53 protein-coding genes, 1 tRNA gene and 1 riboswitch (2 of these 55 only partly in view) are annotated in these 56,284 nt (G+C 60.4%); of the genes, 22 read left to right on the plus strand and 32 right to left on the minus strand.

The genetic code is table 11. The annotated features are described in order from the left end of the window. Positions 1-249 carry the 3' portion of a PepSY-associated TM helix domain-containing protein gene (locus I6L35_RS04570; protein ID WP_216979661.1) on the plus strand. Its footprint begins 375 nt before the window's first position, so the window shows 249 of its 624 coding nt (coding positions 376-624); its start codon lies off the left edge, out of view; its stop codon occupies positions 247-249. Between the two features lie 238 nt (positions 250-487). Here I6L35_RS04570 and I6L35_RS04575 read toward each other — a convergent pair. Continuing rightward, positions 488-573: transfer RNA gene (locus I6L35_RS04575), tRNA-Leu, on the minus strand. A gap of 143 nt (positions 574-716) precedes the next feature. Here I6L35_RS04575 and I6L35_RS04580 point away from each other — a divergent pair. Beyond that, positions 717-1,250 carry an RDD family protein gene (locus tag I6L35_RS04580; RefSeq protein ID WP_216979662.1) on the plus strand — a complete coding sequence of 178 codons (534 nt, stop codon included), beginning with the start codon at positions 717-719 and terminating at the stop codon, positions 1,248-1,250. Between the two features lie 66 nt (positions 1,251-1,316). Here the strand turns inward: I6L35_RS04580 and lptG are convergent, their stop codons facing one another. Both lptG and lptF read right to left on the minus strand, forming a co-directional pair. Continuing rightward, positions 1,317-2,387, minus strand: coding sequence for an LPS export ABC transporter permease LptG (gene lptG / locus I6L35_RS04585; RefSeq protein WP_005342795.1), 1,071 nt, complete (start codon positions 2,385-2,387; stop codon positions 1,317-1,319). Positions 2,388-2,412: 25 nt separating this feature from the next. Next, positions 2,413-3,525 carry an LPS export ABC transporter permease LptF gene (gene lptF / locus I6L35_RS04590; protein ID WP_216979663.1) on the minus strand — a complete coding sequence of 371 codons (1,113 nt, stop codon included), beginning with the start codon at positions 3,523-3,525 and terminating at the stop codon, positions 2,413-2,415. 172 nt (positions 3,526-3,697) lie between these two features. Here lptF and pepA point away from each other — a divergent pair, with 172 nt between their 5' ends. From pepA to I6L35_RS04605, 3 genes are all read left to right on the plus strand, one after another. Continuing rightward, positions 3,698-5,206 carry a leucyl aminopeptidase gene (pepA, locus tag I6L35_RS04595; protein ID WP_005336423.1) on the plus strand — a complete coding sequence of 503 codons (1,509 nt, stop codon included), beginning with the start codon at positions 3,698-3,700 and terminating at the stop codon, positions 5,204-5,206. Positions 5,207-5,380: 174 nt separating this feature from the next. Beyond that, positions 5,381-5,836: a DNA polymerase III subunit chi gene (locus I6L35_RS04600; protein WP_216979664.1), complete on the plus strand. Its 456-nt coding sequence runs from the start codon at positions 5,381-5,383 to the stop codon at positions 5,834-5,836. A 64-nt stretch (positions 5,837-5,900) separates the two neighbouring features. Continuing rightward, positions 5,901-8,753: a valine--tRNA ligase gene (locus I6L35_RS04605; RefSeq protein ID WP_216979665.1), complete on the plus strand. Its 2,853-nt coding sequence runs from the start codon at positions 5,901-5,903 to the stop codon at positions 8,751-8,753. A gap of 67 nt (positions 8,754-8,820) precedes the next feature. Here the strand turns inward: I6L35_RS04605 and I6L35_RS04610 are convergent, their stop codons facing one another. Next, on the minus strand, positions 8,821-9,807 hold the full coding sequence (locus I6L35_RS04610) for a sodium:calcium antiporter (protein ID WP_216979666.1): 987 nt from the start codon (positions 9,805-9,807) through the stop codon (positions 8,821-8,823). A gap of 88 nt (positions 9,808-9,895) precedes the next feature. After that, positions 9,896-10,002: riboswitch (yybP-ykoY riboswitch) on the minus strand. A 169-nt stretch (positions 10,003-10,171) separates the two neighbouring features. Here I6L35_RS04610 and I6L35_RS04615 point away from each other — a divergent pair. Further along, positions 10,172-10,759, plus strand: a complete 588-nt coding sequence (locus tag I6L35_RS04615; protein WP_064335210.1) for a superinfection exclusion B family protein — start codon at positions 10,172-10,174, stop codon at positions 10,757-10,759. Between the two features lie 96 nt (positions 10,760-10,855). Here the strand turns inward: I6L35_RS04615 and I6L35_RS04620 are convergent, their stop codons facing one another. The 4 genes from I6L35_RS04620 to I6L35_RS04635 all read right to left on the minus strand — a co-directional run bounded on the left by I6L35_RS04620 (position 10,856) and on the right by I6L35_RS04635 (position 13,166). Continuing rightward, positions 10,856-11,710 (minus strand): GyrI-like domain-containing protein, encoded by an 855-nt coding sequence (locus I6L35_RS04620; protein WP_064335209.1) that lies wholly within the window; start codon positions 11,708-11,710, stop codon positions 10,856-10,858. Between the two features lie 4 nt (positions 11,711-11,714). Further along, on the minus strand, positions 11,715-12,212 hold the full coding sequence (locus I6L35_RS04625; RefSeq protein WP_216979667.1) for a GNAT family N-acetyltransferase: 498 nt from the start codon (positions 12,210-12,212) through the stop codon (positions 11,715-11,717). Positions 12,213-12,294: 82 nt separating this feature from the next. After that, positions 12,295-12,582 carry a hypothetical protein gene (locus tag I6L35_RS04630; protein ID WP_216979668.1) on the minus strand — a complete coding sequence of 96 codons (288 nt, stop codon included), beginning with the start codon at positions 12,580-12,582 and terminating at the stop codon, positions 12,295-12,297. A 59-nt stretch (positions 12,583-12,641) separates the two neighbouring features. Further along, entirely contained in the window at positions 12,642-13,166 is a 525-nt protein-coding gene (locus I6L35_RS04635; RefSeq protein ID WP_216979669.1) for a GrpB family protein, read from the minus strand. Positions 13,167-13,779: 613 nt separating this feature from the next. On the opposite strand from I6L35_RS04635, the gene I6L35_RS04640 reads away from it, so the two are divergent. Both I6L35_RS04640 and I6L35_RS04645 read left to right on the plus strand, forming a co-directional pair. Further along, a complete protein-coding gene (locus I6L35_RS04640) occupies positions 13,780-14,946 on the plus strand; it encodes a hypothetical protein (protein ID WP_216979670.1) in 1,167 nt (388 codons plus the stop codon). A 109-nt stretch (positions 14,947-15,055) separates the two neighbouring features. Then, on the plus strand, positions 15,056-15,835 hold the full coding sequence (locus tag I6L35_RS04645) for an ABC transporter substrate-binding protein (protein ID WP_216952698.1): 780 nt from the start codon (positions 15,056-15,058) through the stop codon (positions 15,833-15,835). Positions 15,836-15,842: 7 nt separating this feature from the next. On the opposite strand, the gene I6L35_RS04650 is transcribed toward I6L35_RS04645, so the two are convergent. Next, on the minus strand, positions 15,843-16,652 hold the full coding sequence (locus I6L35_RS04650; protein ID WP_216979671.1) for a helix-turn-helix transcriptional regulator: 810 nt from the start codon (positions 16,650-16,652) through the stop codon (positions 15,843-15,845). A 145-nt stretch (positions 16,653-16,797) separates the two neighbouring features. Between I6L35_RS04650 and tyrS the strand changes: the two genes are divergently transcribed. From tyrS to I6L35_RS04665, 3 genes are all read left to right on the plus strand, one after another. Then, positions 16,798-18,063, plus strand: coding sequence for a tyrosine--tRNA ligase (gene tyrS, locus I6L35_RS04655; protein ID WP_216979672.1), 1,266 nt, complete (start codon positions 16,798-16,800; stop codon positions 18,061-18,063). 168 nt (positions 18,064-18,231) lie between these two features. Continuing rightward, a complete protein-coding gene (locus tag I6L35_RS04660) occupies positions 18,232-19,143 on the plus strand; it encodes a triacylglycerol lipase (RefSeq protein ID WP_216980243.1) in 912 nt (303 codons plus the stop codon). Further along, on the plus strand, positions 19,140-19,880 hold the full coding sequence (locus I6L35_RS04665) for a lipase secretion chaperone (protein ID WP_216952695.1): 741 nt from the start codon (positions 19,140-19,142) through the stop codon (positions 19,878-19,880). The genes I6L35_RS04660 and I6L35_RS04665 overlap by 4 nt, the downstream gene beginning before the upstream one ends. 44 nt (positions 19,881-19,924) lie before the next feature. On the opposite strand, the gene I6L35_RS04670 is transcribed toward I6L35_RS04665, so the two are convergent. Genes I6L35_RS04670 through sgrR form a run of 3 tightly spaced genes read right to left on the minus strand, consistent with a single transcriptional unit; the run spans position 19,925 to position 22,833 of the window. Then, positions 19,925-20,626 carry a hypothetical protein gene (locus tag I6L35_RS04670; RefSeq protein ID WP_216954488.1) on the minus strand — a complete coding sequence of 234 codons (702 nt, stop codon included), beginning with the start codon at positions 20,624-20,626 and terminating at the stop codon, positions 19,925-19,927. A 44-nt stretch (positions 20,627-20,670) separates the two neighbouring features. After that, the gene (locus I6L35_RS04675; RefSeq protein ID WP_216952694.1) at positions 20,671-21,066 is read right to left on the minus strand and encodes a thioesterase family protein; all 396 of its coding nucleotides are present in this window, start codon (positions 21,064-21,066) and stop codon (positions 20,671-20,673) included. A 48-nt stretch (positions 21,067-21,114) separates the two neighbouring features. Then, complete coding sequence (gene sgrR, locus I6L35_RS04680; RefSeq protein WP_216979673.1) at positions 21,115-22,833, minus strand: HTH-type transcriptional regulator SgrR; 1,719 nt, start codon at positions 22,831-22,833, stop codon at positions 21,115-21,117. A 100-nt stretch (positions 22,834-22,933) separates the two neighbouring features. Between sgrR and I6L35_RS04685 the strand changes: the two genes are divergently transcribed. The 3 genes from I6L35_RS04685 (at position 22,934) to I6L35_RS04695 (ending at position 25,262) form a co-directional block, all read left to right on the plus strand. Beyond that, positions 22,934-23,110 (plus strand): hypothetical protein, encoded by a 177-nt coding sequence (locus I6L35_RS04685; protein WP_005355239.1) that lies wholly within the window; start codon positions 22,934-22,936, stop codon positions 23,108-23,110. A 150-nt stretch (positions 23,111-23,260) separates the two neighbouring features. After that, complete coding sequence (locus I6L35_RS04690) at positions 23,261-24,529, plus strand: O-acetylhomoserine aminocarboxypropyltransferase/cysteine synthase family protein (protein ID WP_216979674.1); 1,269 nt, start codon at positions 23,261-23,263, stop codon at positions 24,527-24,529. Positions 24,530-24,635: 106 nt separating this feature from the next. Continuing rightward, positions 24,636-25,262: a glutathione S-transferase family protein gene (locus tag I6L35_RS04695; protein ID WP_216979675.1), complete on the plus strand. Its 627-nt coding sequence runs from the start codon at positions 24,636-24,638 to the stop codon at positions 25,260-25,262. Positions 25,263-25,328: 66 nt separating this feature from the next. Here I6L35_RS04695 and I6L35_RS04700 read toward each other — a convergent pair whose 3' ends face one another. Both I6L35_RS04700 and I6L35_RS04705 read right to left on the minus strand, forming a co-directional pair. Continuing rightward, positions 25,329-26,228 (minus strand): DMT family transporter, encoded by a 900-nt coding sequence (locus I6L35_RS04700; RefSeq protein ID WP_216979676.1) that lies wholly within the window; start codon positions 26,226-26,228, stop codon positions 25,329-25,331. A gap of 131 nt (positions 26,229-26,359) precedes the next feature. Further along, positions 26,360-26,800, minus strand: a complete 441-nt coding sequence (locus tag I6L35_RS04705; protein WP_019445450.1) for a DUF2214 family protein — start codon at positions 26,798-26,800, stop codon at positions 26,360-26,362. A gap of 83 nt (positions 26,801-26,883) precedes the next feature. Between I6L35_RS04705 and I6L35_RS04710 the strand changes: the two genes are divergently transcribed. Next, positions 26,884-28,482 (plus strand): sensor domain-containing diguanylate cyclase, encoded by a 1,599-nt coding sequence (locus I6L35_RS04710; protein WP_216979677.1) that lies wholly within the window; start codon positions 26,884-26,886, stop codon positions 28,480-28,482. A gap of 135 nt (positions 28,483-28,617) precedes the next feature. Here the strand turns inward: I6L35_RS04710 and I6L35_RS04715 are convergent, their stop codons facing one another. Genes I6L35_RS04715 through I6L35_RS04740 form a run of 6 tightly spaced genes read right to left on the minus strand, consistent with a single transcriptional unit; the run spans position 28,618 to position 33,883 of the window. Continuing rightward, complete coding sequence (locus I6L35_RS04715) at positions 28,618-29,271, minus strand: HAD family phosphatase (protein ID WP_216979678.1); 654 nt, start codon at positions 29,269-29,271, stop codon at positions 28,618-28,620. 39 nt (positions 29,272-29,310) lie between these two features. Then, on the minus strand, positions 29,311-30,318 hold the full coding sequence (locus tag I6L35_RS04720; protein ID WP_216979679.1) for an ABC transporter ATP-binding protein: 1,008 nt from the start codon (positions 30,316-30,318) through the stop codon (positions 29,311-29,313). A 6-nt stretch (positions 30,319-30,324) separates the two neighbouring features. Then, positions 30,325-31,101, minus strand: coding sequence for an ABC transporter permease (locus I6L35_RS04725; protein ID WP_005355251.1), 777 nt, complete (start codon positions 31,099-31,101; stop codon positions 30,325-30,327). Next, positions 31,094-31,993 carry an ABC transporter permease subunit gene (locus I6L35_RS04730; protein ID WP_216979680.1) on the minus strand — a complete coding sequence of 300 codons (900 nt, stop codon included), beginning with the start codon at positions 31,991-31,993 and terminating at the stop codon, positions 31,094-31,096. The genes I6L35_RS04725 and I6L35_RS04730 overlap by 8 nt, the downstream gene beginning before the upstream one ends. Then, entirely contained in the window at positions 31,993-32,826 is an 834-nt protein-coding gene (locus I6L35_RS04735; protein WP_216979681.1) for an alkaline phosphatase family protein, read from the minus strand. The genes I6L35_RS04730 and I6L35_RS04735 overlap by 1 nt, the downstream gene beginning before the upstream one ends. 10 nt (positions 32,827-32,836) lie before the next feature. Next, positions 32,837-33,883 (minus strand): ABC transporter substrate-binding protein, encoded by a 1,047-nt coding sequence (locus I6L35_RS04740; RefSeq protein ID WP_216980244.1) that lies wholly within the window; start codon positions 33,881-33,883, stop codon positions 32,837-32,839. Between the two features lie 227 nt (positions 33,884-34,110). Between I6L35_RS04740 and I6L35_RS04745 the strand changes: the two genes are divergently transcribed. Continuing rightward, positions 34,111-34,932 (plus strand): UTRA domain-containing protein, encoded by an 822-nt coding sequence (locus tag I6L35_RS04745; RefSeq protein WP_201990674.1) that lies wholly within the window; start codon positions 34,111-34,113, stop codon positions 34,930-34,932. Positions 34,933-34,988: 56 nt separating this feature from the next. On the opposite strand, the gene I6L35_RS04750 is transcribed toward I6L35_RS04745, so the two are convergent. Further along, positions 34,989-35,753: a helix-turn-helix transcriptional regulator gene (locus tag I6L35_RS04750; RefSeq protein ID WP_005336490.1), complete on the minus strand. Its 765-nt coding sequence runs from the start codon at positions 35,751-35,753 to the stop codon at positions 34,989-34,991. Positions 35,754-37,029: 1,276 nt separating this feature from the next. Here I6L35_RS04750 and I6L35_RS04755 point away from each other — a divergent pair. Further along, a complete protein-coding gene (locus tag I6L35_RS04755) occupies positions 37,030-37,656 on the plus strand; it encodes a porin family protein (protein WP_216979682.1) in 627 nt (208 codons plus the stop codon). Between the two features lie 86 nt (positions 37,657-37,742). Here the strand turns inward: I6L35_RS04755 and I6L35_RS04760 are convergent, their stop codons facing one another. Together I6L35_RS04760 and I6L35_RS04765 are read right to left on the minus strand one after the other, a co-directional pair. Then, a complete protein-coding gene (locus I6L35_RS04760; protein WP_216979683.1) occupies positions 37,743-38,741 on the minus strand; it encodes a sensor domain-containing diguanylate cyclase in 999 nt (332 codons plus the stop codon). A gap of 190 nt (positions 38,742-38,931) precedes the next feature. After that, positions 38,932-39,828, minus strand: coding sequence for an AraC family transcriptional regulator (locus I6L35_RS04765; RefSeq protein WP_216979684.1), 897 nt, complete (start codon positions 39,826-39,828; stop codon positions 38,932-38,934). A gap of 75 nt (positions 39,829-39,903) precedes the next feature. Between I6L35_RS04765 and I6L35_RS04770 the strand changes: the two genes are divergently transcribed. Then, positions 39,904-40,302, plus strand: a complete 399-nt coding sequence (locus tag I6L35_RS04770; RefSeq protein WP_216979685.1) for a VOC family protein — start codon at positions 39,904-39,906, stop codon at positions 40,300-40,302. Between the two features lie 280 nt (positions 40,303-40,582). Here I6L35_RS04770 and I6L35_RS04775 read toward each other — a convergent pair whose 3' ends face one another. The 8 genes from I6L35_RS04775 to I6L35_RS04810 all read right to left on the minus strand — a co-directional run bounded on the left by I6L35_RS04775 (position 40,583) and on the right by I6L35_RS04810 (position 52,937). Beyond that, positions 40,583-41,725, minus strand: a complete 1,143-nt coding sequence (locus tag I6L35_RS04775) for a PcfJ domain-containing protein (protein WP_216979686.1) — start codon at positions 41,723-41,725, stop codon at positions 40,583-40,585. Beyond that, positions 41,722-42,087 carry a hypothetical protein gene (locus I6L35_RS04780; RefSeq protein WP_139734584.1) on the minus strand — a complete coding sequence of 122 codons (366 nt, stop codon included), beginning with the start codon at positions 42,085-42,087 and terminating at the stop codon, positions 41,722-41,724. The genes I6L35_RS04775 and I6L35_RS04780 overlap by 4 nt, the downstream gene beginning before the upstream one ends. An 89-nt stretch (positions 42,088-42,176) precedes the next feature. Continuing rightward, complete coding sequence (gene recD, locus I6L35_RS04785) at positions 42,177-44,240, minus strand: exodeoxyribonuclease V subunit alpha (RefSeq protein ID WP_216979687.1); 2,064 nt, start codon at positions 44,238-44,240, stop codon at positions 42,177-42,179. After that, a complete protein-coding gene (gene recB / locus I6L35_RS04790; RefSeq protein ID WP_216979688.1) occupies positions 44,237-47,845 on the minus strand; it encodes an exodeoxyribonuclease V subunit beta in 3,609 nt (1,202 codons plus the stop codon). The genes recD and recB overlap by 4 nt, the downstream gene beginning before the upstream one ends. Then, positions 47,845-51,198: an exodeoxyribonuclease V subunit gamma gene (gene recC / locus I6L35_RS04795; protein WP_216979689.1), complete on the minus strand. Its 3,354-nt coding sequence runs from the start codon at positions 51,196-51,198 to the stop codon at positions 47,845-47,847. Before recC ends, recB begins: the two co-directional genes overlap by 1 nt. A 257-nt stretch (positions 51,199-51,455) precedes the next feature. Then, the gene (locus I6L35_RS04800; RefSeq protein ID WP_005342720.1) at positions 51,456-51,848 is read right to left on the minus strand and encodes a DoxX family protein; all 393 of its coding nucleotides are present in this window, start codon (positions 51,846-51,848) and stop codon (positions 51,456-51,458) included. 39 nt (positions 51,849-51,887) lie between these two features. After that, positions 51,888-52,574: a pirin family protein gene (locus tag I6L35_RS04805; RefSeq protein ID WP_216979690.1), complete on the minus strand. Its 687-nt coding sequence runs from the start codon at positions 52,572-52,574 to the stop codon at positions 51,888-51,890. Positions 52,575-52,604: 30 nt separating this feature from the next. Then, a complete protein-coding gene (locus I6L35_RS04810; protein ID WP_216979691.1) occupies positions 52,605-52,937 on the minus strand; it encodes a hypothetical protein in 333 nt (110 codons plus the stop codon). Positions 52,938-53,193: 256 nt separating this feature from the next. Between I6L35_RS04810 and I6L35_RS04815 the strand changes: the two genes are divergently transcribed. Together I6L35_RS04815 and I6L35_RS04820 are read left to right on the plus strand one after the other, a co-directional pair. After that, on the plus strand, positions 53,194-54,108 hold the full coding sequence (locus I6L35_RS04815) for a LysR family transcriptional regulator (protein WP_005342714.1): 915 nt from the start codon (positions 53,194-53,196) through the stop codon (positions 54,106-54,108). A 99-nt stretch (positions 54,109-54,207) separates the two neighbouring features. Beyond that, entirely contained in the window at positions 54,208-54,627 is a 420-nt protein-coding gene (locus I6L35_RS04820) for a hypothetical protein (RefSeq protein ID WP_216979692.1), read from the plus strand. 191 nt (positions 54,628-54,818) lie between these two features. Here the strand turns inward: I6L35_RS04820 and I6L35_RS04825 are convergent, their stop codons facing one another. Continuing rightward, positions 54,819-55,169: a hypothetical protein gene (locus I6L35_RS04825; RefSeq protein WP_216979693.1), complete on the minus strand. Its 351-nt coding sequence runs from the start codon at positions 55,167-55,169 to the stop codon at positions 54,819-54,821. A 199-nt stretch (positions 55,170-55,368) separates the two neighbouring features. Between I6L35_RS04825 and I6L35_RS04830 the strand changes: the two genes are divergently transcribed. Then, a complete protein-coding gene (locus tag I6L35_RS04830) occupies positions 55,369-56,091 on the plus strand; it encodes a response regulator (protein WP_216979694.1) in 723 nt (240 codons plus the stop codon). A gap of 3 nt (positions 56,092-56,094) precedes the next feature. Beyond that, a protein-coding gene (locus I6L35_RS04835) for an ATP-binding protein (RefSeq protein ID WP_216979695.1) crosses the window boundary here: on the plus strand, positions 56,095-56,284 show its beginning. It continues 1,205 nt past the right edge of the window; the window shows 190 of its 1,395 coding nt (coding positions 1-190); it begins with the start codon at positions 56,095-56,097; the stop codon falls past the right edge of the window.

Genomic DNA, 56,284 nt, shown 5'->3' on the forward strand with positions numbered 1-56,284 from the left:
GAGGGCACCCTGCTGGTACGCACCGATCTGCAACTGGCCAACTTTGCTGCCAGCCTCAACCGACTGCACCGCGGCATGGGCACCGGCCTCGGCTGGCAGCTGTTTGGCGACCTCGCCGCCCTGGCTCTGCTGCTGCTCGCCCTCACCAGCCTGTTTATGTGGACCAAGCTGCACGGTACCCCCAGAGCCATCATAGCGCTGACGCTCGCAGGTACCCTCGGTACCCTGCTGTTTGCCCTGCTGGGATAGCGCGCGACCATGCTACTACGTAGCAAGGAAATGAAAGAAAACCGCAATAGAAACAGGCCGCTGGCGGTGATGCCGTCAGCGGCTATATCAAGGAAAGGAAATAACGGAGAGCAGGAAAAGAAAAGGGATACCAAGAGGTAACGGGAAGTACTGCCAGCTCAACAGTAACGCCCCAATGCGCAGGAACGCTAAAAAACAAAAGGCCATCATTGCTGATGGCCTTTTGTCATAAATTTGATGGTGCCCGGGGTCGGACTCGAACCGACACGGTTATTCACCGGCGGATTTTGAATCCGCTGCGTCTACCGATTTCGCCACCCGGGCAACTGCGAGGGATTATACGAATGGCGCGATGCCATGCAAGGTGTTTTTCGATTGAACACTCCCGTTTGTTCATTTATTCAACGCCTTGCCGATGCGGGGCCAGTTACATAGAATGCCGCCATCATCTTAATGGAATAAAAACGATGGCCAAGCCTAAAAAAGTCCAACAAAAATCCCCCTCTCCTGCCACTCAGCCATACCCGTCAGCGGGTCTGCTGCGTCGCCTCGGCGCCCTGATCTATGATGCGCTGGTGGTGACCTCACTGCTGATCATCGCCGGCTTTATCGGCATGGGTGTCGCCAAGCTGCTGCTGGTCACCGGCATGGCCAGCGTACCGGCGGGTGAAGATACCGTCTGGTTGCTGACTCGCCACCCCCTGAGCCTGATCTACACCCTGTGGCTCGCCTTCGTCATCTGCGGTTTCTACACCTGGTTCTGGACCCGCGCTGGCCAGACCGTCGGCATGCGCGCCTGGCGGCTGCGCATTCAGAACGAGGATGGCAGCCATATCCGCATCACCCAGGCGCTGATCCGTCTCGCTACCGCAGCCTTTGGTCTGGGCAACCTGATGTGCCTGTTCAACCACAAGCGCCCACGGGCGTTCCAGGATATCTGGGCCGAGTGCGAAGTGATCGTGCTGAGCAAAGAGGCCAATCTGGAATTGTTGAACAAGTAATACCGGCTCAATGCAACAACGAAAGAGGGCACCAACAGGTGCCCTCTTTGCATTACCACGTGTGAATTACTGCTTGCGGCTGAGGATGTAGAAGGAGATACCGCCAAACAGCAGGCTGGGCGCAACAGCCGCCAGAATGGGCGGTACCGCATAGACCAGACTGATAGGGCCAAACACCCGATCACTCACATAGACGGCGAAACCGGTCATGATCCCCATCAGCATCCGCGCCCCCATACTCACCGAACGCAACGGGCCGAAGATGAAAGAAGAGGCCAGCAGGATCATCGCCACCACCGAGAGCGGTGACAGCAGTTTGCGCCACATCTCCAGCTTGTAGCGACCGGCATCCTGCTTGTTGGCATCCAGGTAACCGATGTAGTCGAGCAGACCGGAGACCGAGAGATTCTCGGGGTCGATACTCACCACCCCCAGCTGCTTGGGCGTCAGCTCCGAGCTCCACTCCATCGTGGCGTGCTGTTCACTGCGGATCTGCGCCGGATCGTCGAAGCGGGTAACCTGGGTCTGCTTGAGCAGCCAGTGATGCCGTTCAAATACCCCCTCCCGAGCCTGCACCACGTCGATCAGCTTGCGCTCGGGGGTGAAACGATAGAGGGTAATGCCGGTCAGGGCGCCATCGTTGCGCACCCCGTTGATATTAACGAAGTTGTTGCCATCCCGTGCCCACACCCCGTAGGCCGAGACGGTAAGCCGTCCTTCCGACATGGCACCGGCACGGATATCATCCGCCATCCGTTTGGCGACAGGGGCCACATACTCCCCCATCAGTCCTACCAGGATCATCAGCGGGATTGCTGTCTTGAGCGCCGCCATCACAATACTGATCTTGGAGCGACCCGCCGCCTGCATCACCACCAGTTCGGAGCTGGTCGCCAGCTGGCCCAGACCGATCAGACCGCCCAGCAGCGCCGCCAGCGGGAAGAAGAGCACCGCCTCCTTGGGCATGGAGAGCAACACATAGTAGAGAGCATTGATCATGTCGTAGTTGCCCTCTCCGACAGACTTGAGCTGTTCCACATACTTGATGAGCGCCGCAAGACCAACCAGCGTGAGCTCACACAGCAGGATCGACATAAAAATGACCCTGCCGATATATCTATCGAGAATGCCAAACATCAGCGGTAGTTCCTATGTGGCTTCATCATTTTGATTTGTTTATGAAATATTTGCTCTTTACCCCGTTCCACCAGCTGGTGCCCTGCAAATTGAGGGGCAGGCCAATAAACAGCAGATAACCGAGCGGAACCAGGAACATCCCCGGCCAGTAGGGCAACCGACCACTGTCGATAGCCGAGCGGGCGGCACTGAGCAGCAGGAAGTAAGAGAGATAGAGCATGATGGCCGGCAACAGCTTGGCATAACGCCCCTGACGGGGGTTAACCCGAGCCAGCGGAACTACCAGCAGGGTGAGCACCGGAATGGAGAGAGGCAAGGAGATACGCCATTGCAGTTCACCCATCATGTCGTTTTCCTGGGTACCCAGCAGCTCCATAGTGGGTTTGGCCGCCGCCTTGCGGTTGGAGCGCTCCATCTCCTGCTGACGGATCACCAGACCATACTCGCGAAAATCGGAGATCTGGAACTGCTTGCCGGGGAAGTTGCCTTCATAGCGGGAACCATCCTTCAGAGTCAGCCACTGAAGACCATTCTCATCGATCGTCACCACCCCTTCGCTGGCCACCACCACCGAAGGGGGGTTGCTGCCTTCGGCCCGCTGCAAGATGAAGATCTTCTGCAGCTTCGAGCCGTTGTCGTTCAAATCCTGGATGTAGGCAACTAGGCGCCCCTTGTCGAGCTCCATAAAGCGGCCAGCCTGCAGGAAAGAGATCCCCGGATCCGACTTGAACTCGTCGATCACCTGATACTCTCGCTCCTTGGCTTGCGGGGCGATCCAGCCGGTGTTGAACGCTGCGACTGCGGCGGTCAGCAAGGCTAGCAACATGGCGCTGCGCATCACGAAACGGTGACTGAAACCGACCGCATGCATCACCGTCATCTCGCTTTCGGCGTAGAGGCGACCATGGGCAAACAAAATGGCTAAAAAGAGACTGATAGGCAGCATCAACAGCGCCATATTGGGCAAGTTGAGCAGCAGCAGGGTGGAGACCAGACGTGTCGGCACCTCGCCATCGGCAGCATCACCGATGATCTTGATAAATTGTTGGCTGACAAAGATAAGCAACAATACGAATAACACTGCCAGCTGGGTTTTCAGGGTTTCCCTGAACAAATATCGGAAAACGATCACAGTCATTCCCAAGTAAACTTGTGTTTTTAGTCGAATGCCTGAAAAATAGGGCCGTATATTGGATTTTTACCAGTTTGAACTGCGGAGCCTGTGGCTGTTCGCTCCGCCTCTGATACCCCAACAAGCACCGCATTATTCAATAAAAGGTGCCTTTTGTCTTTAGGATGTAGGAGATTCCATGGAGTTCAGTGTAAAGAGTGGCAGTCCAGAGAAGCAACGTAGCGCCTGCGTCGTAGTCGGCGTATTTGAGCCGCGTCGCCTCTCTCCGGTTGCCGAACAACTGGACAAGATCAGCGATGGCTATATCAGTTCGCTGCTGCGCCGTGGCGACCTGGAAGGGAAACCAGGCCAGATGCTGCTGCTGCATCAAGTACCGGGCGTGCTCAGCGAGCGCGTACTGCTGGTCGGATGCGGCAAGGAGCGGGAACTCGACGAACGCCAGTACAAGCAGATCATCAACAAGACCATCACCACCCTGAACGAAACCGGCTCCATGGAAGCGGTCTGCTTCCTGACCGAGCTGCACGTCAAGGGTCGGGATACCTATTGGAAGGTGCGCCAGGCGGTAGAAACCACCAAGGCGGGCCTCTACAGCTTTGATCAGTTCAAGACCAACAAAGCCGAACCACGTCGCCCGCTGCGCAAGCTGGTGTTCAACGTGCCGACGCGTCGGGAACTGACCATTGGTGAAAAAGCCATCGCTCACGGTCTGGCCGTGGCCAAGGGTGTGCGGGTCTGTCGCGACGTGGCGAACATGCCGCCCAACGTCTGCAACCCGGCCTATCTGGCCTCCCAGGCCCGTCGTCTGGCCGATGCCTACGACAACATCACCACCAAGGTGGTGGGCGAGCAGGAGATGGCCGAACTCGGCATGAACTCCTATCTGGCGGTGGCCCGCGGCTCCGACAACGAAGCCATGATGGCCATCATCGAATACAAGGGTCATCCGGATGCCAAGCCCATCGTGCTGGTCGGCAAGGGTCTGACCTTTGACTCCGGCGGCATCTCCATCAAACCGGCCGACGGCATGGACGAGATGAAGTACGACATGGGTGGCGCCGCCTCCGTGCTCGGTACCATGCATGCGCTGGCCCAGCTGCAACTGCCGATCAACGTCATCGGCGTGCTGGCAGGCTGCGAGAACATGCCGGGTGGCAACGCCTATCGTCCGGGTGACATCCTTACCTCCATGTCCGGCCAGACCATCGAAGTGCTCAACACCGATGCGGAAGGTCGTCTGGTGCTGTGTGATGCACTGACCTATGTGGACCGCTTCGATCCGGAAACCGTGATCGACGTGGCGACCCTGACCGGTGCCTGCGTCATCGCGCTGGGTCACCACACCTCGGGTCTGCTGGCTAACCACAACCCGCTGGCCCACGAGCTGCTCAACGCCTCCGAACAGGCGGGAGATCGCGCCTGGCGTCTGCCGTTGTTCGACGAGTATCAGGAGCAGATTGACAGCCCGTTCGCCGACATGGCCAACATCGGTGGTCGTCCGGCCGGCACAATCACCGCGGCCGCCTTCCTGTCACGCTTCACCAAGAAGTACAACTGGGCCCACCTGGATATCGCCGGGACCGCCTGGAAAAGTGGCAAGGACAAAGGCTCTACCGGTCGTCCGGTGCCCCTGCTGACCCAGTTCCTGCTGAACCGGGCTGGCGTGGATATCGAAGAGAAAGAGTAACTCTCCGGCCCCTGCCGATGGCTACATCGGAAGGGTTGGCGTTACCCTGAACCACAAGGAAGAGGCCCGCCTCTTCCTTGTTTCATTCTTGAATCAGTGAGCTGCGGACGGGAAACGCCCCGTCAGCCTCATGAGGCGGTCAACACTCCGTCACCGCAAAACGGGATCAACCTGATGAGCCAAGTGACCTTTTACCTGATGAGCGAACAGGATGACGCGCAGGCCTCTGCGGTCGAGCGACTGGCCTGCACTCTTGCGGCCGAGTCGTGGGGCGCGGGCCATATCTACCTGTTCTGCAACGATGAGGCCCAGGCTCTGCGTCTGGACGAGCTGTTGTGGCAACTGCCGCCGGAGCGCTTTGTGCCGCACCAGCTGCAGGGCGAAAGCGGCATGGCTCCGGTGGAGATCGGCTATCAGCCACCGAAACGGCGCTACGCCCGCCTCATCAATCTGGCCACTGCGACACCTTTGTTTGCAGGACACTTCGCTCAAGTGGTAGATTTTGTCCCCACTGACGAAACACAAAAGCAGCAAGCTCGCGAGCGCTACAAGCACTATCGCCAAGCAGGCCATGCCCTCGAAATGAGGGAGCAGCCCGTCCTTGCCGCACCGGATCCGGCGCAGCCCTGACTGCAACCAATTGATCCATAAAGAATCAACACCAGACTCCATCCATCCAGATTACGGCGAGACCATGGAAAAGACTTTTAATCACAACGCCATCGAACAGGCGCTCTATCAGCACTGGGAAGCACAGGGTTACTTCAAGCCCCACGGCGACACCAGCAAAGACTCCTTCTGCATCATGATCCCGCCGCCGAACGTCACCGGCAGCCTGCACATGGGTCACGCCTTCCAGCAAACCCTGATGGATACCCTGATCCGCTACAACCGCATGCAGGGCAAAAACACCCTGTGGCAGGCAGGTACCGACCATGCCGGTATCGCCACCCAGATGGTGGTTGAGCGCAAGATCGCCGCAGAAGAGGGCAAGACTCGCCACGATTACGGCCGTGATGCCTTCATCGACAAGATTTGGCAGTGGAAAGAAGAGTCCGGTGGCACCATCACCCGCCAGATGCGCCGTCTGGGCGACTCCGTGGATTGGGAGCGCGAGCGCTTCACCATGGATGAGGGTCTCTCTGCCGCCGTGCAGGAAGTGTTCGTCCGTCTTTACGAAGATGGCCTGATGTACCGCGGCAAGCGTCTGGTGAACTGGGACCCGAAACTCAACACCGCCATCTCCGATCTGGAAGTGGAGAACCGCGAGATCAAGGGCCACATGTGGCACCTGCGCTATCCGCTGGCCAACGGCGCCAAGACCGCTGAAGGCAAGGATTACCTGATCGTCGCCACCACTCGTCCGGAGACCATGCTGGGCGATACCGCTGTGGCCGTGAACCCGGAAGACCCGCGCTACAAGGCGCTGATCGGCCAGCACATCCTGCTGCCGCTGGTGAACCGTCTGATCCCCATCGTTGCCGACGAACACGCCGACATGGAGAAGGGCACCGGTTGCGTGAAGATCACCCCGGCCCACGACTTCAACGATAACGAAGTGGGCAAGCGCCACAGCCTGCCAATGATCAACATCTTCACCCTGGACGCTCACGTGCGTGCCGAGGCCGAAGTGGTCGATACCAACGGCAACCCGAGCAGCGCCTACGATGCCGCCCTGCCGAGCGAATTCGCCGGTCTGGAGCGCTTCGCCGCCCGTAAAGCGATTCTGGCCAAGCTGGAAGAGCTGGGTCTGCTGGACGAGATCAAGGATCACGTGCTGCAACAGCCGTACGGCGATCGCGGTGGCGTGCCCATCGAGCCGATGCTGACCGACCAGTGGTACGTACGCGTGGCACCGATGGCCAAGACCGCCATCGAGGCGGTGGAAGATGGCCGCATCCAGTTCGTGCCAAAGCAGTACGAAAACATGTACTTCTCCTGGATGCGCGACATTCAGGACTGGTGCGTCTCCCGTCAGCTGTGGTGGGGTCACCGCATCCCTGCATGGTATGACGACGCCGGCAACGTCTACGTTGGCCGCAGCGAAGACGAAGTGCGCGCCAAGCACAGCATCCCGTCCGTGACCACCCTGCGTCAGGACGAAGATGTGCTCGACACCTGGTTCAGCTCCGCCCTGTGGACCTTCTCTACCCTGGGCTGGCCGAACAACACAGAGGCGCTCAAGACCTTCCACCCGACCGACGTGCTGATGAGCGGCTTCGACATCATCTTCTTCTGGATTGCCCGGATGATCATGATGACCATGCACTTCATCAAGGACGAAAACGGCCAGCCGCAAGTCCCGTTCAAGACCGTCTACATCACCGGTCTTATCCGTGACGAAGAAGGCCAGAAGATGTCCAAGTCCAAGGGCAACGTGCTGGACCCCCTCGACATGATCGACGGCATCTCGCTGGAAGATCTGCTGGAGAAGCGCACCGGCAACATGATGCAGCCGCAGATGGCCGAGAAGATCGCCAAGCGTACCGCCAAGCAATTCCCGGAAGGGATCGATGCCCACGGTACCGACGCCCTGCGCTTCACGCTGGCAGCGCTAGCCTCTACCGGTCGTGACATCAACTGGGACATGAAGCGCCTGGACGGCTACAACAACTTCTGCAACAAGTTGTGGAACGCCTCCCGCTATGTGCTGATGAACACCGAAGATCAGGATTGCGGTTTTGCCGGCGGCGAAATGCAGTTCAGTCTGGCGGATCGCTGGATCCAGTCCCAGCTGCAAGTGGCCATCCGTGACTTCCGTACCGCCCTCGATACCTACCGCTTCGACATCGCGGCTGGCGTGCTGTACGAATTTATATGGAACCAGTTCTGTGACTGGTATCTGGAGCTGACCAAGCCGGTGCTGACCAAGGGCTCCGAGGCCGAGCAGCGCGCTGCCCGCCACACCCTGGTGACCGTGCTGGAAACCCTGCTGCGTCTGGCACACCCGATCATCCCGTTCATCACCGAGACCATCTGGAAATCGGTCGCCCCGCTGGCTGGCGTACACGCCGACACCATCATGATTCAGGCCTTCCCGGAGTTCGACGCCGCCAAGGTGGACGAAGCTGCGATGGCGGATCAGGAGTGGGTGAAGGAGTTCATCGTCAGCATCCGCAACATCCGCGCCGAGATGAACGTGGCACCGAGCGTGCCCCTCAACGTGCTGCTCCAGTGCGATGCCAAGGATGCCCAGCGCGCAGCCGACAACGAGGCCTTCCTCAAGTCGCTGGCCCGCCTGGAGTCCATCCGCGTACTGGCGGACGGTGAAACCGCCCCGCTGTCAGTGAAGAAGCTGATCGGTGCGACCGAGCTGATGATCCCGATGGCCGGTCTCATCGACAAGGATGCCGAACTGGCCCGTCTGGCCAAAGAGGTTGCCCGTCTGGTCGGCGAGTGCGGCCGTATCGAAGGCAAGCTTGGCAACGAAGCCTTCGTTGCCAAGGCGCCGGAAGCGGTCATCGCCAAAGAGCGCGAGAAGCTGGAAGATTACCGTCTCCAGCTGACCAAGCTGGAAGCTCAGCAGGCCGAGATCGCCGCGCTGTAAGCACCGCCCCAACCGATACAACAAAGCCCCCTGCCAAGGGGGTTTTTTCATATCCGCGCTCCCCGTTTCAGCTCACCAGCAGCCAGCCGCAGAAGCCGAGATAGAGCAGACCCACCAGCGCCAACCGCCCGGCGGTCATCACCCCCTTTCTGAAGCCCCACCAGAGCACCCCCACCGCCAGCAGCGTCACCAGCGAGGAGGCCATCATGGCGCCATCCAGCAGCCAGGGGGTGAAGAACAGACAGAACGCTTTGGGGATGGTGCCCTGGATCATCATGGCCCCGGAGATATTGGCCAGCGCCAGCCGGTTCTTGCCCTGTCGCACCCAGATCAGCACGTTCATCAGCTCCGGCATCTCGGTCGCCACCGGACTCAGCAGCAGGGCCGCCAGTACCGGCGAGAGGCCAAACAGCTCGCCCATGCTCTCCAGCTGATGAACAAACAGTTGCGCTGCCAGCGCCACCACTACCAGCGCCGCCAGCGTCTGCAGCAGCACCTTGCCAAGGGGCGGGATCCCGGCACTTGGAGCCAGCTTGAGGGGCTCAGGCAACTCGACCTCATGGCTGTCGCTTTGTTTCAGCTCGCGCCTCACATAAACGAGGTAGACCAGCACGAACAGAGGCGCCAACCAGCTCTTGCCGGTAAAGGCGACCAGACCCAGCATGGTCGCCACCAAAAAGATCCCCATAAACCAGCGCTGATCCCGGCCAATCTCGCGCTGTACCTCCCCATTGATGGCGCGCTCGGTACGCCCCATGCAAAGCAGCAGAGTGAGACCGACCGCACCATAGCCGATGGTGGCCAGCACCAGCGGCCCGCCGAGGGCGGCGCCGATGCCGATTTCCTGCTGGGCGGTCGTGTTGCCCATCAGCAGGGCGGTCAGGGTGACGATGCATTCGGGCAGGGCCGTACCCAGTGCAGCCAGCAGCGAACCAGTGGCACTTTGCGAGAGTTTGAAGTGGTGTCCGGTCCATTCGATGCCGTTGACGAAGTATTCGCAAGCAAGATAGATAGTGACCGCAGAGACGAGAAATAACAGCAGGGTAATCAACATAATAGATACCGCCAGGCGAGCAGAATAACCGATGGACCCGACATGGCTCGCCCGGCTGGCGTGCATATCGAGGCCAAAGGTCTTGCAGAGCGATAGTGCCTATCGCCGCCCATGCCATGGATGCGAGGATCCAAGAGTGTTGACATGGGCCCGGCCCGGAATACGGGCGGGTTGCTACTCCCCAATGACTGAGGGGACGTTTTACCAACTCGACCGTCACCTCACAAGGCAAATTACTGACAACTCATTCAATAAGTTGTAAGGAAATGTATCGCCAGCCTCCCCTCCCAGGCGCCATTACGCTGTTGGCACACCGATTGCTGTAGGTAGTTCACTATCCACAACAGTTTGGGAAGGATGAACAATGAAACGGTGGATCCAACATTTCTATCAACTGAACCGCCTCAATTGGCTGATGGTCTGGTTGTTGCTCTGCTGCAGCATCATTTTGCTGTTTCCGGCCGGGCTGATGAAAGGGGCCGTCAGCCAGTGGGCTGCGGATCATGCGGCCTGGCTGGGGGTCGGCATGCTGATCGCCATCTCCTACTTCTGCAGTCAGGGCTTCCTGATCGCCTGGGAGTGGGCTTGCGAAGAGTGGCAGGCGCGCCGTCAGCAGGACCAGCTGGCCCAGATGATCGGCTTCCTCGACTTCAACGAAAAGGCGGTGCTGCGCGAGTTCGTGCTACAGCGTAAAAGCGTCATAAACTTGCCGATCACCGAGCCCGCCGTCAAAAACCTGATGGATGCCGGCGTCCTCACCTATGCCTACGGCAAGCCGACCCGGGATAAGGATGACGAGAACCAGATCCGCGCCCTGATGATCGCCCTGCCCGCCCGACCGCTGCTCACCTACAAGGTGCTGGGGCTGTCGCGTGGCAAGATGAGCGACGAACAGGTGGAGCAGATCATGAACGCACGTCCCAAGTTCGCCCAGAAGGGGTTCCAGCGCTAAACGCCACCCAACCGCCAGATGCAAAAGAGCCGGACACTGTCCGGCTCTCTAATTTCTGCGCGATGCTCTGTACCATCCCTTACGTCTTGTTGTGCCCTAACCCTTTAGGCTGGAGCAAAAGCTCACATCCGCAACCTTGGTCAGCGGATCGAAGCTGTGATAGAGCTCGAAACAGGGTCGATCATCAAATTCGAAACCGGCCGCTACCACCTCACCGATATGTTGCTGCCAGAGTGCGGGGTACTGGGCCGGGTCGGTCACGGTAAAACGTGACTGGCCATAGCGGCCGCCCGCCAGCTGCTGGATCTCCACATTGCCGCGGCCTTTGGTCCCCGCCGGCACGGTGACGCAAATATCGGTGCGGCACTGCTGGGGAGCCGTCACTTCGGGGTTGTCGTGGTAGATGAAGATCCACTCCCCTTCGGCCAAGCCCAACCCGACAGCCCATTGATAGAGCTGGTCACACACCGGCTCATAGCCTATGCCGTAAGGGCCGGTGACCCGGATATAGGCCAGAGTGCGCGCAGCCATCTGTTCGGTTTTCATCTGTAGCCTCCTTTCACTGGAACGGCCTTCAGCATAATCAGAGACCCGGGCAGCCGCGTGTCCATTCTTGCTCAGTTGCAAGAGTGACGGCTGGCGGCGCAACATCCCCGGTGCCATGGCAAACTGCTTGCGAAACGCCTTGGCAAAGGCCTGTGAGCTGGCAAAACCGGCCGAGAAGGCAATCTCGGTGATCGGGTCGCGACTGTAGCAGAGAGAGCGAGCAGCCCGCTCCAACCGCAGGCGGCGCTGCATCTCGGCCGGGGTTTCACCGGTGACGGCGGTAAAGACCCGATGAAAGTGATAGCTGGAGAGCGCCGCAAGACTGGCCGCCTCACTGAGGCAGAGCTCGGGATTCTGCTCCAGCGCCCGGATCACCGGGCGCAATCTGGCCTGATAATCGACCATGCCGTTAGCGACTGACGCTCCCCGCCACTCTGGCCATATAGAGCGCATCCACATAACGCCCCTGGCGGAAGGCATAGTCACGGGCTCGCCCCTCCTCGGTAAAACCGAACTTGCGATAAAGCGCCTGTGCGGCCTCATTGTCGGTATAGACGGTCAGCTCAATCCGGTGCAGGTTGAGCCAGTTATCGGCCAGATCAAGCGCCGCAGCCATCAGGGCAGATCCAACCCCCTTGCCGGCCCAGTCATCCCGTACCCCCATGCCAATCCCGGCCACATGCTTGCGTCTCGGATTGGGCTCTACGTGCAAGGAGATCTGGCCCACCAACTGCCCCTCCACCTCAGCGACCAGTGACACCACTCCACTCTGTTCCAGCCGCTGTTGCCATACCCCCAGGGTCGGAAAAGGCAGCTGCAAGGTGCCCGCCTGGGCATTGGGCATGGCGTAGAGATCCCGCAAGGCGGGGGCATCTGCGGGTTCGGCATGACGAATAGAAATACGCATATGAGGCTCCTTCTCGAAGCCTTCATCATGCAATATCCGACGTGGTTACACATCCCCCACCTGCACCTATTTGTCTTGCCTATCAAGGGGCGATGAAAAAGCGATTGACCCATCGCTGGGCAACGCTCTGGACCGGTTCTGTGTCTGCGAGGAGAAAAACCATAACAGCAAGAACACTGCACAGCGACAGTGATGCCCCGTGGTCGACAACAACAGCCTTGCTGCGCACCTGATGCGTGCCCTCATCAATGTGGAGAATAACGCCATCGATGCGGCCCAGCTCGATCTCCTCTAGCAGGCCGACATTGATTACGCCAAGCGGGTCGAGCTGGCACTGGTCACCTTGCTGCGCCGACTCACTAGCTGGCAAAAACCATCAGCAACAAAACGGGGCCATCAGGCCCCGTTTTCCGTTGCATACACGCTCGCTCAGAGAGCAGGCCCCAGCCCAGCCAACCACCGCAGCGCGCGCGTCTCATGCTCTTTCACAAAGGCATTCTTGCCCGCACAGTAACGCTCGATATCATGCTGACAGCTCGCAGCTAACGCCTGCTTCAACTCGGCGTATTCCCTGCATGCAGCCGAGTGGGCTCTTAGATAGTCACGAAAGGCCAGATGGCGGCGCACATGGTCATCCCCTTGCAAGAAGGCGTGGATCTGGTGAGTTCTCTCATCACCCCCCTTGCGGAAATAGCGGCGACGCGCAATCCCGCACTCCCCCATCGCCTCATAACCCAGCACCTCCATTTGCCCGTTCTGCTCATCAAGCCGATCCAGTGATGACACCTCCAGCATGATGTCAATGATGGGCTTGGCCGCCAGACCAGGGACCGAGGTACTGCCAATGTGGTGGACAGCCAGCAGGCAATGATCCAGCACACTGCGCAGTTGGGTCTCTTCCGCCACAAAGTGGACTGGCCATTGAGGGTTGTAGGATACAACGTCGACTCTCACGATTTTAGCTCTCTGGATAATTGCCGATGGCATCGGGCAACAGGGTATGCGATGGCTGGACAAGATAACCAGACGGCCAGCTACACGACAAATGACCAGCAACAAAAACGGAGCCCGAGGCTCCGTTTTTCAATGCGTTATCAATCCCGGACAGAACGCGCTTCGCGCTCTTGCCGCTCCCTTGCCAACAGGCGTTTGTACCACCAGCTACTGCGACGACGTTGTGCATTGGAAGAGCGACGAGCCATTTCTTAGGTTCCAGCCAAGAGTAGAAAGGAGCTGCATTATGCGACAGGGATCACGCCTATGTCTTTAGCTGGATCAAGAAAAGCCTCGCTGATCCCCTCAAATCATCTTCGTATCCTGCGACCATCTGGCTACTGGCAACACCATCCCTGAGCACACCAGGCCAGCGGGCTCACTCAGACCAGCAACCCGGCCCGAGTTTACTTGACGGATAATCATACAGCCTGCTGGCATTGTGGAACCAATATGGTAGCCTGCCAGCGCCTGTGGGCAGCCTCTCGCTGCCACGCGCAAACTCCCGGTGAATTTGTCACGTCCTGACAAAATATAACCTTATTTATCAAATCGTTATTTGGATATTATCCCAATGCGTATCATGCCGTTGCTCAAGGCTGCCTGCCTGAGCCTGATGTTGTCCGCCTGCGTTGCTCCATTGCTGATGATGAGCCCCACCAGCCAGCTGATGTGGGCCCTGCTCAAGCCGCTGGTCGGCTTTGACCCGAACGAGGTCAATCTGTTCGAACAACCCCTGATCAAGGAGCGGATGACCGCTATCCTTGGCCCCAACTACGACAGCACCATGCAGTTGCTCAAGACGGCCGACAAGTTACAGCAGGAGGGGCCGCTTTTCTATGTGGTCTCCGAGTATGCGCCCGTGCCGGATATCGCCAAGCAGGCGGGGATGGTGTGGAACTCGCAAACCAACCAGATGTCTGTATTGCTGCAAAAAGGGGATGGTACCACCCTGACCTTCGGCGAAAATCTGGCGGGCACGGCACCGACCTGGCCAACCGCCATGCAGGGCTGGCAGACCCCCACCAACCAGCTCACCCCGGCGGCTAATGCCCTGACCGGTACGGCAACCAGTCAGAGTGGCGCCTCCCCCTTCTCCCTTGGCAGCGCGCTGGGCACAGTGACTCGCGGCGTCACCGGCTCGCTGACCAACAGCGCCAGCCAGGCCATCAGCGGCGCAGCCGCCAACGCCACAGGGCAGGCCACCCAAGCGGTAAGCCAAAGCGCGACCGCTCTTACCCGCACTGCAACCACCGCAGTCACTGCACCCGCCAAACAGGCGGTGAGCAGCACCGCTGCGACCGCAACGCAAGAAGCCACCAAGGCCGTTGCCACTCCTGCCAAACAAGCCGTCAGCACCGCCGCCGCAACCGTGACGCAAGAAGCCACCAAGGCCGTTGCTGCTCCTGCCAAGCAAGCCGTCAGCAGCGCCGCTGCGACCGCAACGCAAGAAGCCACCAAGGCCGTTGCCGTTCCTGCCAAACAAGCCGTCAGCAGCGCAGCTGCGACCGCGACGCAAGAAGCCACCAAGGCCGTTGCCGCTCCTGCCAAGCAAGCCGTCAGCAGCGCCGCTGCGACCGCGACGCAAGAGGCCACCAAGGCTGTTGTCGTTCCTGCCAAACAGGCCGTAAGCAGTGCCGCCCCCCATACGGCCGGAGAGAGCGCCACCGATGCCGCCATAGCAGCAGAAGCCGAGGCTCGCGCCAAGGCAGAGGCGGAGATGGAGGCCCTGCTAAAATAAACCGACAGGTCACCGCAAGGTGGCCTGTCGCGGTATCCGCGACCCGACTATGAACTTCCGGCCAAGGACACATAGACTGATAGGTAATTCCCTGCACAAGGAGTGCGCCATGCGATCCCTGCTCGCGGCCCTTATCGCCCTGCTCCTGCTGACCAGCTTCCCCGCACGGTCCGCCTTTATCTATTACTCGGAGCAGAACATGCCCCTCAACGGGCTGGACAAGGAGGGCAAGCCCATCGGGCTGGCAGTTGAGCTGCTGCGGCTGATGTGGCGCGAGCTGGGGGAGCCGGAGCAACCGATCCAATTTCTGCCATGGGCCCGCGGTTGGTATCTGCTGACCCAGCAACCGGAGGCCGTTCTTTTTACCACCGCCAGAACCAAAGAGCGTGATCCCCATTTCCTATGGGTTTGCCCCATCAGCCACTCGCGAGTGACGCTGGTCGGACGAAAACAGGATGCCCCCAGAGTGACCGGCAAGGGGGATCTGGCCAAACTGCAGGTAGGGGTAATGCAGGCTGACGTGGGGGAGCAGTTACTGCTCAACCGCGGCATCAGCCCGGGCAACATGATGGCGGTGGAGCGCATGGAGCAGGTGGTACGCCAGCTCATCATGGCCCGTACAGATCTGGTAGCAGGCAACGAGGTGATGTTATTCCATCAACTGAAAGCTCTGGGATTTGCCGCGGAAGATTTCATCTCTGTCGCAGTACTGGAGGAACAGGACAACTGCTTTGCTTTCAACCCGCGGGCGGATCGGCAGCAGGTCGCCCGGTTGCAACAAGCCCTCGATCAGGTTCGTCTCGGTAGCGAATACCGGCAGTTGATGGAACGCTACCAGCGGCTCAGTAACCTTCCCCAAAGCGATAAGCCGCTACCGAAGATCGAGTAACCCCGGTTCATCCTCTTCCCTCTGTGGTGATCAGATGGTTGAGGAAGAGATGAAACAGCTCTGCCCGCGAACCGAGCCGCAACTTGCCGTAGAGGTGCTTGCGGTGATTCTTCACCGTACCGCTGCCAATCCCGAGCTCCGCGGCAATCGCCTCGGTATCCAATCCCTGCAGCAGCAACTCCGCCACCTGCCGCTCGCGCCGGGTGAGCAAATCCCCCCCGACACTCGCCATCGCCTGCTCCACCGCACTCCGGAGGCTGATGCTATCTGGCATCGCCGCGCTCTGGGCCAGCAACGGCTGGCTCTGCTGCAACTGCTGACGACAGAGCGAATGTACCAGCGGGAACAGCTGCTCCAGCCTCGCCAACTCGTCACGGCTGAGGGTACTGCGCTTGTCGAGTCGCCCCAGAAATAGCATCAGCGTCAGCCCGTCCCGCACCGGCAGGATCAGCCCCACCTCCTCCTGCCAGCCGGTGGCCTGATAGAAGTGGTGGCGATATTCGGGATCGAGCCGCCCTTGGGAGACCTGCGCCAGGGTCCAGACGCCGGCAGGCAAGCCCTGTTCCAGCGCCTGCATAAAGGGATCCTGACTGAAGTGGCTGGTGAGGTAGCGATCAAAGAGCAGAGCCCGCTGATGGTTGAGGTTGTCGTAGAGGTAGACGGGCCGCTGCCCCACCCCGAGCAGCAGGGCACAGTCAAACGCCACCTGCTGCTGGATCAGCCGCACCAGCGCCGCCGCAAAGGCGCTGCTGTGCAGGGCATCGACCACCTCGGTCATGCTGCGGGTCAAGGCATCTGTGGTGAATGGCTGGGTCATGGTGGCACGTTTCCGGTGACGGGGAGCGATTCCCCGCTATGGCTGAATGCTAGCACGAGAGTGGCAAAACTGTCCCTCAGGGGACATATCCGCCACCAGCCAGAACGGCGAGGATGACGGCTTTTCCCCTGTTGTTGGAGAACCCATGATCAACCCCCACCTGCTCGATGAGCTGACCGAGCGCGGCCTTGTGGCCCAGAATTCCGACCCGGCGGCCCTGGCCGATCATCTTGCCACCCCGCGCACCGTCTATTGCGGGTTCGATCCCACCGCCGGCAGCCTGCATATCGGTCATCTGGTGCCGCTCTTGATGCTGCGCCGTTTCCAGTTGGCGGGCCACACCCCGGTGGCACTGGTGGGCGGGGCAACCGGCCTTATCGGCGATCCCAGCTTCAAGGCGACCGAGCGCAGCCTCAACAGTGCCGATACCGTGCAGGGTTGGGTCGCCAGCCTGTCGGCCCAAATCAGGGCGCTGCTGCCCGCCGATGAGGGCCTGTCGGCCCCGCAACTGGTCAACAATGGCGACTGGATGGGGCAGATGTCCGCCCTCGATTTTCTGCGGGATATCGGCAAGCACTTCTCGGTCAACGCCATGCTGGCGCGGGAATCGGTGCGCCAGCGGCTGGCTCGCCCGGATCAGGGCATCTCGTTCACCGAGTTCTCCTACGCCCTGCTGCAATCCTACGACTTTGCGGTGCTGCACCAGCGGCTCGGCTGCACCCTGCAGATTGGCGGCAACGACCAGTGGGGCAATATCACCAGCGGCATGGATCTGACCCGTCGCCTCCATCAGGCGCAGGTACACGGCATGACCCTGCCCCTTATCACCAAGGCAGACGGCACCAAGTTCGGCAAGACCGAGGGGGGCGCGGTCTGGCTCGATCCGGCGCTCACCTCCCCTTACGCCTTCTACCAGTTCTGGCTCGGCACCGCGGATGAGGATGTCTACCGCTTCCTGCGCTACTACAGCTTTATGTCGCTGAGCGAGATTGATGCACTGGAGGCGGAAGATGCGAAGCGGCAGGGGCGCAAGCAGGCCCAGCAGGTGCTGGCGAACGAGCTGACCGAGCTGGTACACGGCAAGGCGGCGCTGGCGGCGGTGCAGCGCATCAGCGAGCTGCTGTTTAGCGGCGACGTGACCCGCCTCGGCGAGAGCGATCTGGCCCAGCTGGCGCAGGATGGCATGCCGAGCAGCACCGTCAGCGGCGAGACCGATCTGGTCAGCCTGCTGGTCAGCTGCGGTCTGGCGAACTCCAAACGCATCGCCCGCGAGCTGCTGGCGGCGGGCGCCATCAGTCTCAATGGTGTGATCAAGCAGGATGAACAGCTGAGTGCCGATGATCGGCTGTTTGGCCGCTACCTGCTGCTGCGCCGGGGCAAGAAGCAGTATCACCTGGTGGCGTGGCAATAAGCCGCAGGGCGGGGAGCACAGCCTCCCCGCCCACACCATGAATCCCTTTTGACTCCCGAGTTGCGATCCCCCTCACAGCCTCTCCCGTCAGCAGCCACCATACTGGCACCGGCGAACATGGAGTACGCCACACAATCTGTTCCTCACGAATCAACAAGGATGCTGATGATGAAGAGATGGCTTCTGGTGCTGCTCTGCACCCTGCCCATGCTGGCACACGCCAGCGGATACACCCAGACCCGCTACCCCATAGTGCTGGTGCACGGCCTGTTCGGCTTCGACAAGCTGCTCGGGGTCGATTACTTCTACGGCATTCCCCAGGCCCTGAGCCGGGATGGTGCCAAAGTCTACGTGGCCCAAGTGTCGGCCACCGCCAGTTCGGAGCAACGGGGCGAACAGCTGCTCGCCCAGATTGAGCTGCTGCTGGCGGCCACCGGCGCCGAGAAGGTCAATCTGATCGGCCACTCCCACGGCGGCCCCACCATCCGTTATGTCGCTTCGGTCGCCCCCGAGCTGGTCGCCTCCGCCACCAGCATCGGCGGGGTCAACTACGGCTCAGAGATTGCCGATCTGGTGCGGGCCAATGCCGCCCCCGGCTCGGCCGCCGAGAAGCTGGCGGCCGCCGCAGCCCACGCCCTCTCCGGCATGATTTCACTGCTCTCGGGCGGGAGCCAGCTGCCGCAAGATCCGGTCGCCGCTCTCGATGCTCTCACCAGCAAGGGGGCCAGCCAGTTCAACCAGCGCTACCCGGAGGGGCTGCCCAGCCGCTATTGCGGCGAGGGGCCGATGCAGGCCAGTAACGGCGTCTACTACTTCTCCTGGAGCGGGCGCGGCAACCTGACCAATCTGCTGGATCCGGTGGATCCTGCGCTGGCGCTGACCGGCGCCTTCTTCAAGGAGCCCAATGACGGACTGGTCGGGGTCTGCAGCAGCCACCTCGGCAAGGTGATCGGCACCGACTACCGGATGAACCATCTGGACGAAGTGAACCAGTCCTTCGGCATCCACCATCTGTTCGAGACCGATCCGGTCACCCTCTATCGCCAGCATGCCAACCGTCTCAAGGAGCTGGGACTATGAAGATAGCCACCCTGCTCGTCGTGCCCTGCGCCATCACCCTGCTGCTTGGCGGGGTGTTGCTCTGGCCCACAGCACCGACGGCAGACTCATCACAGGCTCAAACCAATCAGCATGCACAGAGCCACCCGCACGATCCCGAGCAGGAGGCCGCCGATGCCCTGCAGGCGCGCTATCGCACCTTTGTCTCCGCCCAGAGCAGCCTGACGGTTCCCACCGAAATCTCCCTCGCCAGCTTGCAGATCCTGTTTGACGAGCGGGAGCAGCTGCGCCAGCAGAGCTTTACCCCGGCCGAGCAGGCCCAGCTGTTTGCCGAGGATCGACTGATGGAGCAGCTGACCCTGCGCCGCAGGGCGCTGGCGGAAGCAAGAGACAGCGACAAGTCGCAGCTGGCCAGCGAGCTGGATCTCTGGCTGGCGGAGCAACCGGGCTGGTTTCGCGAGGCGGAGGCCAACAGCCGCCTGCTTGAAGAGTTGCAAGAGCTGGCACAGATGGAGCCAGCCAAACGGGATGCCCTGCTGCTGGAGACGGGGGGGCCGGAAGCAGTGGATCGGATGCGCCAGCTGGAGCAGAACCGGCAAGGGTTCGAGGAGCAGCTCAGCGGCTTTCTGGCCGAACTCAGGCAACTGCCGAACGAGGCCCGGGCCGAACAGCAACAGGAGCTGCTGGCCCGCTGGTTCGAACCCGGACAGTGGCGCCGGGTCGAGGCGCTCACCCGGCTCAAGCTGGGGGAACAATGAGCCAATGACAAGGGGCCCACGATGGGCCCCTTGCTGTGGTGCACTTATTGCGGCTTGTTGGTTGCCGGTAAAGATTGCCAGGTGAGGCGGGTCACCTGAGTGCCCTGCACCTCGCACTTGAGGCTCAACTCCTGCCACCCCTTATCCTGACGCAGGGAAACTTCCCCCTCGATCCCCTGCTCGCCAATCTTCAGCTTATCCTGCTCGAAGATCACCTTGTCGCCATGGGCAAGATCCATCAGTTTGCCGTTGCAGAGCCAGTGAGCGAGATCCGCCCCCTTCAGCTTGACGCCACCCTTGGCCGCCCTCTGCTCGGCCGCGCTCGGCGCGAACAGCTTGCTCAGCTCGGCGGCCCGCTTGGTGAGCCACTCCTGACGCTGCTGCATGCTCATCTTGCTGACAAACTCGGCGGGCTGGCCCTTCTCGTCCAGCCATTGGGTCAGCTTGCCGCTGTCGTCAAAGGCGAACTGGGCGGCGGGCTCTTTGACCCCGAACAGCTTGCCGCCCTTGAAGTAGTAGCGGCTCTCCCCTTCCAGCTTGCCCAGCTCGTTCATGATGGGCACGGCGATGATGACGGGGGCGCCATCGATCCAGGCCTTGATATCGACGCCGTCATGGCTGAATTGACGGATATCGAGGGCGCTCTCGGCCCCCTTCTCCATCAGGGTAAACTGCTCGGCGAGAGAAGCGGCCAGAGAAGGGAGGGAGCAGAATCCCAGGGTCAGCGCGATCGCTGTGTTGCGCATTGAGTTGTACATAACACTCCTGTGATGGGCCATCCGGCCCGTGGTTAACTCTCTGTCAGCCAGGCCCGCAGCCCTTCCCGGTGAACATCGCTCAGGGGCAGGGATTGGCGGGTCCGGTAGTCAAAATGGATCAGGGTCGTTTCGGCGGTGACGGCCAGTTCGCCGCCCTGCCAGGCCTCCTGCCAGACCGTAAATGAGCTGGTGCCGATGCGGCGCACGCCGGTCTTGATGGTGACCGGCTGGCCGTAGAACAGCTCCCGTTTGAACTGCACCGTATAGCCCGCGATGATCAGATGCCAGTTATGCACATCCAGATCGGGGGAAAAGATCCGGAACAGGGGATCCCGCGCCGATTCGAACCAGACCGCCGGCACCGTATTGTTGATATGGCCGAGGGCATCCGTCTCCTGAAAGCGGGGTTGGATCTGCATTTCCAGCATGGGTTGACTCCTTGTCATTGAACCGCGCTCAGGCTAACGCGCCCCGCATCAGGACTCAAGCCTCCCCGTCTTATCCCAAGTGCTGACAGCCAGTTCCGGCCGCAACCAGGCGCTGCGAAAATCGAACCAGCCGAGCGCTGTCATCCGCACCCCGTGCACGCCGACCCGGCTCTCCAGCTCCAGCCAGTGGTGAAACAGCGGCACAAACCAGCTCTGCTGCTGCACAGTTGCCAGCAGGGCGCGCGGGCCGGGCTCCTCACCGCTGGCGCGCCACTGCATCAACCCCTGCCACAGCTCATGCTGACTGCTCCACACCTTGCGCAGCAACGGGGTGCCCTGCAACCAGGCGTAGGGGGCAAAGGGGCCGTCATGTTCGAGGTTGAGGGTGCCGAGCCAGAGATCCACATCCTCATCCTCGCCGCTCACCCAGCGGCCGTAATCGAGGGTGCGCACCTCGAGCCGGATCCCCTGTTCGGCCAGCAGGCTGCTCATGGCGTTGGCGCACTCGTTGAACTCCAGATGCTGGTTGAAGCAGGCAAGCACCAAGGTCGTCGGCAACTGCGCCGGTCTGGGCAAGGGCGCGGGCAGCGCTTCGCGCCAGTGGGGCAGCAGACCGAGGGCGCTGGTCCAGCCCCGTTGCAACTCGGGGGCGACCCGCCCCATCAGAGCCACCGGATTGAGCAACTGGCCGAGCCACTGGCGCAGGGCGGGATCCTGCAAGGATCCGGAACGATCGTCCTGCAGCAGGAAGTAGCAGCCCGACTCCAGCTCCGATTCGCCGCGCATGGTGCCGAGCTCAGGGCTGTCGCGTCCCAGCTGCAGGTGGGTCTCCAGTCGCTCCGCCAGCTCCGGCAGCATCCAGATATCGATCTCGTCGAGCAGGGCGCGCAGGCCGAAGTAGTCGTCAAACGCCGCAAGGCAAAGATGCAGGGGATCGTTGGCGGCCACCCGGTAGGGGCCTGTGCCCACAGGTTGCAGGGCAAAGCCCGCCTCCCCCTTGAGCTCTCGCGGCAAAATGGTCGCCACCGGTTCGGCCAGCAGGTGGGGCAGCCAGGGATCTGGGCTGTCGAGATAGAGATCCATGGTGCGCGGCCAGGGGCTCTCCAGCCGAACCAGATGGGAAAACAGCGGGCGATCCCGCAGGGCCTGCAGACTCTCCATCACATCTTCCACCACCAGCTCGCGGCCGTGGTGAAAGCGCACCGCCGGGCGCAGGTAGAAGCGCCAGTGGCAGGGGCCCAGACACTCCCAGTGGTGGGCGAGATCCCCTTCGATTTCCCCATTTTCCTCATTTCGCCGGGTGAGACCGTTGAAGATCTGGCGGCTCAGGTGAATTTCGGAGCGGCGCATCGGGCCGGAGGGCAGCAACTGCGGCAGCGGGCGATAGTAGGGCACCCGCAGGATCTGGCGCCCCTCGCGGGTGGCCTGACCGAGCTGCTCTATCAGCAACGGAGTGAGCAGATCGAGGCGATCTTCGGCCAGCCGCACCGCCTGCGCCAGCTGGCCCTGACTGAGCAGATCCCGCAAGCGGCGCCGGGTCAGGCTCTCCTGACTGTCGAGCAGGGAGAGCCGGGAGCGCCGCCCCCGCCCCGCTTCCGCCGACCAGCTGAGCCAGCCCTGATCCTGCATCCGCCGCAGCAGCAGGCGGGCGTTGCGCGGGGTGCAGCAGAGCAGATCCGCCACCTCGGCGAGACTGATCTCCCGCTCATCGCTGCCAAGCAGCTGGGCGAGTCGTTGAAATTGCTGGTAGAGGCGACTGGTCGGCATAAAAGAGGAAATCCAGTTGCTGTAAGTCATCAGTTTTTACTTCCGCATTTTAGCTCAATACTGCTGATGAACGTGAGAACCACAGCAGAGGAGCACCATCATGAGCCACGCCAACCCCATCAAACCGAACCGGATCCAGCAGACCTTGCGCCGTTACTTCAAGCGGATCCTGCCGCGCCCGCTGCCACTTATCGAAGATCCCATGCAGCAGCTCAACCGCCTGATGCAGTGGGATATGAACCAGATCGATGACAAGGAGTATCGCCGTCGTCTCTGAGTGCGGGCCATACCAACCACTCGGGACGCGCATCCCCTGCGGGCGACATTGCTTTGCCGGATCTTGCTGTTTACATCGGCCACGGGCCTGATAGATTGGACGTCTATCCATCTATAAATGCCATAAGCAACATCCAACAAGGAGTGTGTGATGAAAGATGCGACCCTGGCCCTGCACCACGGCTTTTCCAGCGACCCCACCACCAAGGCCGTCGCCGTGCCCATCTACCAAACGGTGGCCTACGAGTTCGAGAGCGCCCAGCATGGGGCGGACCTGTTCAATCTGGCGGTGCCGGGCAACATCTACACCCGCATCATGAACCCCACCAACGATGTGCTGGAACAGCGGATGGCCGCGCTGGAAGGGGGCATCGCCGCGCTGGTGGTCTCGGCAGGTTCCGCCGCCATCACCTACGCCATTCAGGCGCTGACCGCCGCCGGTGACAACATCGTCTCCACGCCCCAGCTCTATGGCGGCACCTACACCTTGTTCGCCCACATGCTGCCTAGTTTCGGGGTCGAGGTGCGCTTCGCCAAGGATGACAGCGCCGAAGCCATCGCCGCCCTTATCGACGACAAGACCAAGGCAGTCTACTGCGAGAGCATCGGCAACCCGGCGGGCAACATCGTCGATCTGGCCGCGCTGGCCAAGGCCGCCCACGCCCGTGGTGTGCCGCTCATCGTCGACAACACGGTCGCCACCCCGGTGCTCTGCAAGCCCATCGAACATGGCGCCGACATCGTGGTACACAGCCTGACCAAATATGTCGGCGGCCACGGCAACTCGCTGGGTGGCGTCATCGTCGACTCGGGCAAGTTCCCCTGGGCGGATCACGCCGAACGCTTCCCTCAGCTCACCAAACCCGAACCCTCCTACCACGGGGTGGTCTACACCGAGGCCTTTGGCCCGGCCGCCTTTATCGGTCGGGTGCGTACCGTGCCGCTGCGCAATACCGGCGCGGCGCTGGCGCCGATGAACGCCTTCCTGCTGCTGCAGGGGTTGGAGACTCTGAGCCTGCGCATGGAGCGCCACGTCGATAACGCCCTGCGGGTCGCCCATCACCTCAAGCATCATCCCAAGGTGGCCTGGGTCAGCTACGCCGGTCTGCCGGGTCACCCTCACTATCTGCTGGCAGAGAAGTACATGGCCGGTCGCCCCTCGGCCATCCTCTCGTTCGGTCTGAAAGATGGTTATGAAGCAGGCGTGCGCTTCTACGATGCACTCAAGATCTTCAAGCGGCTGGTCAACATCGGCGACGCCAAGTCGCTGGCCTGCCACCCGGCCTCCACCACCCATCGCCAGTTGAGCGAGGCGGAGCAGGCCAAGGCCGGGGTGAAACCGGAGATGATCCGGCTGTCGGTCGGGATCGAGGCGATCGAGGACATTCTGGCGGATCTGGATCAGGCGCTGGAGGCCTAAGCTGGACGTTGAGCGAGCGGGCATCAGCCCGCTCTTTTTTTACTGCCGGTGAACCGCCCCCCTCGCCCGTTCGTACACCTCATCCTGCCACCGAATCGAGGTCCTTATGATAGTCCTGCACCACCTGAACAAATCCCGCTCCCAACGCATCATCTGGCTGCTCGAAGAGCTGGGTCAACCCTATGAGATCAAGGCGTATCAGCGCGATGCCGCGACCTTTCTGGCACCGCCCGAGCTGAAAGCCATCCACCCCCTCGGCAAGTCGCCGGTCATCGAGTTCGACAGCCGGGTACTGGCAGAATCGGGCGCCATCACCGAGTACCTGATCGCCCGCTACGCCGCCGATCGGCTGGCACCGGCACCAGATAGCCCCGACTATCCCGAATATCTGCAGTGGCTCCACTTTGCCGAGAGCTCGGGCATTCTGCCGCTGCTGCTCGACATGTTTGTGCGCAAGGATGGCAGCCCGATGCGCTTCCTGCCGGACTACGCCAAGGCGGAGTGTGCCAAGGTGATGGGCTACCTCAATGAGGTACTGGCGAATCGCCGCTACTTGGTGGGGGATCGCCTCTCCGGCGCCGACATCATGAACTCCTTCCTGGTGGATCTGCTGGCGCAAAGCGGTCAGCTGGCCCACTTCCCGCACCTGCAAGCCTACTGGCAGCGCCTCAATACCCATCCGGCCCGTCAGAAGGCCATGGAGCTGGAGCGCGAGCTGGATCAGCGCCCCTGACCCGAGTCGCCATCATGCAAAACGCCCCGACTGTCGGGGCGTTTTTGTTATGCTGCGGGCTGCGGTTTACTTGGTCGCTGGCACTTTGTCCCGGCGCGACTTCCACCACCAGCGCAGCCGGATCTGGGAGATGAGCATCCCCGCCAGCATCAGGGCACAACCGGCAATGGCGCGCTCGTCCAGCGTTTCATCCAGCAACAATACGCCACCCACGGCGGCAAAGACGGTCTCCAGACTGAGGATGATGGCGGCGTGGGCCGGATGAGCACCCCGCTGCCCTACCACCTGCAGGGTATAACCCACCCCGACCGACACCAGCCCGGCATAGAGCAGCGCCTGCCAACCGGCCACTGCGCCGCTTAACGTCGGGGTTTCGATAACAACGGCGGTGGCGAGGCTGAGCAGGCCGCAGACCACGAACTGCACCCCGGCGAGCTTGATGGGGGCAACCCGGTTGGAGTAGTGATCCACCAGCAGCAGGTGCACGGCCCAGAACAGGGCGCCGACCACCTGCAGCAGATCGCCAAAGCCGATGGTGAACTCGTCGGTGACGCTCAACACATAGAGACCGGCCAGCGCGATGATGGCGCCGATCCAGGTATTGAGGCCACTCTTGTGGCGCAGCAGTAGCCCCAGTACCGGCACCAGAATGATGTAGAGCCCGGTGATGAAACCGGCCTTGGCGGCAGTGGTATAAAGCAGCCCCACCTGCTGCAGGGAGGCGGCACAGAACAGCACCAGCCCGGCCAGCACACCACCGATCAGCAGTTGGCGATGGTCGCCCGCGACGGCAACAGGTTGTCGGGATTTGAGCCACCAGAGCAGCGGCAGCAGGGAGAGGGCGCCGAGCAGAAAGCGCAGGCCATTGAAAGTATAGGGCCCCATGTGATCCATCCCGAGGCGCTGGGCGACAAAGCCCATACCCCAGATGGTGGCAGCCATCAGCAACATCAGATTGGAGCGCATGGCGATTCTTCCTTAAATCGGCGCGTGACGGGTTATCCGATCCAAGATACCCGCCTCCCTATCCTCTTGTCTCCACTCTTTGTCTTCGCTCTCAACGCTCTGCATCGCACTGCTTTTGAGCACCGCGAGTGTTACAGCAGCGAGGGCTTGGTGAACACGGCCAACAGGGCAATCAGTAGCAGATTGCCCCGCAGGATCCACACCACCCGGAAGTGCTGCTGAATGGAGATCATCGGCGCCTTGCCCAGACGCAGGGCGCGACGCCAGCGATAGAAGAGGCGGCTGGGATAAACGAGGGAGCCGACAATCAGCAGAAACAGCCCCATCTTGAGACCGTGGGCAGGATGGGCAAAGATCTCTGCCACCGAGCTGGCATGCTCGAGGGCCAGCAGACTCCCGGTGGCAAAGATGGAGAAGAGCGCCAGCGCCGCCACCCCATCTGCCAGCAGCAAGCGGCGCACTCGCAGCATGTTCAGGCCGCGCCGAAAGATCAGATACTCGACACAGAGGGCAAGGATTAGCACCGCTATGCTGCCATAATGAATCATTGAGAGCAGAGTGTGGTTCAACATCGGAAACATCTCATTTTCTGCCTTTAGACGAGCCGCACAGCATCATATATGCTGGTGTCACCCGAGACGAAAAGGATCTGTTCATGTCCCCCGCCAAGCCCAAGAATACTTGGTCTTTGATCACCCGCATGCGGCTGGGCCTCCTCTTGCTCTTTATCCCAGTGTTGCTGCTCGGCACTATCTACTACCTGCATATGGAGCGCACCCTGCGCCACGAGCAGCAACAGAACCTGATTGCTCGCAACACCCAGTATTTCCATACCCTGATCGAACCCTATCTGGCGACCCTCAAACGCCAGTTTACGCTCATTTATCAGCAGGTAAATTATCAGGATTTCAGCGGCTCGGAGATCCTTAACGGCGAGCGCTACCTGCAACAGTGGCAGGCCTATCACAAGGTGATGGAGCTCGATTACGTCTACGTGGGCACCGAGCATCGCAAGATGCTGATCCACCCTTCCTGGCAGGCCGACGAGAAGTTCGATCCCAGAACCCGCCCCTGGTATCTGCTGGCCGCCAGCCATCCCGGACAGATTGTCTGGACTGATCCTTATTACGACTACACCCTGGGCACTCTCACCATGGCGCTGGCCAGGGTGATTGAAGATCCTGACGGCAAGCGGGTTGGCGTACTCTCGCTGGATACCCAGCTCACCCCCCTCGCCAGCTGGCTCAACAGTCGGCATGAGCAGAGTCACCATCTGGGTAATGGCTATCAGCTCCTGCTCAACCATGACGGGCTGGTGCTGGCCCATCCGGATCGCGAACGGGTATTCAAGCCGCTCACCCATCTTGAATGGCTGGCACACATGCAACAGCCGCAGGGTTTCTTCCTCGATGATGCCAGCGGCCTGATGGTCTCCTACTACCGCATCCCCGAGCAGCGCTGGATCCTGCTCAGCGTCGAGCCGACTGCCAGCATGCAGCAGGTGATCGACAGCGTCTCCATCAACGTGCAGCTGATGATTGCACTCGCCTGCATTCTCTATCTGCTGCTGGCACTGCTCTGGTCCCGCTATTTCCGTCGCATGCTGGGAGAGATTACCCTGCTGATCCGCACCAGTCGTTCTGGCGGTAAAGCCTATCATGGTAGCCGCATGCTGGAGCTGGCCAAGGTCTATGAAGAGATGGATGCCGCCAGCCAGGATTTTGCCCAGATCCGCCAGCAAGCCAATCAGGACAAGCTTACCGGTCTTTACAACCGCCGTTTCTTCGACGAGTGCCTGCAAAGACAGCTCGGCAGTGGCACCCCCTTCCTCGTGGTGATGTTCGATCTCGATAACTTCAAACAAGTCAACGATACCTTTGGCCACCAGACAGGGGATATAGTCCTCAGGCGAGTAAGCAAGCTGGGCATGAAAATGTTTGACCAGTGGGGTTGGTTCTGCCGCTACGGTGGCGAGGAGCTGGTGCTGATCTTGCGGTTGGAGATGCAAATGAATGAGGTTGCCTCACTGCTGGAGAGCTTCAGACTCGCAGTCACTCAACTGGAGTGGCGAGAGCCGGAACTGACCATTACCCTCAGCGGTGGGGTGGCCTTGAGTCACTCCGGACTCTCGGCCAAGGAGCTGATAGAGCTGGCCGACAGCGGGGTTTATCAGGCCAAGCGGGAGGGGAAAAATCGTATCTGCTTCCCCCAGCGTCGTGGCAACGGTCAGATGGAAGAGGCCTCCTCACCTTGAGCCAACTCGGCGGTCATCGTGGCGGGAGACAGAATGAACGCAACCAGGAAAGGAAGACAGGAGAGAGGCAACGGCCTCTCTCTGTTGTTTATATCGCTATTTTTGCCGTGTATTGAGCCTGTTTGAGCGCACAACTCAGCGCTGCCACACCCACACCGGCCAGCCCAGCTCCTCGGCCTGCTGACGCAGCGCGGGGGCCGGATTGACCGCATGGGGATGGCTCACCGCCCGCAGCATGGGCAGATCGTTGTGAGAGTCGCTATAACCAAAGCTCCCCTGCCAGAGATGGTCCCTGCCGGCAAAGAGCTGGTTGATGCGGGCCACCTTGCCTTCACGAAAGCTGAGGGTGCCGCGGGTCTGGCCAGTCAGCATCCCCTCCTCCTCATCGAGCAAAATGGCGACACAGTGATCCATCCCCAGCATCTTCGCCATGGGGGCCACCAGATGCTCGCCGGAGGCGGAGATCAGCACCAGCTCGTCACCGCGCTGGCGGTGCCATTCGATACGTGCCAACCCCTCCGGATAGATACGATCGCGCAGTACCTGCTCGGCAAAGCGGGTGCAGAGCGAGTCGAGCCACTGGCGCGTCTTGCCCGCCAGCGGTTGCAGGGTGAAGGCCATGTACTGGTGCATATCCATCTTGCCCTGATGGTAGAGGGACATCATCGCCTGCTCTTCGGCGATCATGCTGGCGGGGGCCAGCTCCTCGGCCACCATGTACTCCAGCCAGAGGCTGGCGGAATCCCCGGCAATCAAGGTCTCGTCCAGATCAAACAGTGCCAGTGCCATGAGGGCTCCTTGCGGTAACAACGAAAATGAAACGAGGCGTCATGCTACCTCACAGAGTTGATCCCAGGCCACTACCAGGGTCACGGCACTGCCGGTGGCCAGCAAATCGCCAGCCGAGCGGTTGAGGCAATCCACCGTTAACAGCCCCGCCTCGCACTCCACCTGATAGCGGATCACGTTGCCGAGCAGCTGTTGCTGGCGAATGATGCCGGGCAGGCTGGGTTCGCTGCTGGTCGCCCCTGCGGGCAGCAGGGTGATGGACTCCGGCCGCAGCGCCAGCTTGCCCTGAAAACGGGGGCCAAACAGCGACTTGCCCTGCTCTGCGCCAAGCAGGTTGTAGTTGCCGATAAAGCTTGCCACAAACTCGCTGGCGGGGCGGGTGTAGATCTGCTCCGGCGTGCCGCTCTGCACGATGGAGCCCTTGTTCATCAGGAAGATCCGATCCGACATGGTGAGCGCCTCCTCCTGATCGTGGGTCACGAAGATGGTGGTGAGCTCGAGGCGCTGCTGGATCTCGCGGATCTGCTGGCGCAGGCTGCGGCGGATGCGGGCATCCAGCGCCGAGAGCGGCTCGTCCAGCAGCAGGATCCGTGGCTGCACCACCAGAGCCCGGGCCAGCGCCACCCGCTGGCGCTGGCCGCCGGAGAGCTCGGCCGGATAGCGGCGCTCGAAACCGGTCAGCTCCACCAGCGCCAGCGCCTCTTTCACGCTGGCCGCCAGCTCCCGCCCCGGCTGGGGTTTCATCTTGAGGCCGAAGGCTACGTTGTCCCACACCGTCATGTTGGGGAACAGCGCATAACTCTGGAACACCATGCCAATGCCCCGCTTCTGGGGTTCCTGCCAGGTGATATCTTCACCGGCCACCCGCACCTGACCGCCATCCACCGGAGTGAGCCCGGCCAGCGCCCTCAGCAAGGTGGACTTGCCACAGCCGGAGGGGCCGAGCAGGGTCACCAGCTCCCCCTTGCGAATGCCGAATTCGATCCCCTCGAACACCGGCGTATCGCCGTAGGATTTATGCAACTGATTGACTTCTAAATGAAACATCTTGGATCACCGATGAAATCTATTGGCCGCCCAAGTGAGCAGCAGGGTCAGCAGGAAGTAGCTCATCACCAGCGCACTGGTGAAGTGGCCAGAAGTGGCGCGCATGTTGTAGAGGTAGACCTGCAGGGTCTCGTAACGGGTGCCCACCAGCATGTTGGCAAACACGAACTCGCCGAGCAGGAAGGAGAGAGAGAGAAACAGCGCCGCCAGCAGCCCCTTGCGCAGACAAGGGATCACCACCAGCAGGAAGGCGCGCCGACTACTGGCCCCCAGCAGATGGGCGGCATCCATCAAATCCCTGAGCGGTACCCCTTGCAGGCTGTTGGCCAGCGCCCGATACATAAAGGGGAGCACCACGGTGAACCAGGTGCCGATCAGGATCCACGGCGTGCCGATGATGGGCAGAACGCCATCGGCGTAGATCTGCAGCAGCCCCACTGACGAGACCACAGGTGGCACCGCGAAGGGGAGCAGGATCAACAGGTTCATCCAGGGATCCAGCTTTGGGAAGTAGTAAGCCACCACCAGCACGGTCGGTACCAGCACCAGGGTCCCCAGCAGCAGGGTGGCGAAGCAGACCAGGAGGCTGCGGCCAAACGCCGCCAGAAAGCGCGGATCGCCCCACAGCTTGAGATACCAGTCGAGGGTGAAGCCATCCGGCAGCAGGGTCGCCCCCCAGCGGGTGGAGATGGAGTAGAGAAACGTGGCCAGCAGCGGCAGCAGCAGGGTGGCGACCAGCCCACCCAGCACCCACTTGGGCCAGCGCGGCGTCAAATCATGCATGGGATTGCCCCTTGTTCACATAGCTCTTTTTCAGCAGCCACTGGTTGGCGGCCGTCACTACCCCCAGCAGCACCATCAGGATCACCGCCAGCGCCGCCGCCATATTGGGTTCGAGGAAGATATCGCCGGAGACCAGACTGGCCACCCGGATGGTCACCAGATTGAAGTTGCCGGTGGTGAGGGCGTAGGCGGAGGCATAAGCCCCCACCGCGTTGGCAAACAGGATGATCAGGGTGCCGAGCAGCGCAGGTGTCAGCACCGGCAGTGCCACGTGCCAGACATATTGTCCCTTGCTCGCGCCGAGCAGCGCGGCAGCCTGTGGCCACTCATCCTGCAGCGCATCGAACGCCGGATAGAGCAGTAGCAGAGCGAGCGGGATCTGGAAGTAGGTGTAGATGAGGATAAGGCCGCTACCCGAGTAGAGGTTGAAGCCGTCGATCAATCCCCAGGATTTCAGCAGCAGGGTCACCGCACCGTTGATGCCGAGAATGATGATAAAGGCGAATGCCAGCGGCACCCCGCTGAAGTTGCCAGTCATGGTGACGAAGGCCAACAGTACCCGCTTGACCCGCTCGCCGCTGTGGCGCAGCGCCGCCGCCCCGAGGGTGCCGATGGCAAGCCCCGCCAGACTGGCGATACCGGCAATGCGCAACGAGTTGCCGAACGATTGCAGGTAGAAGGGGGAGCTCAAAATCTCCCGGTAGTAGTCAAGGCCCCAACCATCTGGGGTCTGAAAGCTGCCCACCAGCACCCACACCATGGGAGCGAGCTGGAACAGGATCATCAAGAGGATAAACGGCAGCAGCACCAGCGCGGGCAGCCAGTGGCGGCGCACCTTCTGCTTGGTTGCCACAGGTTGATCCGCGAGGATCTCGGTGGTTGCAGGCATCATCAGTGCACCTCACGCATAAAGGCCGCCTTGAGCAGCGGTGGCGCTGCCGGCTTGTCGTGGGAAACCCCCAGCAGATCGGCCATCAGGGCGCAGAGCTGGGTCTGGGCGATCACCACCCCATCCGGCCAGCGCTCGATAAAGGCATCGCCAAACAGCCAGAGTGGCACGGTGCGCTCTTCCGGCAGGGTGCCGCCGTGGCTCAGATCGTTGTTCATGCCGTGATCCGAGGTGATCACCACCTGATATCCCTCAGCCAGCCACTGGGGCAGCAGATCGGCCAGCAGGCTGTCCATGCGGCGCGCCTGATTGCGGTACTGGCGGGAATCGAGGCCAAACTTGTGGCCCGCATCGTCCACCCCCATCGGGTGGATCAGCAGAAAATCGGGATCGTACTGGCTGCGCAGCCATTCCCCATCCATCAGCAGATGGCTGTCGGGATAGTTGTCATCCCAGTAGAAGCAGCCGTGCTGGATGGGCAACTGCTCATCGTGAGTAAAGCGATCACGGGCAGCCAGCCAGGGGCTGCGGTTGTAGAGTTCGCTCACCCAATGGTAGGCCGCCGCTGCGGTGCGTTTACCCGCGGCGCGGGCCAGATGGAAGATGGAGTCATGCAGACTGAGGCGACTCACCCCGTTGTGGGTGATGCCGCTCGCCACCGGCGGTACACCGGTCAGGATGCACTCGTAGAGAGGCCGGGAGAGGGATGGCAGGGCACAGCTGAAGGTCGTATAGAGACCGCGCTCCGCCTCCACCATGCCTGCGAGGTAGCCCATCCCATGGGCTACCCCGGCAGAGAGGCCATCCACAAGTACCACTATCACCTTGTGTTGCACTGGCCGCTCCTTACTGCATGTAGATCATGACGTTCTCTTGCCACTGACGCGGCAGGGCCTTGGAGCTCTGCTCCCAGGCGGCGTGATCCTGCACCGGCTTGGCCTTGGCATACTGCTCGGCCGGCAGCAGCTTGGCCTTCACGTCATCCGGCAGCGCAACGTTGCTGCGGATCGGGCGGGCATAGCCACGGGCCAGGTTGATCTGACCGGCATCGGAGAGGATGTATTCCCGCGCCAGCTTGGCGGCGTTGGGGTTCTTGGCCCACTTGTTGATGATGGTGGTGTAACCGGCGATGACGGAGCCGTCGCTCGGGATCACCACCTCAAACTTCTTGGGGTCGATCTGGTCGCGGTAGTTGAGGGCGTTGAAGTCCCACAGCACCCCCACTTCCACCTCGCCCTTCTCGATATTGGCTATGGTGGGGTCGTTCAGCGACAGACGGCCCTGCTGGGCCAGCTTGCCGAACAGCTCCAGCGCAGGCTTGAGATTCTTCTCGCTGCCGCCGGTGGCATAGGCCGCGGCCAGCACGCCGTTGTTGGCCTGCGAGGCAACACCCACATCACCCAGCGTTACCTTGTAGTCGCCACCCAGCAGGGATTGCCAGCTGGTGGGGGCGGCCTTGACCAGATCCTTGTTGATCAGGAAGGCGATGGTGCCGGTATAGGCCAGCATCCAGTGACCGTCCGCATCCTTGGCCCAGTTGGGAATATCGGCCCAGGTGGAGGGTTTGTAGGGCTGGGTAACACCCTGCTTGACCGCAACCGGACCGAAGGCGCCGCCCACATCGCCGATATCGGCGGTGGCATTGGCCTTCTCGGCGGCGAACTTGGCGATCTCCTGCGCCGAGCTCATGTCGGTATCCTGATGCTTGATGCCGTAGATGCTGCCCAGCTGCTGCCAGGTATCCTTCCAGTTGGCCCAGCTGTCGGGCATACCGATGCTGTGGAGCTGGCCTTCGCCGCGGGCGGCCTTTTCGAGATCCGCGATATTCTCGGCTGCAAAAAGTGGTTGGCTGACGGCCACCAGGGCCAGTGCACTTGCGATCACGCTTTTCATCATTCCATCCCTCTGGACTAGGTCAGTTAAGGTTCGAGAGGGATGCTAGAGGGGAATTGTGACGGTCGCGGGGCGTTTTGATGGCAGTTTGATGACAATCACCCTGTCATGGCGCTGTCATCCACAGCAGTTACAACTCTGAACCCGAGTGAGGCTGGACTACTCCAGTAAGGGCTGAACCAACAAGGGCTAAGCCAGCCCGCACAGCCAAGATTAGCGACAGGGATATGAGCGTGATTGAACCGAGATTGAGCGAGCAGAGAGTGAACGAACAGAGCATGGCCGATGGCCGCTCCTCCTCCAAGTGTGAACAGATTTGCCAGACCCTGCGCCGCTATATCGGCAGCGGCCAATTGGGGGCCGGGCAGCAGCTACCCGCCGAACGGGCCCTGAGCGAGCGTTTCGCCACCACCCGCATCACCATCAAGGAGGCGCTCTCCAGCCTCGAAGCGGATGGCCTTATCTACCGGGCCGAGCGGCGCGGCTGGTTCGTGGCCCCGCCTCGCCTCACCTACGATCCAGCCATCCACACTCACTTTCACCAGTGGATCGGCGAGCAGCAGCGCACCGCCGAAACCCGAGTGCTGGCCCACGGTAGCGAGCTGGCCAGCAGCGAGCTCTGCCGCTGGATGGGGCTGGATCCTTTTACGCCGCTCTACGAGATCCGCCGTCTGCGTCTTATCGATGGCCGCCCTGTGCTACACGTCAGCCATCACCTGCTGGCGAGTCGCTTTCCCGATATCGCCAGCGCACCGCTGGCGAGCTCCCTCACCGAGCTCTATCAGCAGCGCTATGGCATAGGCCAGGGCGGGGCGAGTCTCGAGATCACTCCCTCGGCAGCACGGGGCGCCATCGCCCGCGCCCTCAATCTGGCGGAGGGGAGCGCCGTGCTACGGCTGGTGCGGGTCAACTACGACGAGCGAGGCGCTCTGGTGGATTGCGATATCGAGCACTGGCGGCCGGATGCGATCCGAATCTGCCTCGATACGCGAGCGTTGCAGCCGCTCGCAGGCAAGCCGCAGCAAACCCGGCTCGCAGAGCAGGGGTGAGTCGGCACGCAACGCCAGCCTGGAAGGGGGAGGCGGATCCTCTGGATCCGCCGGGATCAGTTGTCGATATTGGGGATCATGTCGTCGAAGCTCTGGTAGCCGCAGTCGGCCAGTTGCAGCGACATGGTGTAGGTCTTGGCGTGCTCCTGCTGGCCGATGGCGGGGCGGTTGAGCTTGATCTCCTGATGCCAGTACTCCTTCATCCGGTCGATCAGCGCCATCGCCTCCCCCTCGTTGAGGTGCAACTGGCAGAGCGCCATATAGTTGTTCGACTTGTGCATGTTCTCCACCAGATACTCCCCCAGCACCGACATCGCCTGCCGTGCCTGCTGGCGGGCGAAACGGCTGTGCTGCTCGAAGCTGATCCGCTCGCTGATCAGGAAGTGGTAACTGTTGTCGATACCAAGCTGCAAAATGCCGAGCTTCTCCAGCTTGCGCAGATAGAGGTAGCAGGAGGCATCGGTCAGGCCGTACTCCCGCTTGAGATCGATCAGCGTCTTGTCGCGCCAGAAGATATTGGCGAGAAAAGCGTAGAGCCCCGGCTCATTGTGAAACGCCTCGTCCTGCTCCTGAGTGAAGACGGCGCGGCGGCTCTGGGCGTCCTGAGTGCGATCCAGCAACTCCTCGAACGAGAGACCCACCAGATGGCAGATCTCCAGCAGAGTATCAAACGGCAGCGAGGGCTTGTTCATCATCCGTTTCACGGTCGCGATGGAGACACCCATGGCTTCTGCCAGGGTCTGATAGCGGATCCCCTTGTCGGTCAGGGTCTTCTTTAGGGTGTCGAGAATATTGTTGGCCAGGGTCTGGCTGTAGGTCATGCCACTCTTCCTTGTTATCGCACTTTCATTGCATGGTTATGCCGAGTCAGCTTCTGACCTGTTTTTACCTTCAAGGCTCAGATATTGACACCGAAAAAACAGCCTAGAGAAAAAATCGCCTACAACGCCCATCAGGACAGACCAGTTGAACGATGAGGTCGCAAAATCTGACACCAGACAGTGCATATCTTTCAACCCGCAAACATTTTGCTAGTGCTGCATAGAACATCGCGCATAATCGAAACGTATCGAATTCAAGACCCTTCCTGGTTGAGAAATCGATTGTTTGCTTCCAAATTTTTATCTTTTAAACCGCAAGGTTTTTTCTCTTTCCTGGCATTGGGCGGCGCTGATAGCACCGCCCTTTTCTTTTCCCTGAATTCGCAGGTCAGGTCAAGGGCCCCGGCAAGGGGAAGTGTCACAGGCCACCCGCCGCCCACTGATGCGCCAGCCACTACGACCTCTCTGGCAAGGTATCCTAAACGATCCTTAATACCGTCTCATTGCCATTAAATATATTTAAATGGCTTACTTGGAAAGCTTCACTCAATATAAAAACAAATATAATCAAGTAATTTAAAACATCAAAAACTTATCTTTTAAATGGCTTGCATATATAAGCAAACAAAATTAATCGGGCCGCACGCCCCATATCTGCTTATCACACCCCATGCCCACCCCAACAACTGCTACCGGGTGAAGAGAAAAGCCACCCACAAGCGCCCATTCGCGTATCTGGTGGGTAGCATAGCCCACGCAAAAACAGCCTCAAAAGACCACCAAAAGTTACAGTGGGAACAATCCCAAACCTCAAAAAGAGCAAAAAACAGGCAAAGAGAGAAATTTTTTTCTCACGGTTTCACCTTGTGATGCGTTCAAAAAATCATCGAAAAGAACCTGATGCCAATCAGTGACATCTGAGATGCCAATTTTTAGACGGCTCATCATGGCCACGCTCGAATGAAAATTCAATGCTGATAAAAATCAATCACATAGAATCAAAATAGAACTCGCAGCCGGTCATTTGCCTCACCAGTTAATTATTTAAACCTCAATAAAGCTAAAACTCTAATAACACCATTTATTAAACAAAATGGCCCTGCTTGCAGCCAGTCATATTTATAATGATGGGGAAACCACTCTCTTGTTATTCAGAAATGTGCTGACTATACTGCGGCCCCTCTGTGAAAGCAGAGCGATGACGGAAATATAAAAAGCTTCATGGATTGAGCAATATAAATTACACGCAGTTCACGCAACACAAGGTTATTTATCCATGAACAAGTTTAATAAAATTGCCGCTTTCTCCCTGCTTGCTCTGGCCATGAATGGCGGCGCCCATGCCGAAGGCTGGTATGCAGGTCTGGATCTGACCACCTCCAAGATGGATCTCGACGGTGACCTCCAGCGCGCCTATGACGCCAAAGTGATCGACGACCAGCTTGACGGCGGCAGCCTGATCGTCGGTTACAGCTTCAACCCCTGGCTGGCGGTTGAAGGTGGCTTGCACGCCCAACAGATGGATCAGCTGACCTGGGTGACCTCCCCGATTGCAACCGGCTTTGCCGACACCACCATCGACACCCGCAGCATCAGCCTGGCCGCCAAGCTGAGCCAGCCGCTGGTCTGGGGCTTCAGCGCCTATGCCAAACCGGGTATCGCTTACACTCGCACCGAAGTGGAAGTTGTCGGCAATGCCACCATCCTCGGTATGAGCGGTCAGGTAAGTGGCAGCGAAACCAAGAGCAAGGTACACCCCAATCTGGAAGTGGGTCTGGACTACGCCTTCAACGACAGCTTCTCTGCCGGTATCGGCTACGAGCGCCAGTTCAACGCCCTGAGCCTGGGTGATGAGCACTACTCTCTGGATACCCTCAAGCTGGGCCTGCGCTACCACTTCTAAGCCGCACACCCCAACCAGGCCATTGCGCCAGATGCAAAAAGGCCGCAGGTTTCACGCCTGCGGCCCTTCTATTGGCTGATGTGCCATCAGCAGATCTGATTCTTGCCCTGCTGCTTGGCCTGATAGAGCGCCCGATCGGCGCGCACCATCAGACTCTCCTTCTGCTCACCCTGCTGATACTCCGCCACTCCGAAGCTCATGGTGGTCGCCCCGCGGGGACAGATGGGGTGCGTCACCATCAACGCCTGAAACTTGTTCGCCACCACCAACGCATCTTCACGGCCGGTATTGGGCAGCAGCACCATAAACTCGTCGCCACCCCAACGAGCCAGCAGATCAATCTCGCGGATATGGTCGCGCACAAGCGCCACTATGTTGATCAGGGTCTGATCCCCGATATTGTGGCCATAGCTGTCATTGATCTGCTTGAAGTTGTCCACATCCATGGCAATCACGGTAAAAGGCAAGTGAAAGCGGCGCGCCCGTTCGCACTCCAGCTGCAACGCCCGCTCCAGCCGATAGCGGCTGGCGGCACCGGTCAGGGCATCAGTCTCCGCCAGCTGACGATTCTCCTCCACCCTCTGTTGCAGTGCCTCGTTGACTCGCACCAGCTCGGCGGTGCGCTCCGCCACCAGTTGCTCCAGCGACTGATTGCGCAGCTCCAGCTGCTCCAGCAGCAACTTGCTGGCGTGGATATTGCGATGGGCGCCGATCATCCGCGCCACAGACCCATCGGGATTGCGCTCTATGATGCGGCCGCAATCCTCGATCCAGATATAGTCTCCGCCGCGACTGCGGCAGCGATACTCGACCCGGTAGTCGGGGGCGGCGCCGCTCAGATAGGCATCGAAGCTCGCCATCACCCGATCCATGTCGTCGGGGTGGATCACACTCTCCCAGGTGAAGACATTGTTGCCTAGAGTATGGGGCTCGTAGCCCAGCATCCGGTACCAGCCCGGGTTGCGATAGACGAAACCGGTGTTGGCATTCCAGTCCCAGATGCCATCGCTGATCACCTCGAGAATGCCATGTACCACGGCTTCGCTGACATCCGAGATCCTGATCGTGTCGCTGTCCTGCAGCATGGGAGACCATCCTTGTATTGCCGCCCCGCTGGGGCGCGGGGCATTCCAGCCTGATGTTGAGAAATGATAGCGGCAGACGGCTGCACAGTCCGCTATCCGTTGATCGATGAAAACCGCCACTACTTGTTCCGGTTATCGGCCGCCATCGGGTTCGTCTGAATAACATTAGCAACCAGTGTGGCTCAATATTTCACCCTTGTCCGGTTTTAAAGGCAGGATGATGCAGGTTGCGATAGTGGCTGGGCGCCAGGCCATGCTGGCGTTTGAAGGCGGTGGAGAAATGGTACTCGTTCTTGAAGCCGCACTGCTCGGCCAGCAGCTTCACCGGGTCGGCCCGGCTGGCCAGCAAGAGCGCCGCCCGCTGCAGCCGCAGCCGTTGCAGCAGCGCCATGGGCGCCAGCGCGAAGTGCTGCTGGCAGAGCCGGTAGAGCTGGCGCTCGGAGAGATGCAGGGCGCCGGCCATGCGCGCTATGTCCCACGGCTCGGTCAGCGCCTCTTTGAGCAGCAATTCGAGGCGCAGCGCCAGCCGCTCGCCACGCCGCTGCCCCTCCCCCTTTTGCAACAGACGGCGCAGGTAAAAGCCGAGCTGCTCAACCAGCAGGGCGCTGAGCAGCGGGTCCTGATGGCGCTCCTGCTCCGCATAGAGGTTCTCGATCGTGCGCAGTACGGTGGCCTGCTGGGAGGTACAACCGAGCCGGGGGTGGCTGGCGAAGGCATCCCAGGGGGAATCCTTGTGCAGCAGCAGCCACACCAGCTCCCACTCACTCCCCTTATTCACCTGCTGGTTCAACGGCTCACTCAACTGATAGCAGATTGGCTCCCCGGCCGGGATCAGCGCCCACTCGCCGACCTGCAACCGCTCGCGGCGATCGCCCACCTGCACCTCCCCCTCACCGCCCAGGGTCAGCAGAAAACAGTGCATATCGGCAAAGCGGCGCGCGATGCGGTAGCGGGTCTTGAGACGGGAATAGCCCGCCAGCCACACCTGCTCCTGTGCGAGGGCCGGCAACAGGCTGTCACAGCAGATCTGCTCGCGGCAGTCGGGGGAGACATCGATAAGCTCGGTGTTGGCAGTGTCAGACATCATCAGGACGGGCTCAGCCATGTCGAAGGGACAGGCCCCAGCATAGCATCAAGGGCATCGAGTCACAGGAGACCAGCCATGCATATCCATCACGTCGCCATCTGGGCGCAGGATCTGGAGGCACTCAAGGCATTCTACTGCACCCTGTTTGGCGGGCGGGCCAATGAGCGCTATCACAACCCGAGCAAACAGTTCAGCTCTTACTTCGTGCGTTTCGAAGGGGGCGCCAGCCTGGAGCTGATGCACACCCCCATACTGTTTCCGGCAGATCTCACTCTGCCACACCCGTTGCAGGGGCTGGCCCACCTCGCCCTCTCCCTTGGCAGCGTGGAGGAGGTGGACAAGATGACCGCCCGCCTCAAGCTGCTCAAGGGCGCCGAGGTGAAACACCTGGACGGCCCCCGCTGGACCGGCGACGGCTATTACGAGAGCACCTTCCTCGATCCTGAAGGCAATCGGCTGGAGCTGACCATCTAATCCCTGAATGCTCCCCTCACCCTGGCCCTCTCGTAAGTTCGATTAGCGAAGCGTAATCGGACAACGGTAACGGCATTGCTCCCTTCTCCCGTTTATTAAAAAAGGAGGAGAAGGGCTGGGGATAAGGGAAAGGAAAAAGAGATTTCGCGGTAAACGTTGGGCTTCACTGCGCTCAGCACCAACCTACACGATCGGTAGGTTGGTGCTGAGCCTGCGAAGCCCAACATAAGAAAGCTCTACGCGAAGATATGACTTCAGAAAATGTCAAATTAAGTTGCTATTATATTGTTCTTTTATTTATCTCTTTTACTAATTCGAACAACATATTAGTTGTTTTTAACGATGGGTCTTTGTTTTTCCGTAGCTTAATCTGCTTGATATAAACCTCTTTTCCTCTAAGTCCAACCTCCATTGTCACCCGCTCTCCCGCCATAACCTTATAGATGAATGAGGTTCTATCTCTCAACTTATCTAAATATGTAAAAACACAATGCTCCATTTCAATTCCTTCTTGAATAAGTTGATTGATAGAGCAGATCTGGGACATAAAATCTGGATGTTCAATATCTAAAATTGGAAGAGGCTCATCATGCTCCAAAAACATTTTGTTCTTGTTTAAAATATCAACCCAACCATCATGAACTTTAAGCAATTCTTGCGCAGACTTGCATGACCTGACGATATGCGAGCTATTTTTTATCCCAATATGAGCACCGATATTTATAGTATCCATATATAATTCATTGATTTTATTGACACCAATTTTATAGGTTCCAAGTCTATTATCTATACCTTTATTAAAACCATGTATTATTTTAGAGCCTATCAAAGATGGATAACTATTAAGCACATATATATCAGAAACAAATACTTTCTCTTCGTGCTTAAATGAATCGACAAGATCATCCTTTTTTATAGCCTTAATTATTTCATCAGCCTCATGTTCACTGCCATTTAATATTCTAATTTTACCGACAAACTTAACATGCCGCTCACCCACCTCTGAGCCGACTATTTTTGTTAAAATTTCCTTTCTCTTAAGTCTTGCATAGTGATGCATAACATGTGCAGATGACTCATCATATAACTTGACACAAATCAGCCATGCTAATGTCGGTGAAGTTCTAAATACATCCATTAATTCAGGGTAAATAGCAAGTGCGTTTGAAAAAAGAGACTGTTTATGAGTAAGCGACTTAATAAAGTCATTATTTATCAAATTAGTGAAGAATTCATTTTTCTTGATTACATCAGGAAACATAGATAAGACCGGGAGACCAACGTTATAACTAGCCTCGAATTCCATGTTTTCATCATACAATTTTACTTGATGGTCTTTATCCAAAAATCTAATATCCATTACCATTTTCAACAAAGGATAAAAAGATATTACCACTCGATTTGAAAATGATAACACTTTCATTTTTCAACCTTATTGACGCGAGACAGTAGCTCTTGTAGAGCAGATATATGCTGTTGCATTCTTTCGTGTTCTTCTTCACTAAACATAGTTTTTAATTTATCACAAGTTACATTTAGCTCAAACAACCTACTTTCTGCCATCACCACATTTAGCCTATTCAAATTATCTATGACCTCATTTCCTTTTTTAGTCAGCGTGCCTAGATCTGCCTCAATTACACCTAGTTTTATTTTCGCATTATCACTGGAAGTTAACCTCGATGCGATATCCAATATTGGTTTTCTTAGTACAAGAATTGCGATTAGCACTATAGTTGGCCATGACAATATTAATTTAAGAACATCTATATACTCTGTTTGCATAAACATTCCTCTTTATTTAAAGCATTGGCAATAAAAACTCGTAACTCATTACATTCTGCGGCAATCTCCCCTTACCGCCGTCCAATCCATCACTCCCCCAACCTCTCCGCCAATCCAGAATAACGCTCGGTCTTTTTCCGTACTGCCTGTGACAGCAGGGCGCGATCGCCGTAGAGATCGAGCCGTGCCTTGGCGCGGGTGATGCCGGTGTAGACCAGCTCGCGGGTCAGCAGCGGGCTGGGGCTGTCGGGCAACACCAGCACGGTATGGGCAAACTCCGACCCCTGGGATTTGTGGATGGTCATGGCGTAGACGGTCTCGTGAGGCGGCAAGCGGCTGGGCAACAGGGCGCGCAGGGTGCCATCCGGCTGCTCAAACCAGACCTTGAGCCGCCCGGTTTCATCGGGCAGGCAGAGCCCCATATCGCCGTTGTAGAGGCCAACGCCGTGGTCGTTGCGCACCACCATCACAGGGCGACCGGCATACCAGTCGCCATCGCGGGCAATCAGGCCTGCCCGTGACAGGGCCAGTTCGAGCCGCTCGTTTAGCCCCAGCACGCCGAACGGGCCGTCGCGCAGGGCGCAGAGGATCTGGAAGCTGTTGAATGCCTTGAATACGGCGGCGGGCGCTTCCCCCGCGCGGGCCGCCTTCAGATAGCTGCCGTAACCGGCCACCCCCTGGGCAATCAGGGCGTCGTAAGCCTCCCCGGCCCAGGGGTGCAGGCTGATATCGGCAAAGCCCATGCCCCAGACTGCCTCCACCGCCGTGGCATCGCCGCTGTTGCAGGCACGCGCCAGCTGACCGATGCCCGAATGCTGATCAAAGCGCCAGCTCTTGGCAAGCAAACAGAGGCTGTCGCGCACCGGTGCCCCTGTGGGCGTGCCCTGCAAGCGGTAGCCAGTCTGGCGGGAGAGCCAATCCGCCTGCGCCGGGCTGATGCCCTGTTCGATAAAGCTGCAGATATCGCCGAGCACGGCCCCCGCCTCCACCGAGGCGAGCTGATCCTTGTCGCCAAGCAGGATCAGGCGGGCGTGGCTCGGCAGTGCATCGAGCAGGCGCGCCATCATCGGCAGGTCGACCATGGAGGCCTCATCCACCACCAGCAAGTCGAGGTGCAGCGGGTTGCCCGCGTGGTGGCGGAACTGGCTGCGCCCCGGAATGACCCCGAGCAGCCGGTGCAAGGTGCCCGCCTCGGTGGGGATCGCTTCCACCCACTCGGGGGGCAGATCGAGGGCCTGCAGGGCAGAGCCGATACTCTCGGTCAGGCGCGCCGCCGCCTTGCCGGTGGGGGCCACCAGCCGGATCGCCGGGGCCTTGCCCGCTTGCAGGCCGGTCTCCACCAGAATGGCGAGCAGTTTGGCGACTGTGGTGGTCTTGCCGGTGCCGGGGCCACCCGAGATCACCGCAAAGGGGCGCGCCGCCGCAGTAGCCGCCGCCAGCTTCTGGCCGTTGCAGCAGAGCGCCTCGGGCACCAGCGCATCCAGTTTGCCAAGGTCGCTCGCCGCCTGGGCGCTGGCCAGCAGCGCCTCGATGGCGGGCCAATCCACTTCATTGGGGAACACCAGATCGAGATACTTCTCGATAAAGTGGCGGACCGAAAAATCGGGGGCGAGGCGGGCTTTGAGCAGCGCCGCGAACACCAGCCCGTAGTCGCGGGCAAACAGCCGCGACAGGGCGGGGGCAATCTCTGGCCATTCGGCGCGTTCACTCAACGCGCGCAGATGGCGGGCCACCCCCTGCTCGTGATCGTGGTAGCGGGTGAGGTAGAGCCGCCCGTGCCACAGCCGCAGCGGCCAGCGCGGGGCGAGCCCCTCATCCTGTTCCGTACCCACGAGCGGGCTTGCCGCAAACAGGGCGGGCCAGCGGGCAGGATCCGCCAGATCAGACAACAGATCCCGGCTCTGCTGGGGATCCAGCCCGAACGGTCGCAGGGATCCGGCAGTCAACATTTCAAGCGGCAGACAGACATGGCCGCGCCCCAGCTCGAAGCAGGCGAGCGCCGCCCCCAGCACCAGCTCGGGGCTGCCACCAAGGTCGGCCACCAGCCGGGCAAATTGCAGATCCAGCTGGCGGATACGGCCAGCCAGCGCCAGTGTTTTGAGCCGTTCAACCATCATTGCGCTGGTCGCGGTGCTGATCTTGGTGCCGCTCATGCCTCTACCTCGTTCAATGCTTGGGATCCCGCTGCTGGCAGCTCACTGCCTTCGCGAAACAACTTATCCAGCCCCAGCACCAGTTCACGGCTCGGGCGGGTATGGAAAATGCCCCCCTGCGGCATGCCGCGCAGGAAAAGATAGAAAACGCCGCCAAAGTGCTGCTCGAAGTCGTAGCCCGGCAGGCGCAGGGTGAGCAGCCGGTGCAGCGCCAGCGAGTAGAGCTGGTATTGCAGGTCGTAGCGGTGCTCGGCCATCGCCCGCTCCAGCGCCGGACGGCTGTAATCGGCAGGACTCATGCCGAGGTGATTCGATTTGTAGTCGAGCAGATACCAGCGCCCCTGCCACTCGAACACCAAGTCGATAAAGCCCTTGAGCATCCCCTGCACGGTGGCAAAGCTCAGCGGCTTGTTGCCCCGCGACAGCGGGTCGTGCTGCTGGCAGAGCGCGGTCAGCGCCGGTGCCGTCACCCGCCCCATGGGCAGGAAGAACTCCAGCTCCACCTGTTTGCGCTCGGGGGCCAGATCCCGCAGCCGCACCGGCTCGCCAAAGCCTGTTTCCAGCGGGGTATCCAGCACCGCCTCCACCTGCTGTTGCAACACGGGGGCCCAGCTCTCGTCGAAGCCGTCCTGCGCCAGCAGGGTGGCAATATGCTCCGCCAACGGCTCGCCCGCGGCGCTTTGAAAGTCGATGGTCTCGAACAGACTGTGCAGCAAGGTGCCGGGGCGCGCCCCTTTCGGGAAGGTAAAGATGGAGGGCTGGGGCGCCTCCTCCGGTTGCTCGGAAGCCAGCGCGGCCGCCTCGGTCACTACCTCGTCATCGAAGCCGGGATTGGCCAGCACGCCTTTGCTGTGACCGTGACCCTGCGCCGCCAGCCCGGAGTAGGAGCTGATCCACCAGTCCCGCTCAAGGGAACCGCTAAAGTGGCGCACCTGCGGCTCGCCCAGCAGCTCCTCTTCTGGCGGCAGCGGGGCTGGACGGGTGAGCGAGGGCTCACCGACGGCCACTCCGGGCAGCGCCTGCGCCAGCTCGGTCAGCGCGGTCGCCAGCGTCTGCGCATCCCCCTCTTCGCCCTTTTGCAGCAGGTAGCCGATGGCGGTGTGGTGCAGGTCGGTCTTCTCCGACTTGCCCGCCCCCGCCCGCACCGGTGCCAGCCCCAGCCAGGTGGCGTAGACGCCCCGGGTCAGGGCCACATAGAGCAGCCGCAAATCTTCGGCAAGGCGCTCTTTGTCCGCTTCGGCCAAGGATCCCTCGGCGCCGGTGAGATCGAGAATGGTGCGATTGCCCGCCTCATCCGCCTCGTGATAGAGCGGGGTCTCGGCGGTTCTGTGGCTGCAGATAAAGGGCAGGAACACCAGCGGATACTCCAGCCCCTTGGATTTGTGGATGGTGACGATCTGCACCAGTTTGCGCTCGGATTCGAGCCGCAGTACCTGCTCAGCATCCTGCCCGTTGGGGCGGCTCACCGCCTCCCCCAGCCAGCGCAGCAGGGCATATTCCCCATCCAGCTCGCTGCTCACCTGTTGCAACAGCTCGCCAAGATGGAGGAAGTTGGTCAGCCGCCGCTCGCCATAGGGGCTCGCCAGCAGGGAAGAGGCAAGATTGCGCCGGTGCAGCAGGGCCCGTAGCATCGCCAGCACGCCGCGGCGGTGCCAGATCTTGCGGTACTCCATAAACTCCTGCACCGCGCTCTCCCACGCTCGCTCGTCGCTGGCCAGCCCATCGAGCGCCTTGGCGTCGAGATCAAACAGCCCGGTCGCCAGCGCCGCCCGCAGGCTGCGCTCTTCGCTCGGGTTCTGGCAGGCGTGCAAAATCAGCAGGATCTCCCGCGCCTCCACCTGTTCCAGCACGCTCTCGCGGTTCGACAGATAGACGGAGGCGATGGCGAGCCGCGCCAGCTCCTGCTGCACCAGCTTGCCCTCGGCGCCGGTTCGCACCAGCACGGCGATATCCCCGGCCTTCACCGCCTTGTCACCGATCAATGCCTTGCCCTCGCGGGCCAGGGTCAGCAGGCGGTGGATCTCGGCGGCGGTGGCGCGGGCCATCTTGCTCTGGTAATCCCCCCGATTGAAGGTGGGCTGGCCGGTCAGCTGCCAGCAGTGGAGCACGGGGGCGGCTTCGCCATCCAGCTGCAGCGCCTTGCTCTTGCCCTGCGCCTCCACCGGCAGGAAGGGGATATCCGCCTCGTAGATAAAGGGATCCTTGGCCCGCGCGAACAGGCCGTTGACCGCCCCCACCAGCGCACTGCTGGAGCGCCAGTTGCGCCCTAGGGTGTAGTGGGCGCTCACATTTCGCCGCGCCTGAATGTAGGTAAAGATGTCGGCGCCGCGAAAGCCGTAGATGGCCTGCTTGGGGTCACCGATCATCAACAGCGCCGTGTCGCTATGGCCGCCGTAGAGGCGATGGAAGATGCGGTACTGCTGGGGATCGGTATCCTGAAATTCGTCGATCATCGCCACCCGGTAGGTGGCGCGAATCCGCTCGCAGAGCCTCTCGCCAAGGCTTGAGCCGAGCGCCCCGTCGAGATCTTTCAGCAGGTCATCGAACGAGAGCTGATGGGCCTGCCGCTTGCTGGCCTGCATCCGGCTACGCACTACTTTGGCCGCCCGTTGCAGGATGAGATCCCGAATACCGGGGCGACTCGCCAGCAGCTCGTCTATCTGACTGAACAGCGGCAGGGTCGGCACTGCGCCCCCCTTCTTGAGGTTCTCCTCCAGCACTGTCTGGCCGAAGCGCTCCAGCTCCTTGGGAATGGCGTAGCCACTGCTTTCGTCTTGCGCCCAGTCGGCTATCTTGGCAAGCCACCCTTCGTAGTTCTTGCCGGTGTAACGGCTGATCTGGCCGTCGGTCTGGCGGCGGATCTCGTCCGTCTGCGCCAGCCATTCGTTTTTCACTGCCGCGATGCGGCTCATGGCCGCCTGATGGCGGGCGGCAAGGGTCTCATCCCCCAGCGCGGGGTGGATCTCCAGCTCGCTGTTGTCGAGCCAGCTGCCCATCTCCCGCAGCAGGGCGGCGGGGCTCGGCCAGAGCGCGCGCACCGCGCTGGCGAGGGCTTTATCCACCGGATAGAACTCGGCGCGCCAGTAGTCGCTCACCGCCTGCAGCCTGAGCTGGCTGTCGTCGGTGAGAAATTCGGTTTCAAAGAGGGCACCCGACTCGAAGGCGTTCTGCTTGAGCATCCGCTGGCAGAAGCCGTGGATGGTAAAGACCGCCGCCTCGTCCATCTGCCGCTCGGCAGCCAGCAGGCGGCGTGCCGCCAGCTCGTGATCCTCCACCTCGGCCAGCAACTGGGCCAGCAGGGTGTCACTGCTATGGCCGCGCATAAAGGCGAGGCGCGCCTCGTGAATGCGGCCGCGGATCCGTCCGCGCAGCTCGGCGGTGGCCGCTTCGGTAAAGGTCACCACCAGAATTTCGGTCACCGAGAGTGGCCGTTCATGGGCGCTCGGCTGACCGGCATCGGCGCCCTCTTCGATGAGCGGGCCGTGGCCCAGCAGCAGGCGCAGGTAGAGACCGGCGATGGTGTAGGTCTTGCCGGTACCGGCGGAGGCTTCTATCAGTCGTTCACCATGGAGGGGAAAACGCAGGGTATTGAGCGGGTTAGCCATTATTTCAGCTCCTCCAGGGTCTTGAGCAGCGGGGTCAGGTGTTCGCGAGCCAGCGCCTGCAACTGACCAAGCACCTCGTCATCGAGTTCGGGGAAGCAGCGAGCGACGTAAGGATCTGCCCCTTCCCCATTGATCATCCAGCCGCCGTTGAAACGGGTGAGGGCCGCCTTGTCGGCCGCCTCCGGCTTGTCGGGATCCTTCTCGATCGCCTTGAGCCAATCCCAGGCGGTGTTGGGGAAAAACGGCTGCGGCCGCTTCATCCCCTGCGCCCAGCACGCCACCAGCGCCGCCAGCTTGGGCCGCGCCTCGTCGGCAGCGAGTACAGGCAGTCGCAGACTCTGCTTGGCATCGAACAGCAGGGTGTCGCCGGGGGCGTCGCTGAGGGAGAGGCAGAGGTGCTGGATCCAGCCCAGCAGCAGATCCTTGCCGTTGAAGCTGCCGGGTTTGACCACCAGCAAGCGCCCCTTCTGGGTGTCGATCCACCCTTGCAGCTGGCCCTGAGTGAGGGAGATATCGATCTCCACCGCCTGCTTTTCTGACTCATTGGCAGCAACCCATGGCCGCAGCCGATCCGCCAGCTTGCCCATCTCGGCATCCAGATCGTCCAGCAGCAGGCTGCCGAACCACCCTTGCGGCAACAGGCCGGTGAGCTGCAACCGCTCGCGACGCTCGGTACTTTCACCTTCCGCCAGATGGGCATCAAGCAGCAGATCTTTCAGCTGATAATGTTGCAGGCCATCCAGCTCGAACGGCTCGCTGTCCTCGATGTTGGCTTCGTTCAGCTCAAACCACACCTTGAGGCGGCGGTTGAGGAAATATTTGGTGGGCTGGCGATAGAAGCGCAGCAGCTCCACCAGCTCCAGCCCCTGCTCCTTGCCCCATTCGGGGGGGAGAGGCAGCTCGCCGCTCTGGAAGTTGGCCGCGCCACGCACCGGATTGAGGGCGGGCAACCAGTCGGCGGCATAGGTGAAGAGGCGTGAACCCGGCTCCGGATAGAAGTAGTTGCGGCTGTAGGGGGTGAGCGGGTGCGCCACCATCAGGTGGTTGAGCAGCCGCTTGCCGGAGGTTTCGTCGTCGAGATCCTCATCCCCCGCCAGCACAAAGCCCTGCCGCACATAGTCGATCAGCTCCGCCAGCAGCACCGAGGGCACCTTGTCGCTGTTGTCCTGCGCGCTGAAGCCCTGATAGCTGATATAGAGCCCCTGCTGGGCACTGAGCAGCGCCTCGAGGAAGAGGTAGCGGTCATCATCGCGACGGGAGCGATCCCCGCGCCGCGAAGCTACCGCCATCAGGTCGAACCCCATGGGGGCCAGGGTGCGCGGGTAGACGCCGTCGTTCATGCCGAGCAGGCAGACCTGCTTGAAGGGGATGGAGCGCATCGGCATCAGGGTGCAGAAGTTGACCTGACCGGCGAGGAAGCGTTGGCTGGAGCGGGACTCCCCCAGCACGCTGCCAAGGTAATCCTGCAGCAGATCGGCGGTGATGGGCTGCTCGAAGCGGGCCTCGCCGAGCCGGGTCTGCCACTCGACCAGCTGGCTGCGAATGAGCTGGAGTTGACGCTCTTCATCCTCGTCGGCCAGATAGAAGCGCTCCAGCAGCGCCAGCAGGCAGGCGTTCCACTCCGCCAGCGGCTGCGCCTGTTGCAGCCGGGGCAGGAATTCGGCCAGCGAGTCGACGAACCAGGCGAGCTTGCCGAGCGCCAACCCCTGCTGCCCCTCGATATCGGCGTAAGGAAGAATGCCCGCCACCGGCTCGCCATCCCCCATGGCAAAGCCGAGCAGCATGCGGCGCAGGCCGAACAGCCAGCTGTTGCCGGACATGGGCGGCAGATCGAAACGGACGGGGTAGCCGTCGTCCAGCCCCCAGCGGATGCCGGTCTCCTGCACCCAGACCCGCAGCTGGTTGAACTCGTCGTCATCCAGCTCGAAACGGCGCAGCACGGCGGGCACCTCGAGAATGGCGAGCAGCTCCCCTGCCCCGAAGCGGGCATTGGGCAGCCTGAGCAGGGCGAGGAAGCTTTGCAGCAGCGGGCTCTCCTGACTCGCCGCCCGATCCGAGACCGCAAACGGGATCTGACCCCGCGCGCCAAACACCGCCTGAATGTAGGGGCCGTAGCTGTTCACATCCGGCATCATCACCACCACATCTTTCGGGGTGAGAGTCGGGTCCTGCTCGAACAGCGCCAGCAGCCGGTCGTGCAGCACTTCCAACTCCCGCATCGGGCCGTGGCAGGCGTGGATCTGCAAGGATCCATCCGCCGGATCGATGGGGCTCTTGTGATGGCTGCTGTCGAGATCGAACTGACCGGCGCCCCGTTCTGCCAGCTCCAGCACATCCTTCTGGATGGCGCGCAGCAGGCTAACATTGCCTTTGCTATCCACCTCGTCGATATCGACGAAGGCCTCGATTTGCGGCACCTCCAGCTCCATCAGCTGATGCAGGTAGTCGCGCCCCAGCTTGCCCATGGAGGCGAGCAGCGGGTTGGCGGGGCCCTGCAGTGTCTCGATGTCGGTGCCGGGTTTAAGCTTGTTTTCGAGGCGCGCCAGGGTTTTTCTGTCCAGCAGATCCCCCCAGTAGTAGCGACAGGGGTTGGTGACGAACAGGTGCACCTCCACCTCCGGTCGGCTGCCGAGGGCCAGCAGCGCCTCCACATAGCGCGGCGGCAGCGCCGAGATGCCGAACACAAAGACCCGTTGCGGCAGCTTGCCCGGCAGATCGGCGGTGCGCTCCAGCTCGTGGATAAACTCCTCGTAGAGGTTGGCGCGGTGGTAGCCACTCGGAGAGAACGCCAACGTGCGTGCCACCAGCTCGCGCCACAGCTCCGGCTGCCAATCCTGACCGCTCACCCCGGCCAGCTCCTGACTCAATCCTTCCCCCTCTTCCCAACGGGCGATCCAGTCCGGCCGGTAGACCAGATATTGGTCAAAGAGATCCGCCACCTTCTGGCAGAGCTGCCACAGCCGCACCTGCTCGGGATCCCTGGCGGAATCCTCCTCATCTCCCCCGCCCAGATAGGCGGCGAGCGGGGCAAAGGCGGGCCGCTCCAGCAAGGCAGGCAGAATGGTCATCAGCTGCCAGCTCATGGAGCCCTTGTTGTAGGGGCTCTGGCGCGGCACATCCGCCAGCACCCGGGTGAACATCTCCCAGATAAAGCTGGCGGGCAGCGGAAAGTCGATATTGGCGGCGATGCCGAAGGCTTTGGCCAGCTCCAGCTTGAGCCACTGGGCCATGCCCGGACTCTGCACCAGGATCTGCTCCCGATCGAAGGGGTGAGAGAGGGGGGCCTGCCGGATGCGGCTCACCAGCAGCTCTTTGAGCAGATCCAGCTGATTGGAGTGGTAGAGGGTAAACATGAGCAATTCCCGCCTGTGGATGAGAGGGGGCGAGGGAAAAGGCGAGCCATTTCCGTCACTTCACAAGAGAGGGAATTGTCGGGGATCGGGGGATAAGATGCAAAAGGCACTTGTGGCCAGCAGGCGGGCAAACCGTTGAACCATGAGGGGGACCGCAGATTTGTGCAGCTGCCTCATCGCCCCGGAAAACGCAGACAGAAAAAAGCCGGTGCAGGGCACCGGCCAAAAGGCATTGGAAAACTTGACTCTTCAGGGCATTACCAGTTTTTGCCGAGACGGGCATCCAGACTGAAAGCCCCTGCTCCGGCCGCCGCCAGCGCCAGGAAACCACCGGCGACGGAGACGTTCTTCATAAACATCAGCATCTGCATCTGTTCGGCAGGCTGATAATGGAAAATAAAGGCAGCCATCAGGGTGAAGCCGGCCAGCAGCACGGAGAGGCTGCGGGTAAAGAGACCGAGCACGACGGCAAGGCCACCACCCAGCTCAAGCAGGATCACCAGCGGCAACATAAAGCCCGGCACGCCCATCGCTTCCATATAGCCCTGAGTACCGGCGTAGCCACCGATCTTGCTCCAGCCCGCCATTACGAACATCAGCGCCAGCAGTACACGACCCGCCAGCAGCGCTACATCTTTCATCTTGTCCATTTCATATTCCTCGTTTGTGTCACATCACCGCTGACTGCTTCAGGGTAGGTCAAATAACAGGGCTTGGCTGGCACTGGTCGCAACCAGCTCCCACCGGTATTCATCACGACTGAGTACCCCGTCGCCGGGTCGGGCAGCCAGACCATTAGCGGTCAACTCCCCTGAAATCATCTGCAGGTAACCGTGTCGGCCAGCCAGTGCCCATTCGAGCGTCTCGCCCGGGGCCAGTTCCAGCCGCCATACGCGGGCCTGTTGGCGGATCCAGAATGATCCTGCCTCGCCATCCGGTGACGCCACCAGCGTCAAGCCCGGTCTGGACTCGATCTTCTTCTGCTGATATCCGGGTGGCGTGCCGAACTCGTTCGGCTCGATCCAGATCTGCAACAGGGAGAGAGGATCCGTCTGCGAGGGGTTGTACTCGCTGTGGCGGATCCCGCTGCCTGCGCTCATCAGCTGGAAATCCCCTGCCGGGATCTGCTCGGCATGGCCGAGGCTGTCCTTGTGCTCTATGGTGCCTTGCAGCACGCAGGTGAGGATCTCCATATTGGCGTGAGGGTGGGTGGCAAATCCGCCACCCGGCGCAACCAGATCCTGATTGATCACCCGCAGTACCGAGTGCCCCATCCACTCCGGGTCATAGTAGTGACCGAAGGAGAAACTGTGGCGCGCGTCCAGCCAGCCAAAGTTGGCCTTGCCCCGCGCTTCTGCGGCTCTCAATTGCATCATGGTCTGCTCCTCATCTACCGGGACGGTTGATTAACGCTGTTTGCCGCTACCGATACCGAACGGAATACGGTATTCGCTGCTCTGGTCAGCCAGGCTGACAGTCAGGTTGCCCTGGGTACGGCTCGGGATATGCACCTGCTGGGTACCGGTCAGGTTGGCGTGGACTGATGCCAGCAGATCGCCAGACTCGTCACGCACTTCCAGCATCGGATTGCTTTTGCCATACATCGCAGCAGTGGCGTTCCACTTCACAAACAGCACGCCCGGAGTGGCGTTGAAGTCTGCCGGTACGGCAGCCTGCGCGAAACCAGCGGTCATCAGGCCTGCAGCGGCCAACATCTTGATTACGTTTTTCATGTTCATTCACTCTCTTGGTTTTATGTCATTGCCAAGGCCGTTTCGGCCAGAATCAATGCATCCATGCAAGAGGTTATTCAAATAGTGTGTTGTTCTTTCACCGACATCAGACAGACCGAATTGGTGTGTCACAGTGCGGAACTTCCCGCATATTTGGCCGCTCGGCGTTCCTGCCCAAGCGATAATTGAATATTAAACGTGCTTGACCTAACTTGTTAGCGAGATAATCTGGCAAACATATTCAAAAAAATTGAAGGTGATAATGGCCAAGGAATCGAACAAGGAGCGGGCGCTGACCCTGGAAGCCATCCGGGTACTGGACGCCATCGACCGCCGCGGCAGCTTCGCGGCGGCCGCCGACGAGCTGGGCAAGGTGCCATCAGCGCTCAGCTATACAGTGCAGAAGTTGGAGGACGAACTGGATGCCATGCTGTTTGACCGCAGCGGGCACCGCACCAAGTTCACCCCGGCCGGACGCATGCTGCTGGAGCGAGGCAGGGTGCTGCTGGAAGCAGCCGAACATCTGGTGGGCGAAACCCGGGCGCTGGCCCGTGGCTGGGAGACCGACATCACTGTCGCCGTTGATGCACTGACTCCGTTGCAAACACTTTTCCCTCTGGTTGAGCGACTGGCCGAACAGACCGATACCCGCCTGCGGCTACGGGCCGAGGTGCTGGCAGGGAGCTGGGAGTGTCTGGAAGATGGCCGTGCCGATCTGCTGATCTCCACCATCAACCCGGACATCATGATGACCGGCATCAAGCATCAGGTGCTGAAAGAGGAGGTGATGCTCTATGTCGCCCACCCTGATCATCCCCTCCACCAGGAGCCGGAACCGCTGGCAGATGAGACCCTGCGTCGCTACCGCGCCATTGCGGTCGCTGATACCGCCCTGCGTAAACCGGTGCTCACCTATCGCCTGCTGGACAAACAACCACGCCTCACCGTCAGTTCCATGGCAGAGAAACGGGATGCCCTGCTGGCGGGGATCGGGGTCGGCACCATGCCGAAGAGCTGGATTGACGAAGATATCAGGGCCGGGCGGCTCAAGGTGATCAGCCCCGAATATCGCCATCAGTTGCAAGTAGTGCTGGCCTGGCGGCGAGACACCATGGGTAAGGCCAAAAGCTGGTTGGTGCGGGAGATACCAAAACTGTTTATGGCTGGCGAAAAATGAGAGACAGTTAACAGAAATGTTAATTGCATGCCTCACTTGACGCCCAATATCTTTGCTGATTTCATAGCCGCCTCATTGAACCCATGGAAGCTGTAGAAAATGAAAAAGAGTTTGCTGGTTGCCCTCACCACCCTGCCCCTGTTTGCCAATGCCGGCCTGATGGACTCGCTGACCGACAGCGTCACCAGCAGCGTCAAGGATGCGGCCAGCACCGCCGTATCCGGAGCCATGGATAGCGCATCCAACGAAGCCATCAAGAAGGCACTGGATATCAAGGAAGGTGGTTCCAACAAGCAGGCGGTCAAGGATAAGCTGGGTGCGCCGGCCTCTACCAAGACCGAAGCCGGTCTGGAAGTGTGGACCTATGACCTGGATGCCCTGAACAAGGCGTCTCCCATGCTGGCCGAGACCACCAAGACCCTGCTGAAAGATACCGACGCCGCCAAGAAAAACGTGGTCATCAAGTTCGAAGGGGAAACCGTCAAGAAAGTAGACCTGACCGACAAGGCTCAGGGCTAAGTTCACTCGTCCGGTGGGTAGGGCGACACCCCGCACCGGTACAGATGGCAAGAGGGGGAGCATCAGGCTCCCCCTCTTTTATTGGCAATTGTCTGCATTCAGACAAGCTCTGTCGCTCAACACAACAAGAGCAAAAAGGGTGGCCCTGGCCACCCTTTGGGTTTGTCATGTGGTCTGCTACTGCAGCAGCGTTACTGGTTCGCTTCGGCGAACTGCTTCATCGCTTCGGCGTGCTTGGTCATGCCGGCGGCACGCTCGTTGAGGTTCTTGATGAACTCCGCCTTCTTGGCAGGATCCTCTATGCGATCATAACGTTGCTGCAGGTTGGCCTGGATCTGTTCCGGGGTCATGTTCTGCATGCGGGCCATCTTGTCATGGCGACCACCATGGTGCTTGCCACCCATCATGCCACTACCGTCCATCGTGCAGTCCACCATGGCTCCGGGCTGGCCGGTGGGGGCCGCTTCACTGGCTGCATAGGCGCCCAGCGGCAGGCCAAGGATCAGGGTGGCAGTCAGCAGGGTTTTGGTCAGCTTTTTCATGGTCTATCTCCTGTAGGGATGATTCTGGTTCGGCGCTCTTGCCTTGCCCTCAAGTAAACACCCTATCGGTGTCTGAACTTTGCCAGCATCGCCCTTTTTTGTAGCAGAGTGTGGCATCGTGCGGATCTGGCACACTTTGACACAAACCATCGGCCGGATTTTCGTATACTCGGGCCAACGCCAAGCAGGGGAGGTATCCATGAACCAGGGCAACACCCACATTCTGGTGGTCGACGACCACAGCGAGATCCGCGATCTCTTGAAGCGCTTTCTGGAACAGCACGGCCTGCGGGTCAGCTGCGCCCGGGATGGCAAGGAGATGAAGCGACTGCTGGAGGAGCGGGAGTTCGACCTGCTGGTGCTGGATCTGATGATGCCGGGTGAAGATGGTCTTACCCTCTGCCGCGAGCTGCGGGTCAAATCGAACCTGCCCATCATCATGCTCACCGCCATGGGGGAAGAGACCGACCGCATCATCGGATTGGAGATGGGGGCCGATGACTATCTGGCCAAGCCCTTCAACCCGCGCGAGCTGCTGGCGCGGATCAAGGCGGTGATGCGCCGCACCCAGGCCGAGACACAACCTGCCGCTGACACCCTGACCCGGGATCTGCGCTTCGATCGCTGGCTGCTCGACGTCAATCGTCGGGAGCTGGTCGATGAGGATGGGGTGGGCCTGAGCCTCTCCACCGCCGAATTCGATCTGCTCAAGGTGTTTCTCGAGCGACCGCAGCGAGTGCTGAGCCGGGATCAACTGCTGGACCTGGCCCGTGGCCGCGAGGCGGTGGCCTTCGATCGCGCCATCGATACTCTGGTGAGTCGACTGCGCCGCAAGCTGGAGCGGGATCCCAAGAATCCGGAGCTGATCAAGACCATCTGGGGTGGCGGCTATATGTTCTCCGCCGACGTGACGCAGGCATAAGCGGTGACCTTTTTGAAACGACTGTGGGCAAAAATATGGCCCAAGGGGCTGACAGGCCAGATCATTCTGGTGGCGCTGGCAGGGCTGATCCTGATCCAGCTGCTCAGTATCCAGATCTACCGCTCGGATCGGGAGGAGGCGCTCGGCTTCGTCAACAGCCGCAACGCCATGCAGCGGATCATCTCGGTGGTCA

It is taken from the genome of Aeromonas sp. FDAARGOS 1405 (genome assembly GCF_019048265.1).
Classification (GTDB): Bacteria; Pseudomonadota; Gammaproteobacteria; order Enterobacterales; family Aeromonadaceae; genus Aeromonas; species Aeromonas veronii_A.

Coding starts and splice junctions, on each gene's coding strand:
- I6L35_RS04625 (WP_216979667.1), bottom strand. CDS start 12,212: ATGCGTATTTCTATTCGTCATGCCGAACCCGCAGATGCCCCCGCCTTG.
- I6L35_RS04770 (WP_216979685.1), top strand. CDS start 39,904: ATGCATATCCATCACGTCGCCATCTGGGCGCAGGATCTGGAGGCACTC.
- I6L35_RS04695 (WP_216979675.1), top strand. CDS start 24,636: ATGATAGTCCTGCACCACCTGAACAAATCCCGCTCCCAACGCATCATC.
- I6L35_RS04810 (WP_216979691.1), bottom strand. CDS start 52,937: ATGAACATGAAAAACGTAATCAAGATGTTGGCCGCTGCAGGCCTGATG.
- I6L35_RS04645 (WP_216952698.1), top strand. CDS start 15,056: ATGCGATCCCTGCTCGCGGCCCTTATCGCCCTGCTCCTGCTGACCAGC.
- I6L35_RS04830 (WP_216979694.1), top strand. CDS start 55,369: ATGAACCAGGGCAACACCCACATTCTGGTGGTCGACGACCACAGCGAG.
- I6L35_RS04610 (WP_216979666.1), bottom strand. CDS start 9,807: ATGTTGATTACCCTGCTGTTATTTCTCGTCTCTGCGGTCACTATCTAT.
- lptF (WP_216979663.1), bottom strand. CDS start 3,525: ATGACTGTGATCGTTTTCCGATATTTGTTCAGGGAAACCCTGAAAACC.
- I6L35_RS04620 (WP_064335209.1), bottom strand. CDS start 11,710: ATGGTCGATTATCAGGCCAGATTGCGCCCGGTGATCCGGGCGCTGGAG.
- I6L35_RS04765 (WP_216979684.1), bottom strand. CDS start 39,828: ATGATGTCTGACACTGCCAACACCGAGCTTATCGATGTCTCCCCCGAC.
- sgrR (WP_216979673.1), bottom strand. CDS start 22,833: ATGCCGACCAGTCGCCTCTACCAGCAATTTCAACGACTCGCCCAGCTG.
- recB (WP_216979688.1), bottom strand. CDS start 47,845: ATGGCTAACCCGCTCAATACCCTGCGTTTTCCCCTCCATGGTGAACGA.
- I6L35_RS04755 (WP_216979682.1), top strand. CDS start 37,030: ATGAACAAGTTTAATAAAATTGCCGCTTTCTCCCTGCTTGCTCTGGCC.
- I6L35_RS04760 (WP_216979683.1), bottom strand. CDS start 38,741: ATGCTGCAGGACAGCGACACGATCAGGATCTCGGATGTCAGCGAAGCC.
- I6L35_RS04670 (WP_216954488.1), bottom strand. CDS start 20,626: ATGCGCAACACAGCGATCGCGCTGACCCTGGGATTCTGCTCCCTCCCT.
- I6L35_RS04750 (WP_005336490.1), bottom strand. CDS start 35,753: ATGACCTACAGCCAGACCCTGGCCAACAATATTCTCGACACCCTAAAG.
- I6L35_RS04800 (WP_005342720.1), bottom strand. CDS start 51,848: ATGGACAAGATGAAAGATGTAGCGCTGCTGGCGGGTCGTGTACTGCTG.
- I6L35_RS04660 (WP_216980243.1), top strand. CDS start 18,232: ATGAAGAGATGGCTTCTGGTGCTGCTCTGCACCCTGCCCATGCTGGCA.
- I6L35_RS04685 (WP_005355239.1), top strand. CDS start 22,934: ATGAGCCACGCCAACCCCATCAAACCGAACCGGATCCAGCAGACCTTG.
- I6L35_RS04780 (WP_139734584.1), bottom strand. CDS start 42,087: ATGCAAACAGAGTATATAGATGTTCTTAAATTAATATTGTCATGGCCA.
- I6L35_RS04640 (WP_216979670.1), top strand. CDS start 13,780: ATGCGTATCATGCCGTTGCTCAAGGCTGCCTGCCTGAGCCTGATGTTG.
- I6L35_RS04815 (WP_005342714.1), top strand. CDS start 53,194: ATGGCCAAGGAATCGAACAAGGAGCGGGCGCTGACCCTGGAAGCCATC.
- I6L35_RS04725 (WP_005355251.1), bottom strand. CDS start 31,101: ATGCATGATTTGACGCCGCGCTGGCCCAAGTGGGTGCTGGGTGGGCTG.
- I6L35_RS04720 (WP_216979679.1), bottom strand. CDS start 30,318: ATGTTTCATTTAGAAGTCAATCAGTTGCATAAATCCTACGGCGATACG.
- I6L35_RS04605 (WP_216979665.1), top strand. CDS start 5,901: ATGGAAAAGACTTTTAATCACAACGCCATCGAACAGGCGCTCTATCAG.
- I6L35_RS04615 (WP_064335210.1), top strand. CDS start 10,172: ATGAAACGGTGGATCCAACATTTCTATCAACTGAACCGCCTCAATTGG.
- lptG (WP_005342795.1), bottom strand. CDS start 2,387: ATGTTTGGCATTCTCGATAGATATATCGGCAGGGTCATTTTTATGTCG.
- tyrS (WP_216979672.1), top strand. CDS start 16,798: ATGATCAACCCCCACCTGCTCGATGAGCTGACCGAGCGCGGCCTTGTG.
- I6L35_RS04650 (WP_216979671.1), bottom strand. CDS start 16,652: ATGACCCAGCCATTCACCACAGATGCCTTGACCCGCAGCATGACCGAG.
- I6L35_RS04805 (WP_216979690.1), bottom strand. CDS start 52,574: ATGATGCAATTGAGAGCCGCAGAAGCGCGGGGCAAGGCCAACTTTGGC.
- I6L35_RS04690 (WP_216979674.1), top strand. CDS start 23,261: ATGAAAGATGCGACCCTGGCCCTGCACCACGGCTTTTCCAGCGACCCC.
- I6L35_RS04665 (WP_216952695.1), top strand. CDS start 19,140: ATGAAGATAGCCACCCTGCTCGTCGTGCCCTGCGCCATCACCCTGCTG.
- I6L35_RS04710 (WP_216979677.1), top strand. CDS start 26,884: ATGTCCCCCGCCAAGCCCAAGAATACTTGGTCTTTGATCACCCGCATG.
- pepA (WP_005336423.1), top strand. CDS start 3,698: ATGGAGTTCAGTGTAAAGAGTGGCAGTCCAGAGAAGCAACGTAGCGCC.
- I6L35_RS04675 (WP_216952694.1), bottom strand. CDS start 21,066: ATGCTGGAAATGCAGATCCAACCCCGCTTTCAGGAGACGGATGCCCTC.
- I6L35_RS04580 (WP_216979662.1), top strand. CDS start 717: ATGGCCAAGCCTAAAAAAGTCCAACAAAAATCCCCCTCTCCTGCCACT.
- I6L35_RS04730 (WP_216979680.1), bottom strand. CDS start 31,993: ATGATGCCTGCAACCACCGAGATCCTCGCGGATCAACCTGTGGCAACC.
- recD (WP_216979687.1), bottom strand. CDS start 44,240: ATGAGCGGCACCAAGATCAGCACCGCGACCAGCGCAATGATGGTTGAA.
- I6L35_RS04825 (WP_216979693.1), bottom strand. CDS start 55,169: ATGAAAAAGCTGACCAAAACCCTGCTGACTGCCACCCTGATCCTTGGC.
- I6L35_RS04740 (WP_216980244.1), bottom strand. CDS start 33,883: ATGAAAAGCGTGATCGCAAGTGCACTGGCCCTGGTGGCCGTCAGCCAA.
- I6L35_RS04775 (WP_216979686.1), bottom strand. CDS start 41,725: ATGAAAGTGTTATCATTTTCAAATCGAGTGGTAATATCTTTTTATCCT.
- I6L35_RS04600 (WP_216979664.1), top strand. CDS start 5,381: ATGAGCCAAGTGACCTTTTACCTGATGAGCGAACAGGATGACGCGCAG.
- I6L35_RS04705 (WP_019445450.1), bottom strand. CDS start 26,800: ATGTTGAACCACACTCTGCTCTCAATGATTCATTATGGCAGCATAGCG.
- I6L35_RS04715 (WP_216979678.1), bottom strand. CDS start 29,271: ATGGCACTGGCACTGTTTGATCTGGACGAGACCTTGATTGCCGGGGAT.
- I6L35_RS04745 (WP_201990674.1), top strand. CDS start 34,111: ATGAGCGTGATTGAACCGAGATTGAGCGAGCAGAGAGTGAACGAACAG.
- recC (WP_216979689.1), bottom strand. CDS start 51,198: ATGTTTACCCTCTACCACTCCAATCAGCTGGATCTGCTCAAAGAGCTG.
- I6L35_RS04820 (WP_216979692.1), top strand. CDS start 54,208: ATGAAAAAGAGTTTGCTGGTTGCCCTCACCACCCTGCCCCTGTTTGCC.
- I6L35_RS04700 (WP_216979676.1), bottom strand. CDS start 26,228: ATGCGCTCCAATCTGATGTTGCTGATGGCTGCCACCATCTGGGGTATG.